This window comes from Cupriavidus sp. GW823-FHT06D04, assembly GCF_058795055.1.
Genome location: NZ_JBXAHL010000022.1, coordinates 1 through 56,731, shown reverse-complemented (window position 1 = coordinate 56,731; position 56,731 = coordinate 1). Strand labels below are relative to the sequence as shown.

At 66.2% G+C, this 56,731-nt stretch carries 47 protein-coding genes and 5 pseudogenes (1 of these 52 cut by a window edge); 29 read left to right on the top strand and 23 right to left on the bottom strand.

Annotation, left to right across the window (positions count from 1 at the left end):
• The 5 genes and pseudogenes from AC1Q7H_RS24325 to AC1Q7H_RS24305 all read right to left on the bottom strand — a co-directional run.
• Positions 1-122: the 5' portion of a DUF2950 family protein gene (locus AC1Q7H_RS24325; protein ID WP_371827407.1), read on the bottom strand. The gene continues 142 nt to the left of window position 1, outside the view; only the first 122 of its 264 coding nucleotides appear in the window; the start codon lies at positions 120-122; its stop codon lies beyond the left edge, outside the window.
• Between the two features lie 40 nt (positions 123-162).
• Positions 163-627 (bottom strand): annotated as a pseudogene (locus AC1Q7H_RS24320) (DUF2950 family protein); the annotation flags it as partial.
• A gap of 100 nt (positions 628-727) precedes the next feature.
• A pseudogene (locus AC1Q7H_RS24315) lies at positions 728-2,061 on the bottom strand (DUF3300 domain-containing protein).
• Positions 2,062-2,110: 49 nt separating this feature from the next.
• Positions 2,111-2,485: a hypothetical protein gene (locus tag AC1Q7H_RS24310; protein ID WP_041228703.1), complete on the bottom strand. Its 375-nt coding sequence runs from the start codon at positions 2,483-2,485 to the stop codon at positions 2,111-2,113.
• A gap of 69 nt (positions 2,486-2,554) precedes the next feature.
• Positions 2,555-2,845 (bottom strand): transposase, encoded by a 291-nt coding sequence (locus AC1Q7H_RS24305; RefSeq protein ID WP_013953661.1) that lies wholly within the window; start codon positions 2,843-2,845, stop codon positions 2,555-2,557.
• Positions 2,846-3,676: 831 nt separating this feature from the next.
• On the opposite strand from AC1Q7H_RS24305, the gene AC1Q7H_RS24300 reads away from it, so the two are divergent.
• Positions 3,677-4,642, top strand: coding sequence for a LysR family transcriptional regulator (locus AC1Q7H_RS24300; protein ID WP_013953662.1), 966 nt, complete (start codon positions 3,677-3,679; stop codon positions 4,640-4,642).
• Positions 4,643-5,042: 400 nt separating this feature from the next.
• A pseudogene (locus AC1Q7H_RS24295) lies at positions 5,043-5,704 on the top strand (response regulator).
• A gap of 26 nt (positions 5,705-5,730) precedes the next feature.
• Here AC1Q7H_RS24295 and AC1Q7H_RS24290 read toward each other — a convergent pair.
• Positions 5,731-6,192, bottom strand: coding sequence for a MarR family winged helix-turn-helix transcriptional regulator (locus tag AC1Q7H_RS24290; protein ID WP_013953664.1), 462 nt, complete (start codon positions 6,190-6,192; stop codon positions 5,731-5,733).
• Positions 6,193-6,226: 34 nt separating this feature from the next.
• Positions 6,227-7,753: an MFS transporter gene (locus AC1Q7H_RS24285; protein ID WP_153953379.1), complete on the bottom strand. Its 1,527-nt coding sequence runs from the start codon at positions 7,751-7,753 to the stop codon at positions 6,227-6,229.
• 323 nt (positions 7,754-8,076) lie between these two features.
• Here AC1Q7H_RS24285 and AC1Q7H_RS24280 point away from each other — a divergent pair, with 323 nt between their 5' ends.
• The 4 genes from AC1Q7H_RS24280 (at position 8,077) to AC1Q7H_RS24265 (ending at position 13,081) form a co-directional block, all read left to right on the top strand.
• Positions 8,077-8,514: a MarR family winged helix-turn-helix transcriptional regulator gene (locus tag AC1Q7H_RS24280; RefSeq protein ID WP_211982037.1), complete on the top strand. Its 438-nt coding sequence runs from the start codon at positions 8,077-8,079 to the stop codon at positions 8,512-8,514.
• 92 nt (positions 8,515-8,606) lie between these two features.
• Entirely contained in the window at positions 8,607-10,094 is a 1,488-nt protein-coding gene (locus tag AC1Q7H_RS24275) for an efflux transporter outer membrane subunit (RefSeq protein WP_492381829.1), read from the top strand.
• 40 nt (positions 10,095-10,134) lie between these two features.
• On the top strand, positions 10,135-11,439 hold the full coding sequence (locus tag AC1Q7H_RS24270) for an HlyD family secretion protein (protein WP_211982041.1): 1,305 nt from the start codon (positions 10,135-10,137) through the stop codon (positions 11,437-11,439).
• A gap of 79 nt (positions 11,440-11,518) precedes the next feature.
• Positions 11,519-13,081 carry a DHA2 family efflux MFS transporter permease subunit gene (locus tag AC1Q7H_RS24265; RefSeq protein ID WP_013953669.1) on the top strand — a complete coding sequence of 521 codons (1,563 nt, stop codon included), beginning with the start codon at positions 11,519-11,521 and terminating at the stop codon, positions 13,079-13,081.
• Positions 13,082-13,147: 66 nt separating this feature from the next.
• On the opposite strand, the gene AC1Q7H_RS24260 is transcribed toward AC1Q7H_RS24265, so the two are convergent.
• From AC1Q7H_RS24260 to AC1Q7H_RS24230, 7 genes and pseudogenes are all read right to left on the bottom strand, one after another.
• The gene (locus tag AC1Q7H_RS24260) at positions 13,148-14,155 is read right to left on the bottom strand and encodes a bestrophin family protein (RefSeq protein ID WP_492378683.1); all 1,008 of its coding nucleotides are present in this window, start codon (positions 14,153-14,155) and stop codon (positions 13,148-13,150) included.
• A 275-nt stretch (positions 14,156-14,430) separates the two neighbouring features.
• Positions 14,431-14,835 (bottom strand): cupin domain-containing protein, encoded by a 405-nt coding sequence (locus AC1Q7H_RS24255; protein ID WP_013953671.1) that lies wholly within the window; start codon positions 14,833-14,835, stop codon positions 14,431-14,433.
• A gap of 4 nt (positions 14,836-14,839) precedes the next feature.
• Positions 14,840-15,319 (bottom strand): carboxymuconolactone decarboxylase family protein, encoded by a 480-nt coding sequence (locus tag AC1Q7H_RS24250; protein WP_013953672.1) that lies wholly within the window; start codon positions 15,317-15,319, stop codon positions 14,840-14,842.
• A gap of 74 nt (positions 15,320-15,393) precedes the next feature.
• Positions 15,394-16,146 carry an SDR family oxidoreductase gene (locus AC1Q7H_RS24245; protein ID WP_153953339.1) on the bottom strand — a complete coding sequence of 251 codons (753 nt, stop codon included), beginning with the start codon at positions 16,144-16,146 and terminating at the stop codon, positions 15,394-15,396.
• A gap of 139 nt (positions 16,147-16,285) precedes the next feature.
• Positions 16,286-16,723 carry a GNAT family N-acetyltransferase gene (locus AC1Q7H_RS24240; RefSeq protein WP_153953338.1) on the bottom strand — a complete coding sequence of 146 codons (438 nt, stop codon included), beginning with the start codon at positions 16,721-16,723 and terminating at the stop codon, positions 16,286-16,288.
• A gap of 118 nt (positions 16,724-16,841) precedes the next feature.
• Entirely contained in the window at positions 16,842-17,072 is a 231-nt protein-coding gene (locus AC1Q7H_RS24235) for a DUF2798 domain-containing protein (protein ID WP_211982045.1), read from the bottom strand.
• Positions 17,073-17,137: 65 nt separating this feature from the next.
• A pseudogene (locus AC1Q7H_RS24230) lies at positions 17,138-17,395 on the bottom strand (isochorismatase family protein); the annotation flags it as partial.
• Between the two features lies 1 nt (position 17,396).
• On the opposite strand from AC1Q7H_RS24230, the pseudogene AC1Q7H_RS24225 reads away from it, so the two are divergent.
• Positions 17,397-18,008 (top strand): annotated as a pseudogene (locus AC1Q7H_RS24225) (TonB-dependent receptor domain-containing protein); the annotation flags it as partial.
• Positions 18,009-18,018: 10 nt separating this feature from the next.
• Here AC1Q7H_RS24225 and treF read toward each other — a convergent pair.
• Both treF and mdtD read right to left on the bottom strand, forming a co-directional pair.
• Complete coding sequence (gene treF / locus AC1Q7H_RS24220) at positions 18,019-19,806, bottom strand: alpha,alpha-trehalase TreF (RefSeq protein ID WP_492381828.1); 1,788 nt, start codon at positions 19,804-19,806, stop codon at positions 18,019-18,021.
• Between the two features lie 107 nt (positions 19,807-19,913).
• The gene (mdtD, locus tag AC1Q7H_RS24215) at positions 19,914-21,344 is read right to left on the bottom strand and encodes a multidrug transporter subunit MdtD (protein WP_492381827.1); all 1,431 of its coding nucleotides are present in this window, start codon (positions 21,342-21,344) and stop codon (positions 19,914-19,916) included.
• A gap of 332 nt (positions 21,345-21,676) precedes the next feature.
• On the opposite strand from mdtD, the gene AC1Q7H_RS24210 reads away from it, so the two are divergent.
• From AC1Q7H_RS24210 to AC1Q7H_RS24200, 3 genes are all read left to right on the top strand, one after another.
• Complete coding sequence (locus AC1Q7H_RS24210) at positions 21,677-21,799, top strand: hypothetical protein (protein ID WP_256449323.1); 123 nt, start codon at positions 21,677-21,679, stop codon at positions 21,797-21,799.
• 1,273 nt (positions 21,800-23,072) lie between these two features.
• The gene (locus tag AC1Q7H_RS24205; RefSeq protein WP_211982051.1) at positions 23,073-23,579 is read left to right on the top strand and encodes a hypothetical protein; all 507 of its coding nucleotides are present in this window, start codon (positions 23,073-23,075) and stop codon (positions 23,577-23,579) included.
• Positions 23,580-23,746: 167 nt separating this feature from the next.
• Complete coding sequence (locus tag AC1Q7H_RS24200; protein ID WP_249221317.1) at positions 23,747-24,220, top strand: FAM174 family membrane protein; 474 nt, start codon at positions 23,747-23,749, stop codon at positions 24,218-24,220.
• Between the two features lie 30 nt (positions 24,221-24,250).
• Here the strand turns inward: AC1Q7H_RS24200 and AC1Q7H_RS24195 are convergent, their stop codons facing one another.
• A complete protein-coding gene (locus tag AC1Q7H_RS24195) occupies positions 24,251-25,354 on the bottom strand; it encodes a metal-dependent hydrolase (protein WP_492381826.1) in 1,104 nt (367 codons plus the stop codon).
• Complete coding sequence (locus tag AC1Q7H_RS24190) at positions 25,330-25,953, bottom strand: hypothetical protein (RefSeq protein ID WP_041228937.1); 624 nt, start codon at positions 25,951-25,953, stop codon at positions 25,330-25,332. Before AC1Q7H_RS24190 ends, AC1Q7H_RS24195 begins: the two co-directional genes overlap by 25 nt.
• A 278-nt stretch (positions 25,954-26,231) precedes the next feature.
• On the opposite strand from AC1Q7H_RS24190, the gene AC1Q7H_RS24185 reads away from it, so the two are divergent.
• From AC1Q7H_RS24185 to AC1Q7H_RS24175, 3 genes are read left to right on the top strand one after another with little or no spacing between them, the layout of a single operon-like run.
• Complete coding sequence (locus AC1Q7H_RS24185; RefSeq protein ID WP_013953684.1) at positions 26,232-29,078, top strand: AMP-binding protein; 2,847 nt, start codon at positions 26,232-26,234, stop codon at positions 29,076-29,078.
• A gap of 59 nt (positions 29,079-29,137) precedes the next feature.
• Positions 29,138-30,157, top strand: coding sequence for a TerC family protein (locus AC1Q7H_RS24180; protein WP_211982057.1), 1,020 nt, complete (start codon positions 29,138-29,140; stop codon positions 30,155-30,157).
• An 11-nt stretch (positions 30,158-30,168) separates the two neighbouring features.
• Positions 30,169-30,594 (top strand): universal stress protein, encoded by a 426-nt coding sequence (locus tag AC1Q7H_RS24175; protein WP_013953686.1) that lies wholly within the window; start codon positions 30,169-30,171, stop codon positions 30,592-30,594.
• A gap of 6 nt (positions 30,595-30,600) precedes the next feature.
• On the opposite strand, the gene AC1Q7H_RS24170 is transcribed toward AC1Q7H_RS24175, so the two are convergent.
• Positions 30,601-32,799, bottom strand: coding sequence for a TonB-dependent receptor family protein (locus tag AC1Q7H_RS24170; RefSeq protein ID WP_492381825.1), 2,199 nt, complete (start codon positions 32,797-32,799; stop codon positions 30,601-30,603).
• A gap of 313 nt (positions 32,800-33,112) precedes the next feature.
• Here AC1Q7H_RS24170 and AC1Q7H_RS24165 point away from each other — a divergent pair, with 313 nt between their 5' ends.
• Complete coding sequence (locus tag AC1Q7H_RS24165; protein ID WP_013953688.1) at positions 33,113-33,733, top strand: flavodoxin family protein; 621 nt, start codon at positions 33,113-33,115, stop codon at positions 33,731-33,733.
• 75 nt (positions 33,734-33,808) lie between these two features.
• Here the strand turns inward: AC1Q7H_RS24165 and AC1Q7H_RS24160 are convergent, their stop codons facing one another.
• On the bottom strand, positions 33,809-34,768 hold the full coding sequence (locus AC1Q7H_RS24160; protein WP_013953689.1) for a LysR family transcriptional regulator: 960 nt from the start codon (positions 34,766-34,768) through the stop codon (positions 33,809-33,811).
• Positions 34,769-34,888: 120 nt separating this feature from the next.
• Between AC1Q7H_RS24160 and AC1Q7H_RS24155 the strand changes: the two genes are divergently transcribed.
• Positions 34,889-36,058 carry a M20 aminoacylase family protein gene (locus tag AC1Q7H_RS24155; RefSeq protein WP_153953336.1) on the top strand — a complete coding sequence of 390 codons (1,170 nt, stop codon included), beginning with the start codon at positions 34,889-34,891 and terminating at the stop codon, positions 36,056-36,058.
• 66 nt (positions 36,059-36,124) lie between these two features.
• Positions 36,125-37,450 (top strand): MFS transporter, encoded by a 1,326-nt coding sequence (locus AC1Q7H_RS24150; protein ID WP_211982061.1) that lies wholly within the window; start codon positions 36,125-36,127, stop codon positions 37,448-37,450.
• Between the two features lie 183 nt (positions 37,451-37,633).
• Here AC1Q7H_RS24150 and AC1Q7H_RS24145 read toward each other — a convergent pair whose 3' ends face one another.
• Positions 37,634-38,455 (bottom strand): HpcH/HpaI aldolase/citrate lyase family protein, encoded by an 822-nt coding sequence (locus tag AC1Q7H_RS24145; RefSeq protein ID WP_492378686.1) that lies wholly within the window; start codon positions 38,453-38,455, stop codon positions 37,634-37,636.
• 10 nt (positions 38,456-38,465) lie between these two features.
• On the bottom strand, positions 38,466-39,638 hold the full coding sequence (locus AC1Q7H_RS24140) for a CaiB/BaiF CoA transferase family protein (RefSeq protein ID WP_492381824.1): 1,173 nt from the start codon (positions 39,636-39,638) through the stop codon (positions 38,466-38,468).
• Positions 39,639-39,763: 125 nt separating this feature from the next.
• Between AC1Q7H_RS24140 and AC1Q7H_RS24135 the strand changes: the two genes are divergently transcribed.
• Both AC1Q7H_RS24135 and AC1Q7H_RS24130 read left to right on the top strand, forming a co-directional pair.
• Positions 39,764-40,744: a LysR substrate-binding domain-containing protein gene (locus AC1Q7H_RS24135; RefSeq protein ID WP_153953333.1), complete on the top strand. Its 981-nt coding sequence runs from the start codon at positions 39,764-39,766 to the stop codon at positions 40,742-40,744.
• Between the two features lie 107 nt (positions 40,745-40,851).
• Positions 40,852-41,835, top strand: a complete 984-nt coding sequence (locus AC1Q7H_RS24130; protein ID WP_153953332.1) for a tripartite tricarboxylate transporter substrate binding protein — start codon at positions 40,852-40,854, stop codon at positions 41,833-41,835.
• 379 nt (positions 41,836-42,214) lie between these two features.
• On the opposite strand, the gene AC1Q7H_RS24125 is transcribed toward AC1Q7H_RS24130, so the two are convergent.
• Positions 42,215-42,778, bottom strand: a complete 564-nt coding sequence (locus AC1Q7H_RS24125; protein WP_228772319.1) for a winged helix DNA-binding protein — start codon at positions 42,776-42,778, stop codon at positions 42,215-42,217.
• Positions 42,779-42,886: 108 nt separating this feature from the next.
• Here AC1Q7H_RS24125 and AC1Q7H_RS24120 point away from each other — a divergent pair, with 108 nt between their 5' ends.
• The 11 genes from AC1Q7H_RS24120 to AC1Q7H_RS24070 form a co-directional block, all read left to right on the top strand.
• Positions 42,887-44,005 carry an LLM class flavin-dependent oxidoreductase gene (locus tag AC1Q7H_RS24120; protein WP_153953330.1) on the top strand — a complete coding sequence of 373 codons (1,119 nt, stop codon included), beginning with the start codon at positions 42,887-42,889 and terminating at the stop codon, positions 44,003-44,005.
• Positions 43,992-44,519 carry a flavin reductase family protein gene (locus AC1Q7H_RS24115; RefSeq protein ID WP_013953698.1) on the top strand — a complete coding sequence of 176 codons (528 nt, stop codon included), beginning with the start codon at positions 43,992-43,994 and terminating at the stop codon, positions 44,517-44,519. The genes AC1Q7H_RS24120 and AC1Q7H_RS24115 overlap by 14 nt, the downstream gene beginning before the upstream one ends.
• A 26-nt stretch (positions 44,520-44,545) precedes the next feature.
• Positions 44,546-45,325, top strand: coding sequence for a cyclase family protein (locus AC1Q7H_RS24110; RefSeq protein ID WP_013953699.1), 780 nt, complete (start codon positions 44,546-44,548; stop codon positions 45,323-45,325).
• Between the two features lie 45 nt (positions 45,326-45,370).
• Positions 45,371-46,423, top strand: coding sequence for a porin (locus tag AC1Q7H_RS24105; RefSeq protein ID WP_153953329.1), 1,053 nt, complete (start codon positions 45,371-45,373; stop codon positions 46,421-46,423).
• Between the two features lie 189 nt (positions 46,424-46,612).
• A complete protein-coding gene (locus AC1Q7H_RS24100; protein ID WP_492381823.1) occupies positions 46,613-47,950 on the top strand; it encodes an MFS transporter in 1,338 nt (445 codons plus the stop codon).
• A gap of 137 nt (positions 47,951-48,087) precedes the next feature.
• Positions 48,088-50,283 (top strand): thiamine pyrophosphate-dependent enzyme, encoded by a 2,196-nt coding sequence (locus tag AC1Q7H_RS24095; RefSeq protein ID WP_492381822.1) that lies wholly within the window; start codon positions 48,088-48,090, stop codon positions 50,281-50,283.
• Positions 50,284-50,362: 79 nt separating this feature from the next.
• Positions 50,363-51,823, top strand: coding sequence for an indolepyruvate oxidoreductase subunit beta family protein (locus AC1Q7H_RS24090; RefSeq protein ID WP_228772323.1), 1,461 nt, complete (start codon positions 50,363-50,365; stop codon positions 51,821-51,823).
• A 28-nt stretch (positions 51,824-51,851) separates the two neighbouring features.
• On the top strand, positions 51,852-52,307 hold the full coding sequence (locus AC1Q7H_RS24085; protein ID WP_013953704.1) for an acyl-CoA thioesterase: 456 nt from the start codon (positions 51,852-51,854) through the stop codon (positions 52,305-52,307).
• 62 nt (positions 52,308-52,369) lie between these two features.
• Positions 52,370-54,691 (top strand): bifunctional salicylyl-CoA 5-hydroxylase/oxidoreductase, encoded by a 2,322-nt coding sequence (locus AC1Q7H_RS24080; RefSeq protein ID WP_211979384.1) that lies wholly within the window; start codon positions 52,370-52,372, stop codon positions 54,689-54,691.
• A gap of 60 nt (positions 54,692-54,751) precedes the next feature.
• Positions 54,752-55,876 carry a cupin domain-containing protein gene (locus AC1Q7H_RS24075; protein ID WP_153953325.1) on the top strand — a complete coding sequence of 375 codons (1,125 nt, stop codon included), beginning with the start codon at positions 54,752-54,754 and terminating at the stop codon, positions 55,874-55,876.
• A gap of 70 nt (positions 55,877-55,946) precedes the next feature.
• Positions 55,947-56,731: fumarylacetoacetate hydrolase family protein (locus tag AC1Q7H_RS24070; RefSeq protein WP_492381821.1), on the top strand; the 785-nt coding region annotated here is incomplete at its 3' end.

Here is a 56,731-nt window from a genome sequence, read left to right as displayed (position 1 = left end):
TAGCGGGCCGGCCATGCAATCAGGCCGTACTTGGCGTCGCTGCCCTTGGCCGGTGGCAGGATCCGGTAGTGGTAGCCGTAGAAGGCGTCTGCGGCTGCGTATCCGGGCCACGGCCAGCGCATCGGGACCGATCGGGCTGGCGTCCTGCTCGCTGGCCGCGGGCCAGTACAGGCCGTTGGTCTTGCCCGGCGCGCTGATCAGCTGGGTGGCGTAGCGCCCCTGCCCCACCTGCTCTGCGTAGCGCTGCTGGGCATCGGCCAGCTGCAGCAGCGTTTCCATCGTCACCAGTTCATTGCGCCCGAGCCGGCGGCGGCGCACTTCCTGCTGGCCGGCGCGCAGGTCGAACTGCCAGCCGTCCTTCTGCTTCGCCAGCGGCACGAGGAAGGTCCATCCGCTCTGCCCGACCTCGATCAGCGCGCGGCGCTCGCCATCGGGCTGTACGGCATGGTGGCGCGCCCAGGCGCCAAGGAATTCATAGACATCGTCCCGGTCGATGGCGCCCTGCGGCACCAGCGACTGGTATTGCTTGCCCAGCACGCGCTGCAGGGCGTCGCCGTCGCTGCGCGCGATGGCATCGCCCAGCGCCTCGGCGGCCGCGTCAGGACCCGGGAACACCTGCTGGGCCATCGCCGGCAGGCCCAGGGACAGGGCGACGGCCGCCACCAGCGTGCGCAGCGCGCGCTCCGGCTGCAGCAGAGAATGGGTTATCGGTCAGGCGCATCATGACTTACCGACCATGGCCGAAATGTTCACCGCCGCCGCCCAGTCCACCACCCTGGCGCCCGCCGCCGTTCTGGTGGAACCCGCCTGGGCGCGCATGCGGCGCTTCCCGCTGCGGCGTTGCCGCGTGCTGGGTCTGCTGGCGCACGCGGTCGCCGTTGCCGGCACCGCGCAGCGCGCTGTCCCGGTTGGCATTGCGGGCACGGTCGCGGGCCTGGGCCTGGTCTGCGCGCTGGCGGTCGGCACTTGCCGGCCGCGGATTCTGCACGCCACCGCCGGCCGCACCGGGCCGCGAGCGCTCTGCCGCCCCGCCCGCATGGCCCGCATGGCCCGGGATGGATTGTCCGGTACGGCCCTCGAAGGACTGCGCGGCGCGCTCACGCGCCTGGTCGCGCTGGGAAGGCTGGCGCTGCACCCCGCCGCCAGCAGGCCCCACGCGCTGGCCGGCTTGCGCACCCTGCTGGCGGCTGGCGAGGCCAGACTGGCGCTGCTGGTCATAGCGACCGCGCACCGCCGCATTGTTGTAGGGCACGTTGCCGCGGTTGGCGGGGTTGTGCTGCCAGTTCACGTTGGCACGATTGACGTCCAGGCGCTGGTTGACGTTGATGTTGTTGTAGCGGTTCACATTGATGTTGACGTCATGGCTATTCCAGTTGAACCCGCCCCACATCGCATCGACCGCCGCCACGCCAAGCCCGAAGCCGATGCCCGTTACCAGTGCCGTGGCAAACACGGAGCCGGGCGGCGGCGGGTAGTACGCCGGCGGATACGCGGGGTACGCCCAGGTGCCGTAGACCGTGGTCGGGTTGTAGGCCGGCACGTAGACCACTTGCGGATTGGCCGGCTCGATCTGCACGATCGTGGTGCCGCCGGTGGTCTGCGTCACGACCTTCTGCTGCTCGGTCGTCTTCAGCGTGCCCGCGTTCGCGCCTGCACCCGCAGCCGCTGCACCGAATCCATCACGTCGTTGGGCTGGGCCAGGAAAGCGTCGCCGACCGACTGCACCGACTGCGGCTGGCGGCCCATCATGTCGAGCACGGACGGAAACGCGGCCAGCGACTGCACGCTGGGGTCCCAGGCCTGGCTGGCGACTGCCTTGGTCGCAGCATCGCCAGACAGGCTGGGATTCGCCTTGGACCATTGCGCCGCAGCCGCGACATCGGCCGGAAAGGCGGCCGCCATCAGCACCTGCGACAGCAGCGCATCGGGATACAGCGCAATCGGCGCGGTCAGCTGGTCAAGCTGGGCATTGCTCAGTTTGGACTGCGCCATCGCTGGCCCGTGCGGCGCCATCAGCATCAGTGCCAGGCACCATGCGAAGAGGTGTTTGAAACAGTGCATGTAGGCTCTCCACAAGTACGCAGGTGACGGCCTGCTGCCGGGGGGCGCCTCAGCGGCGCTGCTGCGCGCACTCCTGGCGATACGCCTCTTCCAGGCGCTTGCGATCTGCCTGCCGTTCCAGTGTCGGATAGGTGCGCCCGTCGGCAGTGGCTACCGACGACTTGCCGGTGGACCACTGCGGCCCGCCGGGCAGCGCGTTGATCTGGTCCAGCAATGACTGGCAGTGCTGCCGCTGCGACGCGGACAGCGTGCCATCAGGTCCTTCCACCACGGCCGTGGCTTCGTCCAGCATCCGTGGCGGCGGCGGGGCCACCATCGGGGTGCCGGCGGCCGCGGCCGCCGATGCAGCACTGGCCGCCCACGCCGGGACAGCCACCATGGCGGCGCATGCCAGCACGCCCGCCTTGATCAGAAACTTCGTCAAACCAATACTCCAGAACCCTCCGCGGTATGTGGAACCGACACCGCGGCGCATTGCAGGAACCGTCCGCCGCTAGCGATCCTTGCCTGTGCCATTGCGGCGGCCGGTACGGTTGCGCATCAGCTCAAGCTTGAGCAGCGCATCCGCAAGCATACTCTTCAGCCGGGCATTCTCTTCCTGCAGCTCGCGCAACTTGCGGCCGTCACGTGCATCCCCCTGGCTGGGCTGGCCATAACGGGCACGCCATCCGTAGAACGAAGCATCGCTGAAACCATAGCGCGCGCACAGCTCGCGCACTGGCACGCCACTGGCCGCCTCGGCCAGGTAGCTGCGGATCTGCTCTTCCGAATACCGTCTGTTCACGAATCTCTCCGCATCACAACAGCGGGCCTCAAGCGGCGCCAGCCGCGCCGCCAACCGTGCCGACTCTGGCCCTACGTTAGCCCAGGGCCGCGCCAAAAGGCAATTCAGTGTCTTCGCTGCGCGAGTTAAGAAAATTATCTCTGCGCAAGCTGCTGCGTGCGCTGGCGCGCATTGCCAAATTTCGTTAAGCCAATTTGGAATCTAGTTAGACCATTGGCGCTGCGCATCGCGGAAACGGAAATGCCGGCCCCCATATCACATGAGCATGACGGCCTTCTGCACGGCGGTGGTCGTGCATGAATCGGCCCGCAACCCCGATTTCAAGCCATGTATTGATGTACGGACAAAGACGTGCTAAAGAAAATTAGAAGACTGCCCTCAATTCAAGTTTCTATGACTTTCGCTGAGCATGTATTAAGATTCCTCGGCACAACTAAATTTCGCACGCCTTCGCGCGGCGCCCTGGCGGCGCCGGCAGAAGAGCGGCCAGGCAGCCCGCACCACCCTGACGTTGTACGGTGCGCATTCCACGCTGCCAACATGTACCGGGCCTGAAGGATCGAGTCGTCACTGCGCCATTTGTCGACGCAAGTCGGACATTTAGGAGTCGTGCCATGCGTTTTCGCAGCATCCTGCCCGGGCCTTTGCCCGCCTGGTTTTCATCCGGACATGCCCGCATTGCTCGCCGTGCATGCCGTTTGCGCCTGTCCCAGTCAGGGACCGGATCATTGCCCTGACACCTGGCCGCTCTTGCGCCCCATGCGCAGTGCAGTACGCGTCGGACAAGCAAAAAAACAGCGAAAACAAAGTCGTGGATCGGGAGAAGTCGGAATGCGTCACGTCAGCACGAAGTTGTTGCATGTCTTTGTCCTCGTCATGGAATACCGGGACCTCAGCGCCGTTGCAGCCTGCACGCAGGGACGCGTGCCCACGGTGGCCTACAGCCTCGCGCGCTTGCGCGAAATCACCGGCGATCCGCTGTTCGTCAAGCGCAACGGGATGCTCGAACCCACTCCGCACGCCCTGCGCCTGGAGCAGACGGCGCGGCAGATCCTGGCCAAATGGAACCAACTGGTGCGCCCCGGCGAGCCTGGCCTGAGCAAGCGCCGTGACGACGGCAGGCGCGTCTCGATCGGCTTTTCATCGTCGATCGGCGACCCGGTCATCACCGAGATCCTGACGGCACTGTGCGAGCAGTTTCCGCAAGACAGCTTTGTCACGCGTCCGGTGATTGCCGACGCCGCGCTTGCCGGCCATCTCGGCAGCGGCGAACTGGACTGCGCCTTCGTCGTCGACAGCGGCCACGATCCCGAATGCGTGCGCCAGCACAACATCATGGCCACGCCGCGCCGGCTGGTCAGCGCCACGCGCGGCGGCAGCCATGACGAAGGCGAAAGCGAAAGCGACTGGATCCTGCTGCAGGAAGACTGCGAGGCCGGCAGCCCGCTGCGGACCTTCCTGAGCCGCCAGGCCAGCACCCCGGGGCATCGCGAGACCGTGGTCCCGTCATGGCATACCCAGATCACGCTGCTGCATTCGGCCGGGGGCATCTGCCCGGTGCTGGACTTCAACGTGCCGCTGGTCACGCGCGAGCGCTCGACGCGCCTGCTAGCACCGCCAAGCAGCTTCCCGGAATGGGCCGCACTGCATTTCTGGGCACCGGAGCGCAGCGGCGACAAGGGCGTGCTGCGCGACATCATGGACGTCGGCAGCGCCGTGCTGCGCGACCCGCTCAAGGCCATCGACGGCCGCCGCAACGGGCGCCCCGCAGCCCACGCGCAGCCCGCGCCGGCCTGACGCAACTCCCGCAGCACCGGCGTCCGGAAGGCGCTGGCAGCCGCATGGCGCCAGCGCCTTTTTCTTTGGCCTCGCAGCAGCGGCGGCGTCTTTATTGCAGTCTTGAGACATTTTTCCGAGCGCTGACCTTGCGCTACACTCGCGCGACTTTGGCCCGCTCAGGCCGATGCGCCATGGCGGCGCTTTGCGAATCCTCCTAGTTTCGCCAGGCCGCGCTGCCGATATCCTGCAATGGCATTGCAGCGGTCCGGCCGTCTCCCGTTTGGCCCGGTCCCGGGGCAATGCATGCAGTTGTCTGGCGTCGTATTGTTTGGCGTCGTTTTTGCGCCGCACGTCTCGCTGACGTGCGGCGTTTTCTTGATGTCGGCGCTGCCACGAACCAGAATCGAGCAGCAACCAGATGACATTGAGGATCCTGCTTGCCGACGACCACCCCCTGGTAAGCGCGGCCGTCGCGGACCGCTTGTATACCCAGACCGGGTGGGAGGTGTGCGGCAGCGTGACCAGCGCGACGGCCTTGCTGAACAGCGTGGAAAGCCTACGTCCCGATGTCGTGATCACCGACTACCACATGCCCGCACAGGGCGAGGGCAACAGCGACGGCCTGCGCCTGCTTGCCAGCCTGCGGCGGCGGCATCCGTCGCTGGCCGTGATCGTGCTGACCTCACCAATCCGCTGGTGCTGCGCTCCATCCTCGACACCCAGGTGCACGGCCTGTTGCTCAAGGACTCGCCGCTGTCAGAACTGGTGACTGTGGTTTGCCGTATCCAGCGGGGCTTCCACTACATCGGCAAATCCGCGCTGGAAGTCCTGTCGCAGGCCGATCCGGGCAACCCGGCCGCACCCGGCCAGGCCGGCGCGGAGCGCCTGTCCCGGCGTGAAATGGAAGTATTGCGGCTGTACCTGACCGGGCGGTCCGTGAGCGAGATCGCTGTCCTGCTCTGCCGCAGCGTCAAGACCATCAGCCGGCAGAAGAACTGCGCCATGCAGAAGCTCGGCGTCACCAACGACCGGGAACTGTTCGAATTTGCGGCGCTTAACGGCATGCTGCTGACTGCCTGAGCACCAGCGGCACGAGCGCAGCCGTATCAGGCGGCGTCGGCTGCCTGTGCCGCGTGGGCCTGCGCGTAGGCGATGCCGGCCTCCAGCCGCGCCAGGCCGCGCGACAGCTCGCGCATGGTCGACGGCGACACCTCGGCCAGCACATCCTCCAGGAAAGCTGAGCGCAGCGGCATGGCTTGCGCCACCACCTGCTGGCCGGTCCGTGACAGCGTGACGTGCGTCACGCGGTTGTCGCGTTCCGAGGTGCTGCGCTCCACCCAGCCAAGTTCCTGCATGGCCTTGAGCTGCCGCGTCAGCGCGCCGGGGTCCATGCCGACCAGGTCAGCCAGCGCCTTCTGGCCGATCGCGCCCTCCTGGTGATGCAGCGCATGCAGGATGCGCCAGCGGGGCAGCGGCAGCCCCAGGCGCTGCTCGAACGCGGCCGCGTAGGCGCGGTAGGTGCGGCCGAACTGCTGCAGTACGGCCACGCTTTGTCGCTCCAGTTCCATCCGTTTTCCTCAGGTTACGTTGCAGGCCGGCGCGTCAGTCGGCGGCCATGGCGGGCGCCGGCGCCCGGGTCAGCTTGATCGACGGTACCCGGCGGGCGCACCACACGCCCAGCGCGGCGGCCACCGCAGCGACCACCAGGCCGAGGTGGATGGCACTGACCAGCGACACGCGCGCCTGCTCCAGCAGCAGGGCGCCATTGTGCCCGGCTTGCTCAAGCTGGCCGAGCAACGCGACTTGCGACGCCTTGTCGATCAGCACCTGCGGGTCCGCCATGCGCGCCGTCCACTGTCCGGCATTGGCGGCGGCCAGCGCATGTTCCACACCTCCGGTATAGCTGCGCGTGACCAGCGTGCCCACGATCGCGGTGCCAACCATGCCACCCACCATGCGCAGCGATTGCAGCATGGCCGTGGCAATGCCAAGGTGTTCGCGCCCTGCTGTCTGCTGCGCGAACACCGTCAGGTTCGGCATGATGAAGCCGAGCCCGAACCCGCCGATCAGCATGATCGTCAGCAAGACGCCGTGCGGCATACTGCGCGTGGCCTGCGACAGGCCTAGGCAGGACACCGCCAGCATGCCAAAGCCGGCATAGAGCATGGTATTCGGGCGGCGAATGCGCGTGACGATGCGGCCGTTAAGAATGCTGCCCACGGTAATGCAGACCACCAGCGGCGTGATCAGGATGCCAGCCTCCTTCGGCGAATAGCCAAAGCCGCCCTGGAACAGCAGCGGCGCATAGAGCAGCAGCGCGAACATGGTGAAGCCCGTGAACACCGCCAGCTGAAACAATGGCGCCAGCCCCGGGTTGCGGAACATCTCCACCGGCAGGATCGGGTTGGCACAACGCTGCTCCCACTGCCACAGCGCCACCAGTGCCACCGCCGCCAGCACCAGCAAGCCGCCGGTATAGGCGTCGATCCCGCGCGCCGGCAGCAGTTCAACGCTCAGCTGCACGCACCCCAGCCCGCCTGCGATCAGCAAGGCACCGAGCCAGTCCACGCGGATCGGCCCGCTATGTGCCTGCTGGCGCAGGTGCGGCAGGTAGCGCCACGCAAACCACAGCCCCAGCACGCCCACCGGCAAGTTGACATAGAACACCGCGCGCCAGCCGTACCACTCCGTCAGCAGCCCACCCAGCGACGGCCCCACCGCATTGGCAATGCCGAATGCCGCGCTCATCATCACCTGCCAGCGCAGCCGCACATGCGTATCCGGAAACAGGTCGGCAATGCAGGCAAAGGCGGTGCCGACCAGCATGCCGCCGCCAATCCCCTGCAGGGCGCGCGCCAGCACCAGGAACGGCATGCTCGGCGCCATGCCGCACAGCGCCGAGGCCACCGAGAAGACCACGATCGATGCCAGCACGAACGGCTTGCGCCCGTAATAGTCCCCCAGCCGCCCGAACACCGGCACGGTGATCACCGATGTCAGCAGGTAGGCCGTGGCAACCCAGGCGTAGTACTCGAAGCCTTGCAGCTCGGCCACCACGGTCGGCAGCGCCGTACCGACCACGGTCTGGTCCAGCGCCACCAGCATCACCACAAAGGCCACGCCAAGCATGGCCAGCAGGGACTCGCGAAACGGCAGCACCTGGCCGTTGACCTCAGACTTTTCTGGCTGTGGGGTCACTTTATTGCTCGATCAATCGTTGTGTTATCAAGCATTATAGGTGCAGTTCGGCCAGCTGCGTCATTGCCCTGTGATCGCGAGAAATAATGTCGCCCCCTCATTCGCAACCGCCAACAGGCATGGATTTGCCGGAAACCCTTGTTGCAAAGGCTTTCTGGGAAACCGCCAGATTTTGCACGAAAAGCACCATTGCCCCTCCTTGCAACTATCTGACAGATCAGCTATTGTCTCGTCAGCAAGCAAGGAAACTCGCCATGGACCACTACTCAAAGGAAGACTTCCAGATCACCCAGAGCATCGGCTTCTTCCTCAACCGCGCCCGCAACACGCTGCTGATGGAAATGGATGCGGCATTGAAGGACCTGGACATCACGGGCCAGCAGATGGGGATCCTGATGTCGCTCACGCATGGCGTCGCTACCACCCCCTTCGAGCTGAGCAAGTTGCTGGGCATCGACACCGGCCTGATGACCCGCATGCTGGACAAGTTGGAGGCCAAGGGCCTGCTGTCACGCAGCCGCAGTCTCGACGATCGCCGTGTGGTCAACCTGACGGTGACCCGAAAGGGCCAGGAAGTTGCCGAGCGCATCCCGGATGTGGCCCCCAAAGTACTCAATCAGCGGCTCAGGAACTTCAGCAAGGAAGAATTTGCCGAGTTCCGCCGGCTGCTTGCCAAATTTGCGGGCGCCTGAACGCCTCTTTTTTGCCCATTTGGTTGATTTGGTCAAAAGGTGCCAGGGCCTGTGCCCGCCTTTTTTTACCCACTTAACTGACAGATCAGAAAATGCTCAGTCAAATTACTCTCCCGGCAGCGCGCCGCCTGGCCTGCCGCTTTGCCGGTCTCCTGCTGTCGGTGCTGGTAGCAGCATTCCTGAGCGCCTGTGCCAACTACGCCGGCATCCACAGCGACAAGCAAATCGCCGAACCTACCACCTACACCACCACGCAAAGCATCCCCGCCGAGCAGGGCCACTGGCCTTCGGCGGACTGGGCCGACCAGTTCGGCGACGCCCAGCTCAAGGCATTGATCACGGAAGCGCTGCAGGGGAGCCCGTCGTTGGAAAAGGCCCGTGCCCGCGTGGCCTCCGCGGTGGCGTTCAGCGAGGGCGCCAATGCCAACACGCTGCCGCAGGTGGGCGCAGGCTATTCGTTCAACCGCCAGCGTTACACGGAAAACGCGATGGTGCCGCCGCAGTTCGCCGGGACGTGGCAGTCGGAGAACAAGGCGTTCATCAACGCCTCGTATGACCTCGACCTGTGGGGCAAGAACCGCGAGGCGCTGAAGTCCGCGGTGTCTGGTGTACATGCCGGCGAAGCCGAGGCCGAACAGGTGAAGCTGACGCTGAGCAGCGCCATCGCGCGCGCCTACAACGAACTGGCCCGCCTCTACACGCTGCTCGACATCTCCAGCGACGAAGTCAGACAGCGCCGCGAAGTGCTGCGCGTGACCAACGGCCGGGTGACCATGGGCCTGGAGACCGAAGTCGAGAAACGCACCGCCGAGGCCAATCTCGCCGCCAGCGAAGTCGCCGTCGCCGCGCTGGAAGGCAGCATCCAGCGCACCCGCTACCAGCTCGGCGCGCTGCTCGGCCAGGGCCCGGACCGCGGCCTGGCGATCGCCCGCCCCAACCTCGGCGCCGGCGACGACGTCCGCCTGCCCGACAACCTGCCGGCCGACCTGGTCTCGCGCCGCCCCGACATCGTTGCCGCGCGCTGGCGCGTCGACGCCACCCTGCACGACATCAAGGTGGCCAAGGCCGAGTTCTACCCGGACATCAACCTGACGGCGATGATCGGCCTGGACGCCATCGGGTGGGGGCGCTTCCTGCGCGCCGCCAGCCGCACCGCCTCGGGCGGCGCCGCGATCCACCTGCCGATCTTCGACGGCGGTGCGCTGCGCGCCCAGCTCAAGGGCCGCTATGCAGAGTTCGACTTCGCGGTCGCCAACTACAACGAGACGCTGGTGAACGCCCTGACCGACGTGGCCACCCAGCTCTCTGACATCCGCGCCGTCGACGCGCAGATCGACAACGCCGTACGCAGCGACACGGCCGCGCAACGCGCCCTGACGCTGGCGCTGGCGCAGTACAAGGCCGGCCTGACCACGCAACTGACCGTACTGAACGCACAGACCAACGCGCTGCGCAGCAGCCAGGTGGTGGCCAACCTGCGCATGAACCGCCGCGACCGGCAGATTGCGCTGGCCGCCGCGCTGGGCGGCGGTTTTACCGATGCTTCCGAATCGACCACAAAGGCGGCCCTGGTCCGCTGATTCTCCTCTCGACGCAAGAAACTAAGTTTCAGTTAACGCCATGAACGATACGACCAAGACCACACCGGCCGACCCGCAAACCGCACCCGCCGCGGCCACCCCGACGTCCGCCAGGAACACCCGCAAGCGCCTGCTGGCCCTGCTCGGCCTGACCAGCGCGCTCGCCGCCGCCGGCTATGGCGCCTACTACTACACCGTGGCCCGCTTCCACGAGGACACCGACGATGCCTACGTCAACGGCAACCTCGTCCAGCTCACGCCGCAGGTCGCCGGCACGGTGATCGCGGTGAATGCCGATGATACGCAAATCGTGAAGGCCGGCGAGCCCGTGGTGACGCTCGACGCTGCCGATGCAACGGTGGCGCTGGCCAATGCGGAGGCCACCCTCGGCCAGACCGTGCGCCAGGTCAGCGCGCTCTATGTCAACAATGACGTGCTTGGTGCCACCGTCAAGCAACGCCAGGCTGACCTGGACCGCGCCCGGGACGACCTGCGCCGCCGCACCGGGGTGGCCGAATCCGGCGCCGTCGCAGCGGAAGACGTGGCGCATGCCCGTGACGCCGTCAAGACCGCCGAAGCCGCGCTCGAGACCGCCCGCCAGCAGCTTGCTGCCAACCATGCGCTGACCGACAAGACGAGCGTAGCCGACCACCCCAGCGTGCAGGCCGCATCCGCCAAGGTGCGCGACGCCTACCTGGCCAACGCCCGCAACACGCTGCCGGCCCCCGTGACCGGCTATGTGGCGCGGCGCTCGGTGCAGGTGGGCCAGCGAGTTGCCCCCGGCAACCCCCTGATGGCCATCGTGCCGCTCGACGGCGTGTGGGTCGATGCCAACTTCAAGGAAGTCCAGCTCAAACACATCCGCATCGGTCAGCCGGTCGAGCTCCACGCCGACCTGTATGGCAGCGGCGTGACCTATCACGGCAAGGTGATCGGCTTGTCGGCCGGCACCGGCAGCGCGTTCTCGGCCCTGCCGGCGCAGAATGCCACGGGCAACTGGATCAAGGTCGTGCAGCGCCTGCCGGTGCGCATCCAGCTCGATCCGGCGGAGCTGCGCAAGCATCCGCTGCAGATCGGCCTGTCGATGCAGGTCGACGTGGAAACGCGCATGGATTCCGGTTCGCCCTTGAGCCCGGGCGCGGAAGTACCGCAACGCACCGCCTATCGCACCGAAGTATTCCAGCGCTACGGCGAAGAGGCCGACCGCGAGATCACGCGGATCATCGCGCAGAACAGCAACGGCAAGTCAGCTGTGGGGCAATCATCGCCAGCTTCGCAAGTTGCGCAGCAGCCTCAGGCGATCAAGCGCACGGCGCAAGTTGCCGGCAGCGCCTCCGGCGCATGAGCGGCATCACGCCAATCGCCTTCCCCCGCCAATTTAACTGACCCATCAGAAAAAGCGGCCCAAAACCCCGGAGCGCATCTTGCAACCCCAAGCCCAGACCTCACTCGTGCCAGCCCCGCTCACCGGCGGCAAGCTCCTGTTGGGAAGCTTCGCCGTGGCCCTGGCCACCTTCATGAACGTGCTGGATTCATCGATCGCCAATGTGGCGATCCCGACGATCGCCGGCAACCTCGGTGTGTCGATCGATGAAGGCACCTGGGTGATCACGCTGTTTGCCGCGGCCAATGCTGTCGCGATCCCGCTGACCGGCTGGCTCACGCAGCGGATCGGACAGGTCCGCCTGTTCGTCGGCGCCATCCTGCTGTTCGTGCTGTCGTCCTGGCTATGCGGCGTGGCGCCGAACCTGACCACGCTGCTCGCCGCGCGCATCCTGCAGGGCGCCGTGGCCGGGCCGCTGATCCCGTTGTCGCAATCGATCCTGCTGTCGTCGTACCCCAAGGAAAAAAGCGCCACCGCTCTGGCGCTGTGGGCCATCACCGCCACCGTCGGCCCCATCGCCGGCCCGGCGCTGGGCGGCTGGCTGACCGACAGCTACGCGTGGTCGTGGATCTTCTACATCAACGTGCCAGTCGGCCTGTTCGCCGCTGCCGTGACCTGGGCGATCTACCGCGACCGAGAAACGCCGACGCGCAAGCTGTCGATCGACGTGGTGGGCCTGGCATCGCTGGTCACCTGGGTTGCGTCGCTGCAGATCATGCTCGACAAGGGCAAGGACCTGGACTGGTTCAGCTCGCCCGTCATCATCGGGCTGGGCATCGTCGCGCTGCTCAGCTTCATCTTCTTCGTGATCTGGGAGCTGACCGAACCGAATCCGATCATCGACCTGCGCCTGTTCAAGGGCCGCAACTTCCTGGCCGGCACCGTTGCCATCTCGGTCGCCTTTGCGGTGTTCTTCGCCAACCTGGTCGTGCTGCCGCAGTGGATGCAGCAGTACCTGGCCTACCCGGCCGTCAACGCCGGGCTGGTGACCGCGCCGCTGGGCATCTTCGCCGTGCTGATGGCCCCGGTGGTGGGCAAGATCCTGCCGAAGTCGGAGTTGCGCGTGCTCGCCACCCTCTCCTTCCTGGGATTCGCGGCGGTGTACTTCATGCGCTCGCACTACACCACGGGCGTGGATACCTACACGCTGGTGCTGCCTACCTTGCTGCAAGGCATTCCGACCGGACTCTTCTTCGTGCCGCTGACGGCCATCATCCTGTCCGGCCAGCCGCCCGAGAAGGTTCCCGCCGCCGCAGGCCTGTCAAACTTCGTCCGCGTGTTCTGCGGTGCGGTGGGTACGTCGCTCGCGACCACCGGCTGGAACAACCGCGCCATCCTGCACCACGCGCAGCTGGCGGAACAGGCCAGCGTGCACAACCCGCTGTACGCCAGGACAATCGAATCGCTGCAAGCGACGATGGGATTCACGCAGGGCCAGGCCGCCGCCTACTTCGAACGCGGTCTGAACACGCAGGCCATCATGCTGGGCCTGAACGACATCTTCTGGATCTCGGGCGTGATCTTCGTCGCCATCGTGCCGCTGATCTGGCTCACGAAGCCCGCCAGGGGCGGCTCCGCGGCCACTGCAGCGGCTGCGCACTGAGTGAACAGACGACGCACGTCCCGCAGTCATGACAGGACGCCTGACTAAAGCGATAACCTTGAGTGGTCAGAGGACAATACCGTGCTCGGCCGTTGGCGCGGGGATATCGCACTTCTCGCCAAGCATGTCCATGAGTTCGTTTTCGATCTTCCGGCAGATCTGTGCCATGGGCACATCATTGGCGTTTCCTTCGAACGGGTTCTCCGTGCTTTCGCCCACTTGCTCCAGCGCGAGATACATCCAGGAGATCATCGTGCTAAATGGAATGACCAGCCAGATCATGCTGCCATGCATGACGCCTGAAACGCTGGCATTGAGCTTTTCGAATTCCGTAAGAATGCCAAAAGGCAGTAGCAGACAAAAAGTACGGACAAAGAGCTTGTTGACGACCGCATATTGCCTGGGATACGGATAGTCCTTGATACGCTCCGCCCGTCCTTGCTGCGCGAACAAGCCTTTGATCGATCCTACCAACTCCAGATAGAAGGCATTGCCGATCTCGCCAGCGTCAAGGAGCCGCCTGATCGTCGCCGACTGCGTTCCCAGCAACCGGCTTGTCTTGCTCTCGGCGTGCGCAAGCGAGTCGAGTTCGGCCTGTGGCAGATACCGCGCAAGCGCCTCGTGCAATGGAGTCTCCCACTCTGGAACCCGGTAGTACTTCCGGTACTCCACGTTGGATGCCTTGCCCGCGCTTTCCCAGATCCTTGGGGTTCTCAGTTGATAGCGGAGCGCCGTCAGCCACGCGCAATGCCGGAGAATCAGATCCCGCCCGGCCGCCTGCCCTGCCAGAAAGTCCCGGCTCATCACACCCAGACACCGGCTGCCATTCAGGATCTCAGTCCAGATCTGCTGTGCCTCCAGGGCCCTGCTGTAGGTCTGCACGTTCCGGAAACCCACGATGAATGACGTGGCCGTGCCCAGCAGCACCACAACCGAGACCGGGACCGACAGCCATTTCAGCCCGAAGAACTGATAAAGGACTACGGGCAGCGAACCGCACGCTAGCGAGGCATAAAGTTGCCGTCTCGACCAGAACGAGAACTCGGTTATTGTGTACGATTTTCCCAGGTGCATGGTGCGCATCTCGCGGCGGTGGGGCAGGTCGCGGGTCCGAGGTCCGAACTGCGGCAGGCAGCACGGCCAACCGCCCTCACCACCGACCAGATCGCTGCCCGGGACCTGGTTTTGTCATGGTGATATTGCCAAGAAACCGACGTAGTATCAATTTCCGTCCCACAACCCTTCACACCACCCTGGAAAACAGCGGCACGGCAAGAGCAAGCGGTAGCGCCGCTCTTGCCGTGCCGGACAGTGCGCACCGGCATTGCCGGTGCCTGAATGGACGTCGACTACTTCACCGGCGTCAGGATCGGCGCGCCCTTGTTCTTGATCAGGAACACGACAAACTTTGCTGGCTGCGTCTTGCTGGCATTGCGTCCGACGGTGTGGATATCGTTGGGACCTTCGTGGAAGGTATCGCCCGCTTTGAGCGTTACCTCTTTTCCGCCCTTGAGGCCCATGACGATGCTGCCCTCGAGCACGTAGACGAAGGCGTGGGCGTCATGGCGATGCACGGGATCGGCGCTGCCCGGCGGATACTCCACGATGATCATCTCGGCTTCCTTCCCCGGATATTCGGGCAACGCTTCCTTGGCCAGGGGCGTGACACTCGCCTCCGGCGCGGCGGCGGCCGGCTGTGCAACCGTCAGGCACGACAGCACAAGTGCTGCCGCAACGGAAGTGACCGTCTTCATGGCATCACTCCAGGTTGGCCTTGTCGAGCCCGAACGCCTTGTCCGACGAACCAGGCACCATGCGGAAAGCCACGTTCAGGCGGTTCCAGGTATTGATTGCCCCCACTAGGAAGGTGAGGTCAGACAGTTCCTTCTCGCTGTACTGGGTGCGCACGCGCTCATAGATATCGTCGGGCACGCCTTCGGCGGGAAGCCTGGTCAGCACCTCGGTCCAGGCCAGCGCGGCGCGTTCGCGCGGCGAGAACAGCGTCGACTCGCGCCAGATCGCCACATGATGCAGGCGCAATTCGCGCTCGCCGTGGATCTTCGCCATCTTGATATGCATGTCGACGCAGAACGCGCAGCCATTGAGCTGCGATGCGCGAATCTCGACGAGCTCGCGAATGGGCTCTTCGATCGTGGTCTTCTGGAACAGCGCGCCGAACTCCATGAGCTTCTTGGACAGTTCCGGGGATTGCTGGAAGTAATTCGTACGTTGGGTCATGTTTGCTCCTGGTGATCTGCTCAATGTGGTACTGACGAAAGCGCTGCTACTTACGTGGGCATGCGCCCTGCGGACTATCGTTGCTGCGATTGACGCAGCCATTCCTCTAAGCCGATGCGCCCGAGGCGCGCCTCGCCCAACGGCACGAGCGAATGTTCCTCGACCCGGCCGCCGAAGTAGCGGGCCTCGGGGTCGCGCACGACTTCACGCGGGTCGCCAACCGCCTTGAGATAGCGGGCGACGATCTCGTTGAACGGGGCTCGTTCCGGGCCGGCGATCTCGACGATGCCGTTTCGCGGTGGCGCGAGCGCTACATCGGCAACGATTGCGGCAACGTCGTCCGCCGCAATCGGCTGGAACAGCCCAGGCGAAAGGTGGACGACATTTCCTTGCGCACTGGAATCGGCGATGCCGCCGATGAATTCCATGAACTGGGTCGAGCGGATGATGGTGTAGGGGATGCCGGAGGCCTCAATAAGTTTTTCTTGCGCGACCTTGGCACGGAAATAGCCGTTTTCGGGCGTCCGGTCGGTGCCGACGATGGACAGCGCGACATGGTGCTGAACGCCCGCTTTGGTCTCCGCCGCATGAAGGTTGCGGCCGGAGGTCTCGAAGAACTCCAGCACCGCCTTGTCTTCAAACGACGGGGAATTGGCAAGGTCGATCACCACCTGAGTGCCGGCGAGGGCCTCCTGGAGCCCCTCGCCAGTGATGCTGTTGACACCGCTCTTGGGCGAGGCGGCCACGACCTCGTGGCCGCCCTGGCGCAGAATGGCAACGGTCTTCGAGCCGATCAGGCCGGTCCCGCCAATGATGACAATCTTCATGATGCTTCTCCGTGCTGAGGAAGGTGGAACGATTCCATGTTAGGGAACGCGGCATCCCCGCGCCAGATCGACTCGGAGCGCTGGCTCGTGGGATAGTCACGGCGCGGGCTGCAATCGAGCAGCAGCAGGCTGAGGGGCTTCATTGCAACTCCATGCAGAAGTGGAGGCCCTTGGCGAGCAGGCCGGAACGGAAATAGAAGCGCTGGGCCAGCGCGTTCGCGAGTGCGGTATCCAGGACAAGTCGCTGGCAGCCTTCTGTGCGTCCAAGCTCGCAAAGCGCCCGCAGCAGACGCTCGCCGTGACCCTGCCCCCGGCCTTCGGCATCGGTGATCAGGTCATCGACGTACAGAAAGCGCCCGTGGATCAGGTTGTCAAGACGCCGATATCCGGCCAGCGCAACAGCTTTGCCATCGTCCCAGAGCGCGAGCAGCCGGTACCCTTGTCCGCTTTGCAGCATGAAGGTGTCGAGAAAGTCTTCCGGCATTTGCAGCTTGGGGCGCAGTTGCCGCATAACCGGGAAGCAGGCATGGATCTCGGCTTCCGTTTCCGCATGCCTGAGCGTCAGGTTCTTGGTCATGGTGCCGATGCGTGCTGGTTTGTGCAGGCTTCAATGTAGTTGAGCGATGACGCAGTCAACAGGCACATGTTTATCGTTTTCAACTAGGCCATCGACCATCGACATGGGACGGTATGACCTAAGAGTGGTTTGTCATGCGATCGACCAGGCGGCGAATGATGGGCGTAGCCGACACGACAACCGGCAGCATGGTCAGCCAGGAAACGCTCCAGGACCTTAGCCAGTGCTGAAAGAACTGGCCTTCTTCTGCAAATGGAAGGCTTGCGATGGCAGCAGCGATGGAGCAGGTCAAGCCGGCCTGGATAACGCCATAGGCGAAATAGCTGTAGCGCGAAGGAATCTTGGGCATGTGAGTCGCCTCTATGCATTCTTTGAACCAGACATTGATGCACCCTGCCATTGCCGCGCCAGGCGCTACGCGGCTGCTTCAATCTTTCCTGCCAACCGCTGCACGGTTTCGTTGGTATCCCACAGCGCGTTTGCGATGAAGCGGAAGTTGACCAGTGCCGCGTGATACCCATCCCCTTCGGGTAGCTTCGGCCCTGCTACGGCGTCGCGCACGACAGCAACTTCGAAACCTTGCTCCAGCAGATCACGCAGATGGGATTCGACGCACGGATTGGCGGCCATGCCCGCAAGGATCACCTGGTCGACGCGCTGCTTGCGCAACTGTGAGACGATGGTGTCGCAGGAACTGGGCCTGCTCTATGACAAGGGCAACGGCCTGCAGGCGGGCGTGACGCTGTTCAACAACGACGTCAAGGACAAGATCACGCGCGTCGCCTGCCCGACCACGCAGTGCACCGACGGACCAAACCGGTTCGGCGCCGACCCGACTACCTATATGAACGTGGACCGCGCCTACTCGCGCGAGGTGGAAGCCAGCCTGCGCTGGCCGATCGCGCAAGCGTGGTCGCTGACCTGAAGCTATACCTATACCAAGTCAGAACAGAAGAGCGGACGGTACCAGGGCCAGCCGCTGAACCAGTTGCCGATGCACCTGCTGGTGGCCACGCTGAACTGACGGCCGAGCGAGCGGGTCAACGCCTGGGCGCGCGTCAATTACCGCGGCAAGGAAAGCCAGCCGATCACGGGGCCGTCTTCCAGCACCGTGGTGGCGCCGTCATACACCTTTTTCGACCTGGGGGCGACCTATGCGGTCACCAGGAACGTGTCGGTGTTTGCTGGTATCTACAACCTCTTCGACAAGCAGGTGAACTACACCGATTATGGGTATGTCGAGGATGGGCGGCGGTACTGGATGAGTGTTTCAGTGAAGTTTTGAACGGGCCCCCTCAGCTCGCGACATCATCCGCCCGGCACGTTGCCGGCACCTCTCCATAGAGAGCCATCAACGCGCCCGCAATCGCATTGGTCCAACCAAAGCCATCCTGCAACGGATACTCGCCCCCACCCCCGCCCAAGGCCCGGGCTCCGATATTCCGGATGCGGTATTTCTCCACCAGCTTGCATTCATGGATGTAGAGACTGGCCACGGTCGCCAGCCAGCGCTGCGCGATCTCACGCGCCAGGTCGTCGTGACCATAGCGTGCCAGCCCGCGCACGGCCAGCCATTGCAGCGGCGCCCAGCCGTTGGGCTGGTCCCATTGCTGGCCAGAGGTGCATTCCGTGGTGGCCAGCCCGCCGTCGACCAGCAGCCGGTCCTTCACCGCCTGCGCCACGGCTTGCGCCTGCGGCGGCCGCGCAAGACCGAGATAGAGCGGCATCACCATTGCCGCGGTCAGGCACAGCCGCGGCGCGCCGCGGCACCAGTCGTAGTCGACAAAGGCGCCCGCTGGGTCGTCCCACATGTATTGCAGGATGGCTGCTTCGCGCCGCTGCGCTGCCGCGCGGTAAGCCTCTGCCGCGGCATCGCCGGTCTGCTCGCACAGCGCGGCGAGGCGCGTTTCCAGGTGCCAGAGCAGTGCGTTGAGGTCGACCGGCAACATTGCCGTGGTCCGGATGGTGGCAAGGTCCGCGGTCCGGCCGGGCGGCGTGGATGGCGAATCGAGCCAGCGTGAACTGAAGTCCCACCCCGATTCCGCCGCGGCGCGCAGGTCGCGGAACACCAGGTGATGCGGCCGGCCGCTGCGCATCGCGGTCTCCATGTCCTCCAGGAAGGCTTCCTCGCGCGGCCACGGGCGGTCGTCCCAGTAGCGGTTCAGCACCACGCCGTCGGGCAGGCAGACCACCCGCCGGTGCGCGTGGCCGGGCCGCACGCAGTCGGCACCGTCCATCCAGAAGGCGTATTCGCGGCGCAGCTGCGGCAGGAAGTCGATGGCGCTGCCCAACTGCTCGCGCTCGAGCAGGTCCACCATCAGCGCAAACACCGGCGGCTGCGAGCGGCTCAGGTAGTAGTTGCGCGTGCCGTTCGGCACCATGCCATACGTGTCGATCAGGTAGGCGAAGTTCCGCGCCATCTCCACCATCAGCTCGCCGCACCCGCTGCCGGCCAGGCCCTCCATGGTGAAGTAGGAATCCCAGTAATACAGCTCGCCGAAGCGCCCACCCGGCACCACGTAGCGGTGCGGCAGCGGCAGCAACGACGACAGCGGCGGATGGGCCACGGGCTCGCGCGTCAGCACCGGCCACAGGCCATCGATGTGTTCGCGCAGGGTGCTGGCCGGGTCTGACACGTAGTGGCTCTCCGGCACGATGGCGCGGGTGAAATGCGCCTGCACGAAATCGGCCAGCGAGAAGCCCGGCGTGTCGCGCGTTTCGCGGTAGCGCGCCACGATCAGGTCCGGGTCGCAGTTGGGAATGCAGTCAGGGAAGGTCTTGCTGTCGGCAAACAGGCCGCTGTGCTGGACATCGACGAACAGTTCGCAGTAGCGCGCCGCGGGCGACAGCATGTCGGCGCAGGCGCAGCCGGGCAACGTGTGCGGCGGCGGGCAGTCCCGGTGCGTGACCAGCGCTGGCCGCGCCGCCGCATGGACCTTGCCGGGCGCCGCCACTGGCCCCGGCACCGCGCCGGCGCCGTCAGGGGTGGCCGGGGCCGAGCGCGGCACCGTGCTGCCGCCGGCAGCGGGGCCTGGCGACGGCGGGATGGCGGGTTCGGACCCGGACTTGCCTGTCGGCTGCATGGACGCCTCCTTGCACCGGGCGCTGCCGGCTCATGTGGATAGGAGCCGAGAAGTGCCGGGTAAGTTCGCGGCCGCCCCCCGAAGCGGCCCATGTGCCACGCAGTTGTTCACACCTCCTTCTCGCCATGCTGCACCAGTATCGCCGGCGCGGGCTCCCGCACGCCCAGCTGCATGAAGATCCAGGCCGACGCGCACGTAATCAGCCCCATGCAGACAAAGGTGGCATGAAACGCAGGCAGCACCGCCGCGGTATCGCCGCCAAAGCGATGCTGGAAGGTCGCCAGCAAGGCGCCCGCCGAGGTCACGGCCAGGCTCATCGACAGCATCTGCACCATCGACAACATGCTGTTGCCGCTGCTGGCGCCGGCCCCGCTCAGGTCCTTCAGCGTGACCGTGTTCATGGCCGTGAACTGGATCGAATTGACCATGCCGAACAGCGCCAGCAGCGGAACCAGCAGCCACAGCGGCAGCTGCGGCGTGATCAGCGCAAAGGCTGCCATCACCAGCCCTACCACGAAGGTATTGGCCACCAGCACGTGGCGGTAGCCGTAGCGCTGGATCAGGCGCGTGGCCAGGCGCTTGGAGGCCATGCCGGCCGCGGTGACGGGCAGCATCATCAGGCCCGCATTGAATGGCGAATAGCCCAGGCTGACCTGCAGCGTCAGCGGAATCAGGAACGGCATCGAGCCGTTGCCGATCCGTGCGAACAGGTTGCCCAGCAGCCCTACGCTGAAGCTGTGGATGCGGAACAGCCGCAGCGGGAACAGCGGCTGCTTGCGCCGGTTGGCGTGCAGCCCGTAGGCGGTCAGCGCGGCCATGCTGGCGATCAGCAGCATCAGCACGGTGGCGTGCTGGAAGCCCAGCCCGGCCAGCCCGTCGAGCGAGAATGACAGCGCCAGCATGGCGATGGCCAGCAGCAGATAGCCGGCGATGTCAAAGGACCCGATGCCTGTCAGCCGCGCGTTGGGCATATAGCGCACCGTGGCCAGTGCGCCCAGCAGGCCGACCGGCACGTTGATCAGGAAGATCCAGTGCCACGACAGCACCTGCGTCAGCCAGCCGCCCAGCGTCGGCCCGATCAGCGGGCCGATCATGCCGGGGATGGCGACGAAGCTCAGCGCCTGCAGATACTGCTCGCGCGGGAAGGTGCGCAGCACCGAGAGCCGCCCCACCGGCAGCAGCATGGCCCCGCCCACGCCCTGCACCGCGCGCGCGCCGATCAGGAAGTTCAGCGACGGCGCGTAGGCGCACAGCAGCGAGCCCACCACGAACAGCCCGATGGCGGTCTGGAAGATGGTGCGGGTGCCGAAGCGGTCCGCCAGCCAGCCCGAGGCCGGGATGACCACCGCCATGGTCAGCGAGTAGGCAATCACCACCGACTGCATCCGCAGCGGACTCTCGCCCAGGCTGTGCGCCATCGACGGCAGCGCGGTGTTGACGATGGTCGAGTCCAGCGTCTGCATGAAGAAGCCGACCGCCACCACCCACAGCATGATATTGGAATCTCGGTTATCAGTACGAAAACGGCTGGGAAACATGGGGTTTCAGTGTGGGTAGGTGGAAACGAATGTGCCCCAAACCGACGCTTTGGGGCACTGCGGAGCTAGTATATCCGTCGCAAAAACACACATATAGCGGTGCACCAGAATGGCTAATTTCGAGCAACGGGGGCACACGGTTCGTGCCCTGGTTCGCATGAAGGGACAGCGCATCAGCGCTACTTTCGACAGCGAGAAGGCCGCGCGGCAGCATCGACGTCACACTTATCAACGCGACCGCGAGCCTGGAAAGGCTCCACCCTGATTGCCGTTGTGCTGCTGCTTACAGGCTGCGGCACAACGCGGGCCCGGCAGTGCGATCGCTGCCGGAGATGGCAGCCGGACAGACCTTGCAGGACTATACGCTCGACGTGGTCACGTCGATCCTTGGCGCCGTGCTGTCCATCGCCGGCCGTGTCACGGCGTCGAAGACCATCATCCCGCCCAAGGGCTGAACGGCGTTGGCTGCGTACTAGCGCGCAAACCCGGCGCGCGCTTTGCGACTACCCACCGCCAGCGCGAGCATCAGTGCGTGACTTCGACACTCTTTCGCTTGAAACTTGGCGGAAACAGAATATGCCAATGCATCATTCAGTGATGTCGCCCATCTAATGAAGAAAAAGAGCCCCCGGGGACCGGGGGGTTCCCCGAGGGCCTTAAATGCGAGGCGAAACAGCAGCCCCGCACATTCCATGCTGAATGATGGTAGTTGAATCGGCATCCGCCAGAGTATCTAAACCATTGCGCCATTAAGTGTGTTTCAACGGCGAATAGGGCAATTACTTGCCTATTGAGACGTGATTACCGGGTGAACCTCGGCGGCGGCACGGCGCCGGGACGCTTGATCTTCATCCATTCGCGCGAGCGCTCCCCGTCCTGATACAGCGAGCCGGCGCGCTTCCTCACCACTCCCTCCACCCCGGTGAGAGCGCATGGCCGTACAGCCACGCGCCATCCTCGACGCTATCCGCGTACAGAAGCCCTGCACGCGGCTCGGCCAGAAGTCGACGGAGTGGACGCTCCAGCGGCTGCCGGCGCAAATCCTTTCCCTTGCCGACCCGCATGCCAAACACGCAGTAGGCCACAAGGTCCGCGCCCTTGTACCAGCCCCGGGCCCGCGCATGCCTGCTCACTGTCTCTCGCCGACCCGACGCAGCCATCCGACGCGCCTTGGCGGCGACCGCATTGTCGGCATAGCCTGTATTACGTGCAACGCAAAGGCAGACTTATTCGCCACTTCGACGAGTCTGGAGCCGCACGCTGAAATCGTACGACGCTTTGTCGTTTTTCCGCTTTGTCGTTTTTCTATTAATAAGAATTGAGAACCGCACCTGGCCATGCCTGTTGGGCAACCAGCCTCGGTGGGCCGGTATCAGCGCATGTTGCTGCCTAATGCGGCCGATGACAACCTTGTGGATCTGCAGCGCGGCAAAAAAATAAGTATAGGTCGACTGGGCAGCCATTGCGCCCAAAAATACAGCGCACAACTTCCCCTGAACCAAAAGAAATCTCCAGTTCGCCGCCTTGCTTTAACTATACTTTCGAGAACGTTATTACATACCAAAATGTAAATTCTGCAGCAATGCTGAAGCGCATATTTTTTAATACGAAGCGAGGAGGTAACCATCATAGCTTTAAGGATCTGCTGAATACTGCGGAGCGAAGAAAAAAGTAAACAGCAAGCCAATTTTTCTCATCCGGGGGCTCAATGGATTCTTGGAGAAAAAGATGAGGAATCTAGCTTTAGTTACATTGGCTGCGGTGCTGGTCGCTCCCGCAGCTTGGGCCGAAACCATTGCCGCCAATGGGCCCAGCGGAGCACATTATGCAAGCGGCTCTGCCGAGCCGGTATGCACCGTAAATTCCAGCCAGGATGTCAGCTGTACCGGGACCACCATCGGGGGGGTCGGCAAAACTAATGCGACAGCGATTCTGTCAGCGACTTACTCAGGCACCGTGCAGTGCACAAACCATGGCGGCCAGATCGTCGAGGTGAAGACGCAGTCCACGGACGCTACTTCGTCGGGAACCCTGAGACCTTCCAGGAACGGGCAGCTGGTAGTGCCGCCGCTCAGTACGACGGCGCCGACCACCCAGGAGTTACTAAACGCGGCCACCTGCCCCAACGGGAACTGGACCAAGCAGCTGATCGCGGGCCCAACCCTTGCGGGTTTCGTGTATACGGTCACCTTCGCGGGCTTCACCCAGCCTTATATCAGCATCGTGGGTCCTTGATTGACTTAGCACAGGCTTCGGCACATTCGGCTGATACGCGAGGGCGTCCTAAGCCATAGGGATGGGCGTGCCAGCATCCGCTGGCACGTCTGCAATCGGTGGCGGCTGGTACCAGCATTTCATGCGGTGCCACGCCCGCTTTTTCCTGAATCATCGGATGCTTGACCATGCAACAAGACGTTCACCTTAATTGCCACGGGTGGCATGCACCGCGCCATTTTTTGCATGCTCGGTGGATGCTGCTGTTCAGTCTGCTGCTTACCGGATGCGGCGGAGGGGATTCCGCCCCCGCATCAATGGCAGCCACGCAGCAAGCTTCGTCGGGACCGAGCCCATTGGCCGCGCAAAGCACGTCGCCAGGAGGGGCAAAATGGGCACCGTCGGCCGTGACGGACGAAGCTGCCGTGCCTTCGGTTGGGTCCGCCAGTATGGTGCAACTCAGCGCGCTACCGCAGCTGTCATCGCTGTCCGACCGTGAGAAGGCGGGGTTGCTCATGCTGCTGCCCTCCAAGTCGTCTTCGCAACGGCTGGCATTGATTAACATGTATCCCAGTCTGGTCAAGCTGCCGGCCCAGCAAAAGGAGCTGTTGCTGGACCAACTGGAAAAAATCGTCCCGGTCACGGTAAGTCAGCGTCAATGACCGCTTTCCGACAGAGGCTTCGCTGCCATGCTAGTCGAGGCGCTGACGCTGGTCCTGGCTGAAATAGGCAAGCCGGTACAGCCGCCACGGTGCCTGCGCACTGTCGCGGCAGTAGCCATAGCGGAAGGTGTCTTCCAGCGCGGGCAGGTCGTAGCGCAGGTCGGTGAACCAGACGCAGGCGACTGTTTCGCCCGGCGGCACGGATGGCGATGCCCGCATCGCCGTGATGGCGGACAAGGCCGGATAGACCGCGAATTGCCTGAAATCGGCAAAGTCCGGCCGCACCCAGAGCTGCCATGCCAGCGCCTGCTCAGCCGGCGCCTCCGGCAGCCGCGGCCGCTGTGTCCAGGCCATGCACGCGGGCGGCTCGTAGGCCCTGGCCATGGCCGGCAGGCGCCCCAGCACCTGCCATTGCGGCACCCAGGCCGGATGCCCGGCCAGGTTGACGTGGGCGACGCGGTAGTCTGTCTCCGCGCGGGCGATCAGTTTCCAGTTGAACGGAGAAAATGGCTGGGGCAGCGCGTCCACGCCCTGCGCCTGGATGCCGGCGGCGCGCAAGGATTCGTTGCCCAGTTCCAGCGCCCGTTGCCTGAGCACGGCCTGGGCGCCGACATAGGCGCACAGCAGCGCGATCCCCGCCAGGGCGGCCCGACTGCGCCACTGCAGCGCTAGGAACAGTGCCAGGACCAGGCCGGACACGACGATGCCGCTCAGCAACGGATCGACCAGGAAGCTGGTGCCAAGGCTGAAGCGCCGCTCGGAGCCGGGATAGAAGATGCGGGTGCCATAGACGGTGATCAGGTCCAGCGCGATATGGCTGGCCACGCCGAGGCAACTGACCGCCAGCGCATCTCTCCACGCCTCGCGCCGGCGGGCCACCAGGCAGAACAGGCCAGCAAGGAGCGCGCCCCAGGCGGGGAGCAGCAGCAGCGAATGGGTCGGCCCCTGGTGCCACTGCGCCAGGAAGCGCAGCGGATGGACCAGGAAGCCCAGAAAATCAATATCCGGAAAGGCACCGGCGGCAGCGCCCAGCAGCAGGCGCTCGCGCGTGCTGAGTCGCCGGCCGGGGGCCTCGGCCATGGGGATGGCAAGCGCGGCCTGCGCTCCCATCAAGGCATGCGTGATCGTATCCATCCCGACCGGCCCCCCTTGTCGCCAGGGTGGCGCCAGGCCAGGCGCTCGGCGCAGCGCAGTTGCCGTTCGAGCCAGGCTTGCGTGCGCCCGGTATCCGGCGAACGGTCGCGCAGCCAGTAGCCGAAGGTGGAGAGGAAGATGCCGGTCAGCACGACCTCCCCCACTTCGCGGCGCCAGCCGGATTCGGGCAGGCGGGCCGATTCCCGCAGCCACTGCACGGTGCGGCTGATATGCAGCAGGCCCTGTACCTGCAGATGCACGTGCTCTGGCTGCAGCTTGTAGCGCAGCATCTGGGCGGTGAGTTGCCGGTGCGGGGCCAGCGCCTCGAGCCAGGCGAGGATGGCCTGCTCCAGGCGCTCGCGGTGCGATAGGGCAGCCCAGCCTTCACGCGTGGCAGCGCGCACGAGCGCAAGGTCGGCACGTTCGAACCAGGCCTCGGCCAGGTCGTCCTTCTGCAGGTAATGTCGATGAATCTGGTCCAGGCCGATGCCCATGTCATCGGCGACGTCATGCAGGTGCAGGGCGTCCCAACCGCTGCGCTCGCCGAGCATCAGGGCGACCTCCAGGATCCGGCCGGCCAGGGCTGCATCGTCGTTCATGACGTTGCCATCCTCGGGAATGCGCGTCAGCGCTCTACCTTCCAGCATAGAGAGGCAGCCCGCGTGCGAGCGCGAATTTCTTTGCCATGTGCACGATGCTGCCGGATCGGCGTGCAGTCGGGGGCTTGCCGGCCTGTACCCGGTTCGGCACCTGCCTCGACAATTTCCGCACGCGGGCTATCTTTAGGGTGTCAGTCCAGGCGCCATCCGGAACGGCCGCCGTGCCAGCCAGAATTCGGCGGCGGCCGCGGCGTTGCGTGGACAGAGGCCGTACGCGCATGAAAGCGGATTCTCCCCCGAGGCAGAACTACGAGGATGCCCTGCTCGGCATCGTGCGGGAGATGTCTTCGGCCATGCGCCCGCCGGCAGAGTCTGAAGTGACGGTCGCGCTGGACAGCACGCTCGAAGGCGAACTGGGCTTTGACAGCCTGACGCGCGCCGAGCTGCTGACCCGCCTTGAACACCGCTTCGGCGTCAGCCTGCCAGAGCAGGTGCTGGCCCAGGCCGACACCCCGCGCGCGCTGCTGCGTGCCTTGCTCGCCGCCCAGGACCTCCCGCCTGGCGCAAGCGGCGCGCACCTGCGCCAGGCCCGCCCTGCCCCGGCGGCGCAGGCGCCCGAGGGCGCCGCCACCTTGCCGGACGTGCTGCGCTGGCACTTGCGCAGCCACCCGGAGCGCACCCACATCATCCTGCAGGACGGCGACGGCGCAGACACGCAGATCAGCTTTGCGCAGCTGCACCGCCGCGCCGCGGCCATCGCCGCCGGACTGGTCGCCCGCGGCGTGAGCGCGGGCACGGCCGTGGCCATCATGCTGCCCACCAGCCCCGAGTACTTCTACAGCTTCTGCGGCGTGCTGCTGGCGGGCGGGATTCCGGTACCGCTCTACCCGCCGGCGCGGCTGGCGCAGATCGGCGACCACCTGCAGCGCCACGCCGGCATCCTGGCCAACGCGCAGGCGCCGATCCTGATCACGGTGGCCCAGGCGCGGCCGCTGGCGGCCCTGCTCAAGGCCAGCACGGGAACGCTGCATAGCGTGCTCACGCCGCAGGAACTGGAGGACGGCGGCGGCGCCCCGGTCCATCCGATGCTGCGCACGCACGACATCGCCCTGCTGCAATACACCTCGGGCAGCACCGGCTCGCCCAAGGGGGTCGTGCTCAGCCATGCCAACCTGCTGGCCAACCTGCGCGCCATGGGCAAGACCCTTGCCGTCGGCTCGCAGGACGTCTTTGTCAGCTGGCTGCCGCTCTATCACGACATGGGCCTGATCGGCGCCTGGCTGGGCAGCCTGTACTACGCCTACCCGCTGGTGGTGATGTCACCGCTTGCCTTCCTGGCGCGGCCCGAGCGCTGGCTCTGGGCGATCCACAAGTACCGCGGCACGCTCTCGGGCGGGCCCAACTTTGCCTTCGAGCTGTGCCTGCGCAAGCTGGCCAATGCCGACCTGGCCGGCCTGGACCTTTCCAGCTGGCGCTTCGTCTTCAATGGCGCGGAGCCGGTGAGCCTGCAGACCATGCGCGCCTTCATGGAGCGCTTTGCCCGCTACGGCCTGCACCCGCAGGCCGCCGCGCCTGTGTACGGGCTGGCCGAGGCCTCGCTGGGCCTGACCTTTCCGCCGCTGGGCCGCGGGCTGGCCGCCGACCGCATCGACCGCGCCGAGTTCACGCGCACTGCCGTGGCCGTGCCCGCCGGCGAACGCGAGCCCAATGGTGAGCGCAAGACCCTGGAATTCCCGTCCTGCGGCCGGCCGCTGTCCGGCCACGAAGTCCGCATCGTCGACGCCACCGGATGCGAACTGGGTGAGCGGCATGAGGGCCTGCTGCAGTTCCGCGGCCCTTCGGCCACCAGCGGCTATTTCCGCAATCCCGTGCAGACCCGCCAGCTGTTCGACCGCGGCTGGCTGAACACCGGCGACTATGCCTATATCGCCGCCGATGAGGTCTATATCACCGGGCGCGCCAAGGAAACCATCGTGCGCGGCGGCCGCAATATCTATCCCTATGAACTGGAGCAGGCGGTCGGCGCCATCCCCGGCATACGCAAGGGCTGCGTGGCCGTGTTCGGCAGTCCCGATCCGGAGAGCGGCACCGAACGCATCGTGGTGATGGCGGAAACCGCCGAGAAGGATGTGCAGGCGCGCCGCGCGCTGCACCGGCAGGCGCTGAAGACCGCCCTCGACGTGCTGGGCATGCCGCCCGACCATATCGCGCTGGTGCCGCCGCACAGCATCCTGAAGACATCGAGCGGCAAGATCCGGCGCGCCGCCTGCCGCGAGCGCTTCGAGCACGGACGGCCCGGCCGTGGCGTGGAGGCGCCCTGGCTGCAGATCGCGCGCTTTGGCTGGCGCGCGCTGCGGCCGGAGCTGCGGCGCGGCCGGCAGACCGCCGCGGGCCTGTCCTACGCCCTCTATGCCTGGCTCCTGTTCGCCGCGCTGGCGCCGGCAACCTGGCTGGCATCAGTTGCACTGCACCGGCCGGCACTGGGCTGGGCGCTCAGCCACCACGCTGCCCGGCTGTTTCTCAGGCTGGGCGCGGTGCCATGGTTCGTGCAAGGGCTTGAGCACCTGCCGCGCGACCGGCCCTGCATCCTGGTCTCGAACCACGCCAGCTACCTGGATGGCATCGTGCTGGTGGCGGCGCTGCCCGCGCCGGTATGCATGGTCGCCAAGCGCGAGCTGCAGGGCCAGCGCATTCCCGGCACCTACCTGGCCAGCATCGGCGCCGATTTCATCGACCGCTTCGATAACGTGCGCGAACACGAGGACGTGGAGCGCGTAGTGGCGGCGGTGCGCGCCGGGCATTCGGCGCTGTTCTTCCCCGAAGGCACCTTCGGGCGCGCCCCGGGGCTTCAGGCCTTCCGCTCCGGCGCGTTCCTGGCGGCCGCGCGGGCCGGCGCGCCGGTGGTGCCGGTCGCCATCCGCGGCACCCGCTCGGTGCTGCGCGACGGCCAGTGGCTGCCGCGCCGGGGGCCGATCGGCGTGGTATTCGGCAGCCCGCTCTGGCCGGACGGCGCAGACTGGCCGGCCGCCATGCGCCTGCGCAACACCGCCCGCGCCGAGATCCTGCATTACTGCGGCGAGCCGGACGCCCGGCGCACGACGCACCGGGATGGAAGGCGGGCCTAGTGCCCCGCGCCGCGAGGAACTTGCCATGACATCTGCCGACGGCGCAGGACACTAGCGGCATGGATACCTTTGCCACCGCCCCGATGTGGGCCGGCTTCCTGGTCCTGGTGCTGGGGACGCTGGTCGTGGACATCTTCGTCCTTGGCGGCCGGCGCGCGCACCGTGTTTCGACACGTGAAGCGCTGGGCTGGACCCTGACCTGGTCGACCCTGGCCCTGCTCTTCGGCATCGCCCTCTGGTGGCTGCTGGCCGGGAGCACCGGACGCGAGACCGCGGACCGCAAGGTGCTGGAGTTCTATACCGGCTACCTGATCGAGCTGTCGCTGTCGGTCGACAATATGTTCGTGTTCGCGATGATCTTCGGCTATTTCGCGGTGCCGCCGGAGTTGCAGCGCAGGGTGCTGCTGTTCGGCGTGGTCGGCGCCATCGTGATGCGCGCCGCCATGATCCTGGCCGGCGTGTGGCTGATCAGCGAATTCTCGTGGATCCTCTATGTGTTCGGCGTGTTCCTGCTGTTCACCGGCATCAAGATGCTGTTCGTCTCCAGGCGTGCCCCCGATCTCTCGCGCAATCCCATCGTTCGCTTCTTGTGCGCGCATATGCGGGTCACCGCGGACTATCACGGCGAGCGCTTCTTCGTGCGCATGGACGGCCTGCGCCATGCGACCCCGATGTTCCTGGTGGTGCTGCTGGTCGAGGCGACCGACCTGGTGTTTGCCGTCGACAGCATTCCGGCCATCTTCGCCGTCACCACCGACCCCTTCATCGTCTTCACCTCCAACATCTTCGCCATCATGGGGCTGCGGGCGCTGTACTTCCTGCTGGCCAACCTGGCGCAGCATTTCCAACACCTGAAGTACGGCCTGGCCATCGTGCTGGCCTTTATCGGCGCCAAGATGCTGGCCGAGCCGTGGTTCCATGTGCCGGTGCACTGGTCTCTCGGCGCCGTCGCCATGACGTTGCTGGTGTCGGTCCTGGTCAGCCAGGCCAGGGCCCGGCGCACACTTGCACACGCCGGCGACGAGCTGGGTAGCCACTGCGCGTCGCGCGAGCGCAGGGCGGGAAACAGGCGCACATAAGGAGCAATGCCATGAACAAGATCCTGCTTGCGACCGACGGGTCGGCCTATAGCGACGCGGCCGCGCGCTACCTGGTACAGAATCCCCTGTTCAGCCGCGACTTCGTGGTGCACGTGATGCACTGCGAGCCGGATGTGGCTGGCGACATCAAGACCTTCATCGACCGGCACACCCTCGATGCCTGGCATCGCGAACAGAACGACAAGGCGATGCAGTCCGTGGCCAGCATCCTGGGCGAGGCCGGTATCGCTTTCGAGTGCCATGGCGTCGTCGGCTTCGCGCCGGCGCGCATCGTCGAGTACGCGGGCAGCATTGGCGCCAGCCTGATCGTGATGGGTTCGCACGGCCGCGGCGGCTTCCTGGATGCCATCATCGGCTCGGTGGCCAGGCGAGTCCTTGCCCACGCGCACTGCCCGGTGCTGCTGGTCAGGAGCTAGCCACTCTCAAAGGGCGGCGCGCAGGCCCAGGAAGAAGCGGCGCCCGGGCGCGGGTTCGAAATACCGCCCGTTGGCCTCGTTGACGATCACCGAGCCGATATAGCGCCGGTCGGTGAGGTTGTCGATGCGGCCGAAGACGTAGAGCCGGGTCGGGCCGATGCGGAACTCATAGCCGGCGCGCAGGTTGAAGACCGCATAGCCGGGCGCGGCCTGCGTGTTGAGGTCGTCGGCGTAGACGCGGCTGTCCACGCGCATCTCGGCCCCCAGCGTCAGCGGCGCTGCCGGCCGCCATGACAGGTCCGCGCCCAGGCTGTGGCGCGCGGTGCCGGGCAGGCGGTTGCCGGCTGCCACGGTCTGGCCCTGCGCGTTGACGAAGCTGTCGCCGAAGTAAGCATCGAGCCAGGTATAGGCCAGTCCTGCCTCGATACGGCCGCCGCCGCCCTTGCCCGGCGTGCCCACCTCGCCGAGGAAGCCGCCGCGCCAGCCCAGTTCAAAGCCGCGCCGGTGCACGCCGCTGACATTCTGGTAGACGGTGCGCCCGGCGTTGTTCGATTGGGGCACCACTTCGTCGTGGCTGTCGGCATCGAACAGCGCCGCCTCCAGCCGCTGCCCCGCCGCCTGCCACTTGATGCCGATCTCGCCCTGGCGGCTGGTAGAGGCCTGCAGCCCCAGGTTGCTGCCGACGCCGCCTGGGCCGTAGGCGACTTCGGTCAGCGTCGGTGTCTCGAAGCCGCGGCCGAGGTTGGCGTAGACGTTGAGGGAATCGAGCGCGTGCCACACCACGCCAAGCACGGGGCTGACGTTGCTGTAGGTCGCGCTGCCACTGTCGTCGGGGCTGGCCGCATTGATGAAGTGGTCGTCAATGCCAAGCCGCACCCGGCTGGCGCGCACGCCGCCCACCAGTTGCCACGCCGAGTGGAAGCTCCAGTCGAACTGCGCAAAGGCGCCAAGGTCGGTCGCGGTATTGGTCTCGTCGCGGCGCAGCGCGCCCTGCGTGCCGTTCTGGTTGACGTAGCCGTTGCGGCCATCGCGCATGCCGTTGGCTTCGAGCCCGGCGCTCCATAGCAGCGGCAGGCCGGCGGCGGTGGTGGCGCGCCGGCTCCACGACAGCGCGGCGCCGCCGTAGGTGCGGTCCAGGTCGACGATGCCGCCGGCCGAATTCGGCGCGGCACCGCTGAGGCCCAGCCGCTGGTACAGGTTGCGCGTGCCGCCGTACAGGCGTGCCGACAAGCTGTCGGTCCCGGTCAGCTGGTGGTCCACCACCACGCCGGCCTGGGTCTGCTCGACATTCTTGCCGGTATCGAACTGGGTCGCCGCGGGCACCGCCTGGCGCGGGTTGGCATCGGCCTGCGCACGCGTGAGCCCCAGCGGGTCCTGCGCCAGCGGCTGGTTGAAATAGTTGAACTGGCCGGTCACGCGCGTGCCGCTGGCCGGCTGCGCCACGACCTTGGCATTGAGCTGGTAGCGGCGCGCCGCGCTGTGGTCGCGGTAGCCGTCGGTCTGGTAGGTCCAGGCATTGAGTGAGCCGCCGAGCCGGTCGTTGCCGCCGGCCAGCGCGATGCCCGCCTGCCACTGGCCATCCGAGCCGAACCCCGTCGACGCGCGCCCGCTGAAGCCATCCTTGGGCGGATCGGGCGTGAACACCTGCACCACGCCGCCCGACGCATTGCCATACATCTGCGCAAACGGGCCGCGCAGCACCTCGACGCGGCTGGCGTTGGCAAGGTCGGCAGTGGAAGCCTGGCCCTGCCCGTCCGGCATGGTGGCCGGGATGCCGTCGACATACAGGCGCACGCCGCGCACGCCGAAGGTAGAGCGCGTGCCAAAGCCACGCACCGCAAGTTGCAGGTCCTGCGAGTAGTTCTGCCGGTCGCGCACCGCCACGCCCGGCACGCCGGCCAGCACCTCGGACAGGTTCACCAGCGGCGTGGCGCTGCGCAGCGGACCGACCGGCACGCTGTCCACCGCCGCCGGCGCATCAAAGCGGCGCTGCTCGCCGCGGGTGGCGCTGACCACCACGTCGGGCAGCGTTTCAGCAGTGGCAGCGGCCACTGCCGTGCCGGGCGGGTCGGCGGCACGCGCGCCGGTGCTGGCAAGGATCAGCGCGGCCAACGCCAGCGCGGAGCGGTTCGCGAACGGGATGCGGGGGATACCGGAACGGCGCTGCTGCCGGACCGCCAAAATCTGCCTGCCGCCTGGTTTCATGGGGATCGGAAGCGGTTGCGGGTTCTGGCGCGGAGGACGGGGGCGCCGGGCACAGGTGAATGTGTCGCAACTTTATCGTGCCGACAGCACTATTGTCACGCGCGCGGCTGCGGGGAAAACCCGCGGAAGAGACCATGCCGAAACCGGATTCCAGATGTTCAGAAAAATTCAACAACTGATTGCATGGACGCTCACGCAACCAATTCCATGGCTCTCTACACTGCTTTCATCACCCGCCGCAACCGCACCAGTCCATCACGCGATGCAGCATAAGGGTATTCAGATTTCCGCAACTACCAAGGGATCCACCATCATGACCACCGCACAAACCCGCATCGCCATCGTCTACCATAGCGGCTACGGCCACACCGCCAAGCAGGCCCAGGCCGTTGCGCGCGGGGCCGGCAATGTCGCAGGCGCTGAAAGCCTGCTGATTCCGGTCGAGGACATCGACCAGCACTGGGACACGCTGGAGCAGGTGGACGCCATCATCTTCGGCGCGCCGACCTACATGGGCAGCGCCTCGGCACAGTTCAAGGGTTTCATGGACGCCACCTCGCGCAATGTCTTTGCCAAGGGCGGCAAGTGGGCCAACAAGGTCGCGGCCGGCTTCACCAACGCGGCCTCGCGCTCCGGCGACAAGCTGGCCACGCTGCAGCAGATCGCGATCTTCGCGGCGCAGCACGGCATGCACTGGGTCAACCTGGGCCTGCCCCCGGGCCACAACAACTCCAAGTCGACCGAGGACTCGCTGAACCGCCACGGCTTCTTCCTGGGCGCCGCCGCGCAGTCCAACGCCGATGAAAGCGCCGACGTGGTGCCGCCGCTGGCCGACCTGCGCACCGCCGAGCACCTGGGTGCCCGCGTGGCCGAAGTTGCGCAGCAACTGGTCGCGGGCCGGCGTGCGCTGGCTGAACTGAAAGAAGCTGCCTGATCCCGTCGCACTCTGACTGATCGGCCCCCATGGGGCCGATTTTCTTTTCCGGGGCAGTCGCGAGCCCCTGGGCGGTCAGTACAGGACTTCCAGCTCGTCGAACAACTCACTGTCCTTCTGCGCCGCCGAGCGCGCGCGGCGCCGGATTTCCTGCAGCAGGCAGTCGGTGAAGCACTGCGCCGCAGGGCTGCGCACCGCGTTGTGGCGCGTGATGACGCCGAGCCGGCTGGTCTCGAACTGCTCGGCCAGCGCAAAGACGTGGACCCAGCCGCGCATCGACTCGGTCAGCAACAGCGGCCGCGGGCAATAGCTGATCATGCCGGCATTGCGGATCAACTCCAGCAGCAGCGCGGTGGAGTGCGCGCAATGCAGCCGCGCCGGGTCGATGCGGGCTTCATGCTGCCAGAACAGGTTGCGCATAAAGGACTCGTAGCTGGCCGCGGTGTAGTTGACGACCCAGTCCTGCTCCAGCAGTCCGTGCAGCGACCGCGCATCCGCGCACGGGTGCCCGCGCCGCGCGATCACACACGAGGTGTAGGCAAGCAGCGGCTCGCACTCGAATTCCTGCGTGGACATCGCCGCCGTGAACGGCCCCACGGCAAAGTCCAGCGTGCCTTCGCGTAAGCGGGGCAAGGCCACCGCGGTCAGGCCTTCGAAGATCTCCACCTGCACGCCCGGCATGCGTTCGCGAAAGCGCAGCAGCACGCGCGGCAGGAAGGTCAGCATGACCCAGGGCGTGACGCTGATGCTCAGCCGCCCCACCCCTTCGCCGCGCAGCGTGGCCAGTTCTTCACTGGCGCGGGCGAGCTGCCCGACCACCAGCCGGGCGTGGCCCAGCATGCGCTGCCCCGCCTCGGTCAGCGCCACGCCGCTGGCGGTACGCGACAGCAAGGGCAGCCGCGCCTCGCTTTCCAGCTCGCGCAGCGCCTTGGTGACCGCCGCCTGCGACAGCCCGACCAACCGGGCGGCGGCGCGGATACTGCCGGCGTCGGCAACGGCGACCAGCGCCTGGATCTGGTGGAGTTTCATCGTCATGGCGGTTCGAACTGGTGACAACCAATGGTTGTCAGGATAACAGTATTGCGGCTATCGGCACGCGCGGGCCCTGCATAAGATCGGCCCACGCAATCCCCCGACAAAGCCTCCGGAGACCCCATGCACCCCGATCCCGTCCTGCCCGGCATCCGCGCCATCGAAGCCGAGATGGTGGACCTGCGTCACCGCATCCACGCCTATCCCGAGCTCGGCTTCGAGGAATTCGCCACCAGCGACCTGGTGGCGGAGTGCCTGCAGGCCTGGGGCTATGCCGTGCATCGCGGCCTGGGCGGAACCGGCGTGGTAGGCACGCTGCGTCACGGCGAAGGCCGCGCCATCGGCCTGCGCGCCGACATGGATGCGCTGCCGATCCGCGAAGCCACGGGCCTGCCGTATGCCAGCAAGATCGATGGCAAGATGCATGCGTGCGGCCATGACGGCCACACCGCCACGCTGCTGGCCGCGGCCCGCTACCTGGCCGAGCACAAGCCTTTCCGCGGCACGCTGCACGTCATCTTCCAGCCGGCCGAGGAAGGCATGGGCGGCGCGCGCGAGATGATCCGGGACGGCCTGTTCCGCCTGTTCCCCTGCGATGCGGTGTTCGCGCTGCACAACATGCCCGGCCACCCGACCGGCAAGTTCGGCTTCCTGGGCGGGCCGTTCATGGCCTCGTCTGATACTGTCACGATCCGCGTCACCGGACGCGGCGGCCACGGCGCGGTGCCGCAGCGGGCGGTCGATCCGGTGGTGGCCTGCGCGTCGATGGTGATGGCCTTGCAGTCGGTGGTGGCGCGCAATGTGAACCCGCTCGACATGGCCATCGTGACCGTCGGCGCGATCGAGGCCGGCAAGGCGCCCAACGTGATCCCCGAGAGCGCCGAGCTGCGCCTGTCGGTGCGCGCGCTGAAGGCCGAGGTGCGCGACCTGCTGCAGGCACGCATCACCGCGCTGGCGCATGCCCAGGCCGAAAGCTTCGGCGCCAGCGCCGAGGTCCACTACGACCGCCGCTACCCGGTGCTGGTCAACGACCCCGCCACGACCGAGATGGCGCGCGAGGTCGCGCGTGAATGGCTGGGCGAGGACGGCCTGATCGACAACATGGTGCCGCTGACCGGCAGCGAGGATTTCTCTTTCATGCTCCAGGAATGCCCGGGCTGCTACCTGATCGTCGGCAATGGCGATGGCGAGGGCGGCTGCATGGTGCACAACCCCGGCTACGACTTCAACGACGCCTGCCTGCCGCTTGCGGCCACCTACTGGATCAAGCTGGTCGAGCGCTACCTGCGCTGAGCCACGCTCCGCCGTCGACAATGACCGGCCCCAAGGCCGGCGCCACCCCACCCACGGAGACACCGAATGCCCACTTCCCTGCCCGCGCAGCCGCTGGACGGCGCTTATGCCGCGCCCCCGGCCAGCCGCGCCGCACCGCGCCGTGGCGTGATCGCAGCCATCACCATTGGCAACGGCCTGGAGTTCTACGATTTCACCGTCTACAGCTTCTTCGCGGTACTGATTGGCAAGCTGTTCTTTCCCGTGACCGGCAGCTTCGGCCAGCTGATGCTGTCGCTGGCCACGTTTGGCGTGGGCTTTGTCGCGCGCCCGCTCGGTGGCCTGCTGATCGGGCTCTATGCGGACCGCGTGGGGCGCAAGCCGGCCATGGCGCTGACGCTGTGGCTGATGGGGCTGGGCTCGCTGCTGTTCGTGGTCACGCCCACCTATGCGCAGTCCGGGCTGGCCGCGCCGCTGCTGATCGTGCTGGCGCGGCTGCTGCAGGGCTTTGCGCTGGGCGGCGAGGTCGGGGCCTCCACGGCGCTGCTGATGGAGTACGCCGACGACCATTCCCGCGGCTACTACGGCAGCTGGCAGCTGTTCAGCCAGGGCGTGAGCGTGCTGCTGGGGGCGGTGGTCGGGCTGTCGCTGACCAACGGGCTCTCGCCTGACGCCCTGCAAAGCTGGGGCTGGCGCGTGCCGTTCGCCATCGGCATCCTGGTGATCCCGCTCGGCCTCTATATCCGCCGTCACCTGGAAGAAACCGCCGAAGCGCCGGCCGCCGGCGCGCCGGGCCATGAACGTGCAGGCCTGACTGAAATCTTCCGCGGACACGGCCGCGTGGTGGTGGCCGGCGTGCTGGTGACCATCGGCGGCACCTCCGCCACCTATATCGTGCTGCACTACATGACCAGCTACGCGGTGACGGTGCTGAAGATCCCGCTCGGGCTCAGCATGGCCGCCGGCTGCGTCGCCGCGCTGGTGCAGGTGGGGCTGTCCGCGTATGCCGGCAGGCTGTCCGACCGCATCGGCCGCAAGCCCGCCATCCTGTGGTCGCGCGTGGCGATGCTGGTGCTGGTCTACCCCGCCTTCCTGCTGCTCAACGCACGGCCGTCGCTCGGCACGCTGCTGGCCGTGGTCGCGATGCTGGCCCTGCCGCTGGTGCTGAACGTGGTGCCGTCCGTGGTGCTGATCACCGAGCTGTTCCCGCGCCGCATCCGCGCCAGCGGATTGTCGGTAGTCTATTGCATCGGCGTGCTGGTGTTCGGCGGCTTCGCGCAGCTGATCGCCACCTGGCTGATCGAACTGACCGGCAACGCCAGCGCCCCGGCGCTGTATGTGATCGGCTGCGGCCTGATTTCGCTGGTCGGGCTGGCGATGGTGCCGGAGACGGCGGGCAAGCGGCTGGACTGACGGTGGCGGACTAGTGTCCTGTTCCGCAGATAGCTTGCCAAAATGAAATCGTCCAGTTGGCTGTCAGGCTAGGCGCGAGGAGGCGCCATAGCCATAGCTATGGCAACGACGAGCAACGACGAGCAACGACGCATGGCGGCCAACTGGGCGATTTCATGGCAAGGTATCTGCGGATACAGGACACTAAGCGCCGGACAAGATCCGGCGCGCGCGCTCCAGCACCGGACGGTCCACCATCTTGCCGTCCACCGCCACCGCGGCGCCATCGGCAGCGGCGGCCGCGGCCATGACACGCACGGCCCAGTGCCGTTCATCGGCCGACGGCACCAGGCCGTCGTGCACGCCGCGGACCTGGCCCGGGTGGATCAGCAGCTTGGCGCCAAAGCCGAAGGCCCGGGCGCGGCGCGTTTCCGCGGCAAGTGCGGCGTCATCGCCGATTGCGGTGCAAACGCCATCCACGGGCGCGGGCAAACCCGCCGCGCGGGAATGAAGCACCAGCCGGCTGCGAAAGTGGTGCAACGCTTCGCCGTCGTCCTGCACGTCGAGATCGAACATCAGATCGATGCTGCCGAACAGCAGCCGGACCACGCCGCCGGCACGGGCCAGCTCGCGTAAGCCGGCAAAGCCGGCGGCGTTCTCGACCAGCGGGAAACAGCGCACACCGGGCAATGCCGCAGCCAGCGCATGGACGCCGGCCGGATCAGCCTTCGGCAGCACGATTTCCGAGACACCCTGCGCGCGGCACCAGGCGAGATCGTCTTCGTAGTACGCGGTATCGGCCCCGTTGATGCGCACCAGCATGGCGACGCCGGCTGCCGATGCCTGCGCGCAAAGCGCCGCCCATGGGGCGCCAAGTCCGTCGCGGGCCTGCCCCTTGTCGGCGGGCGCGACCGCATCCTCGAAGTCGACGATGACGGCATCGGCGCCGGAGACTATCGCCTTGGCGATGCGCTCCGGACGCGAGGCCGGGACAAACAGGTAGCTGCGCGGATTGGCGATCGGCATGGCGCTCCTTTCAGACTGCGCTGGCTGAGCGCAACGCGGCAATCTGCGCCGCGGTCTGGCCCAGATCGGCGAGGATGGCATCGGTGTTTGCGCCGAGCGACGGAATCGGGTCCATGCGTGCCTCGGTCATGCCCGGCGGCAGCAACGCCGGCACGGGACCCACCGGCGTGTCGACCTGGCGCCAGCGCTGGCGCGCCGCCAGCTGGGGGTGATCCCATACGTCAGCGATGGTGTTGACGCGCGCATTGGCGATCCTGGCGGCCTCCAGCCGGTCGACCGCTTCGGCGGCGGTCAGGCCCGAGAAGCTGTCGACGATGCGCGCGCGCAGCGCCGCGCGGTTCTGGTTGCGCAGGCTGTTGCTGGCAAAGTCGGGATGCGTGGCGAGATCGGGTTCGCCCAGCACTGCCTCGCAGAACACGACCCACTCGCGCTCGTTCTGCAGTCCCAGCATCACGGTCTTGCCATCGCCGGTCGGAAACGGGCCATAGGGATAGATGGTGGCATGTGCCGCACCCGCGCGCGGCGGCGGCTCGGCGCCATCGAAGGCGTAGTAGAGCGGGAAGCCCATCCACTCCACCATCGATTCCAGCATCGAGATATCGATGCGCTTGCCGCGCCCGGTCTTGCCGCGTTCGAGCAGCGCGGCCAGGATATTGGTATAGGCATACATGCCGGCCGCAATATCGGCCACCGAGGCACCGGCCTTGACGCCGTCCTCCGGCGTGCCGGTCACGGAGACAAAGCCGGACTCGCTCTGGACCAGCAGGTCGTAGGCCTTCTTGTCGCGGTACGGGCCGTCGCTGCCATAGCCCGAGATATCGCACACGATCAGGCGCGGGTACTTTTCGCTCAGGCTGTCGAAGTCCAGGCCCAGGCGCGCGGCCGCGCCGGGCGCGAGGTTCTGCACCAGCACGTCCGCGCGTTCGAGCAGTCCGGCCAGCACGGGGGCGGCCGCGGCGTGCTTGACGTCGAGCGTGAGGCTCTCCTTGGAGCGGTTGGTCCAGACGAAGTGCGAAGACAAGCCGCGCACGCGCGTGTCGTAGGCGCGGGCAAAGTCGCCGCTGCCAGGCCGCTCGATCTTGATGATGCGCGCGCCCAGGTCCGCCAGCTGGCGGGTACAGAACGGGGCCGCGATCGCCTGCTCCAGGGAAACGACGGTGATGCCTTCGAGGGGATGGGGCATGGTGGTATCCGGTTTTGCGCAATGTCCTGACGGCAATCTACCGGAGCGCGCCGCACCTGGGAAATACCGATTGCCGAGGGGATCATAAGTAAAATGAATACTTTGGAATTCTCCCGGAGCCTGCCTTGGACCTGCGCGCCATGCGCTATTTCATCGCCATCGTCGACCAGGGCAGCCTGACGCGGGCAGCCGAAGTGGTCTGCGTGGCGCAGCCCGCACTCAGCCAGCAGCTGGCGGCGCTGGAAAAAGAGCTGGGCGTGCCGCTGGTCCACCGCGGCGCCATGGGCGTCAGGCCCACGGAAGCCGGCCGCACGCTCTATCGCCACGCCCGCAATATCCTGCGGCAGGTGGAGATCGCAGGCGCCGAGGCCCGGGTGGCGGGCACGGATGTCACCGGCATGGTTGCCATCGGCCTGCCCACCACGGCGGCAGCGGCATTCGGCATGCCGCTGATCCGCGCCGTGCGCGCCCGCTATCCGCAAATCCGGCTGCAGCTGTTCGAGAGCATGAGCGGTTATATCTCGGAGCTGCTGGACCACAACCGGCTGGACTTCGCCATCCTGTTCCGCGATGTGCCGTCGCGCGCGGTGGAACTGGAGCGGCTGGCGAGCGAATCGCTATACCTGGTCGGAACGCTTCCCGTGACGCGCGGGCGCACAAAGGCGCAAGCGAAGCCTCGGGCGCAGGCCGGTGCGGAAGGCGCTACGGTCGCGATCAAGGCATTGGGCGAGCTGCCACTCGTGCTGCCAAGCGGCTCGCAGGGCCTGCGCGAAGTGGTCGAGCTTGCCTTCGCGCAGGCCGGCGTGCCGCTGAACGTGGTGGCCGACCTGGATTCGCTGCCCTTCCTGCTAGCGACCGCGCGCGAGGGCCTGGCCTGCACCATCCTTCCCGCGTCGTCGCTGTCCGACGCGGACAGCGAAGTGCCGCGGCACCTGATCGTGCCGGAACTGCGCCGCACGCTGTCGCTGTGCTGGCCACGCGCGCTGCCGCGCACCAGCGCGGCCGAGGCCGTGGCGGAGGTGCTGCGCGAACTGGTGGCCGAACGCATTGCGGCGGGCGGGTCGCTCAAGCCGCCGCTCATTCCGCCGCCTGCAGCCGATCAATAAAACTTATGCCCGTAGTCGGCGATTGAATTTCACGCCGGCGCAGCAGTCGGCTAGAGTTGCCACCAGCCTGGGCCGGCATTCACGGCCCCGCAACTCCAGGAGACACCATGCAACGCACCCGCCGCGCCCTGGCAGCCGCCGCTGCCCTGGCCGCCTGCCTGCCGCTGTTCAGCGCCAGGGCCCTCGCCGCCGATCCCTATCCGTCCAAGCCCATCCAGATGATCGTGCCGCAGGCGCCGGGCGGCACCAACGATATCGTCGCGCGCCTGGTCGCCGCGACCCTGTCGCAACGGCTCGGCCAGCAGGTGGTGGTGGAAAACCGCCCGGGCGCCGGCGGCAATATCGGCACCCAGGCAGCGGCCCGCACCGCCCCGGACGGCTACACGCTGCTGATGACCATCAGCAGCACGCAGGCCATCAACCCGTCACTGTACCGCAGCATCCCGTTCGACCCGGTCAAGGATTTCGAGCCGATCGCCCCGGTGGCGAGCGTGCCGAACGTGCTGGTGGCCAATCCCGCCTTCCCCGCCAAGTCGCTGCCCGAACTGATCGCGATGGCCAAGGCTAGCCCGGACTACTACCGCTATGCCTCCGCCGGCAATGGCACGCTGAACCACCTGCTGGGCGAGATGCTCAACAGCATGGCCGGCATCAAGCTCGAACACGTGCCCTACAAGGGCGTCGCGCCAGCGCTGAACGATGTGCTGGGCAACCAGGTGCCGCTGGCCTTCGCCAGCCTGCCGTCAGTGCTGGCCCATATCAAGGCGGGCAAGGTGCGCGCGCTCGGCGTCAGCTCCGCCAAGCGCTCGCCGTTCGCGCCGGACATTCCCGCGATCAGCGAAACCGTGCCCGGCTATAGCGGCGACCTCTGGGTCGGCCTGTTCGCGGTCAAGGGCACGCCGAAGGACGTGACGCAAAAGCTTGGCCAGGCCATGCAGGAGATCCTGGCGGACAAGACCCTGCGCGACAAGCTAGCGGCACAGGGCGCCGAAGTCATGACGGGCACGCCGCAGCAGTTCAGCAAGATGCTGGCGTCCGACATGGACAAGTGGGCCCGCATCGTGAAGGCATCGGGCGCGCAGGTGGACTGAGCGCAAAAGCACCCAGGCGGCACGCCAGCGGGCATGCCGCCACTCCCGCACACCCCCACCCTATCGGGCAACGAGCGCCGCCAGGTCCAGCCCCCCGCCGGTCGCGAAATTATTGCGACAAGACCCCTTCCAGCAGCTTTCCTCAACAGGTAGTTCCTACCTTCGGCTAATCGTCGGGCCAGACAGCTCCCATGACGGCGAGCCGCCAGGGCCATCCCACTTGGTGTTTTCCCTAGGGCAAAAAGCCTTGGCGAAGCCCGCGGCAGTGCGCTACATTTGAATCAAATAAATCTTTTATTTGATTATTTATTCGATGCGCGCGATACGTCACGCGCCACCAGGAGACAGCGCCCCCGATGAGTTTCCAAAACCACTCTTTCTAGCGACGGCGGTGATAGGTTGCGATTTCGCGCGTCGCGATCTCGTAGACCTTTTCCAGTTGTTCCAGCTGTCCGGCCGCCTTTAGGGCGCCGGATTTAGGGCCGAATTCGCCTTGCGCGGTCTCGAGCAATGTCTCGCGCCGCAAGCGGGCGAATTCGTCGCACACCCTTATGCCTTCGTCAGTGGCGAAGTAGTAAATGCCCGTGCGTGCGCTGCCGTATTTGTCGACCAGTTCGGCCTTGAGCAGCTTGCGCAACTCATATTGCATGTTGGGCACATCCTGGCGATTGGTCATGTGCAGCAGGTCCTTGATGGTCTTGGGCCGTTCGTGCATCCGGATGATGTGCAGCAGGGTATTTTCCTGCCCGCTCAGCGTAATACCGGTCACGGCAGCCAGGCATTCGGACTGCCACCGCAGGAACGACTGATAAACCCGCATGACGGCGTATTCGAGGTCGGTGATCTCGACGCTGAAATCATCCGTCGCCAGGTGCCAGCGATGTTGCTCGGCAGTGCGGTCGATTTTCGCGGATGGCGTGGAGTTACTCGAGGTCTTGGGCATTGTCAGCTCGACGCACGTTGCGTGCGTGGGTTTATCAGGGCAGTACGGGCGCCGCATTATCCGTGTGCGGCGCCTGCTTCAGGGATTCTACTTGGCCGGGAGATACGCATGAGAAAAATTCTGAACACGAAGGACTTTGTACTGGGCACGTTTGCGACCAATTGCTCGGGTGGCATGTCGGTAACCAAGATCGGCGAGCGCTGGGACAACTCGTGGGAAAACAACGCGAAGCTGGCCCGGATGCTGGACGACGCCGGTATCGACTTCATGCTGCCGATCGCGCGCTGGATCGGCTACGGCGGCGAGACCGACTTCCACGGCTCGGTGCTGGAAACGATCACGTGGGCTGCCGGGTTGCTGGCGCAGACCAAGAACCTGACGGTATTCGCGACCATCCACACCGCGGCCAACCACCCGGCGGTGGTGGCCAAGCAGATCGCGACGCTGGACCAGATCGGCCAGGGCCGCGCGGGCCTGAACATCGTGGCGGGCTGGAACCGCCCCGAGTACGAAGCCCTGGGCCTGCCGCTGGCCGCCGGCCACGACAAGCGCTACAGCTATGCGCAGGAGTGGTTCGACGTCATCAAGCAGATCTGGGAGCGCGACGGCGCCTTCAACTATGACGGCGAGAATTTCCACCTGAAGGGCATCTACGGCCTGCCCAAGCCGTGGCACGGCGAGCGCCCGCCGATCCTGAACGCCGCGGGTTCCGGCGAAGGCCGCGACTTCGCCATCCAGAACGCCAACTTCCTGTTCACGCCGGCGATCGACCTCGCGCGTTCCAAAGTGGAAGTGGCCGAGCTGAAAGCCAAGGCCCGTGCGGCAGACAAGCCAGTGCAAGTGCTGACCTTCTCGCACGTGGTGTGCCGCCCGACCGAGCAGGAAGCGCGCGACTATCTGCGCCACTTTGCGCAGGACAACGCCGACTGGGCCGCGGTGGACAACCTGGTGGCGCTGCAGTTTGCCAACGCGCAGTCGTTCCCGCACGACCTGCTGGCACTGATCCGCGACCGCATGGCGGCCGGCCACGGCGGCTTCCCGCTGGTGGGCACGCCCGAGCAGGTGGCCGACGGCATCTGCGCGCTGGCCGAAGCCGGCTTCAAGGGCACCACGCTGTCGTTCGTCGACTACGTGAAGGAGTTCCCGTACTTCCGCGACACGGTACTGCCGATCCTGGAGGCACGCGGCCTGCGCCAGCCCGGAGGGTCGAAAAATGGCGGCCAGTAAGCACGACCCGCTGGCTGCGCTGCAGCAGCAGTTCAAGCAGGCGATGCGTGGCTTCGCCGGCGCGGTGACCGTGGTGACGGTGGCCGAAGGCGAAGAGCGCAGCGGCTTCACCGCGACCTCCGTGTCGTCGTTCTCGGCCGAGCCGCCGATGGTGGTGGCGTCGATGAAGGCGACCAGCTCGTCGGCCGGGCTGCTGCAGAGCACGCGGCGCTTCGGCGTGAACCTGCTGCGCGTGGAGCAGCAGGCGATCGCGCAGCGCTTCACCGGCTTTGGCGGCGAGGCCGGCGCCGCGCGCTACGGCGGCGACGCCTGGACCCAGCTCACCCGCGACGGCGCCCCGGTGCTGGCCGATGCCGTGGTGGCCATGGATTGCGAGGCGGAGGAACTGCTGGAGCGCCACGGGCACATCCTGATCATCGGGCGGGTGCGGGCGGTACACGTGGCCGAGCAGGCCCCGGCGCCGCTGCTCTACTGGCAGGGGCGGTACACGCGGCTGGCACACGCGTCGGCCTGACACGGCGCACACAACAAGGAGACACCATGAGCAACACCGTGCAACAGCTTGCCGCGGACCTTTCCAGCGGCAAGGCAAAGATTATCGACCTGACTCAGACCCTGTCGCCGGACTTCCCCGCGCTGGTGCTGCCCCCCGAATTCGGGCAGGTGTGGGCGTTCAAGATGGAGCGCATCAGCCAGTATGACGACAAGGGACCGGGCTGGTACTGGAACAACTTCTCCTGCGGCGAGCATACCGGCACGCATTTCGACGCGCCGGTGCACTGGATCTCGGGCAAGGACCACGCCAACAACACCGTGGACACCATCGACCCGGCCAACTTCATTGCCCCCGCGGTAGTGGTCGATGCCAGCGCTGAAGTGGCGCAGAACCCCGACTGGGTGCTGACGGTGTCGCACCTGCAGCGCTGGGAAGCCGAACACGGCCGCATTCCCGCCGGTGCCTGGGTGCTGCTGCGCACCGACTGGAGCAAGAAGACCGACCCCGCCGAGTTCCTCGGCCTGCGCGAGGACGGTGCCCATACTCCCGGCCCGGAACAGGCTGCGGTCGAATGGCTGATCCATGAGCGCAACGTCCACGGCTTCGGCGTCGAAACCATCAACACCGATGCCGGCCAGTCGTACGCGTGGCCGCTGCCATACCCGTGCCACACGCTGACGCACGGCGCGAACAAGTACGGCCTGCAATGCCTGAAGAACCTGGACCAGTTGCCGCCTACCGGCGCGTTGATCGTGGCGGCACCGCTGAAGATCCAGAACGGGTCGGGCAGTCCGTTGCGGGTACTGGCGATCACGGCCACCTGACAGGCCGCGGACGTCCACAAAAGAAGAGAGAGGAAGAGAAGACAAATGAAGCACCAACGCAGGATCCTGGCCGCCGCGGCGGCCGCCGGCAGCCTCGCCTCCGGCGCCGCACATGCCCAGAGCGCCGTGCAGCTTTACGGCACCATCGACGCCTTTGCCGGCTCCGTGCGCGCCAGTGGCGATGCGCACAGCACTGCGGTCGTCGACAGTTCCGGCCTGACCACCTCGTACTGGGGCATTGGCGGGCAGGAAGCGCTCGGCAACGGCCTGAACGCCGAGTTCACGCTGGAGAGCTTTTTCCGCACGGACAATGGCAAGGTCGGCCGCTTCGACGGCGACGTCATGTTCGGGCGCAATGCCTATGTTGGCCTGAACGGAAGTTTCGGCGCGATCAAGCTCGGCCGCAACACCACGCCGTGGTTCGTGTCGATGTTGCTGTTCAACCCGGTGGCGGATTCGGCCGTGTTCTCGCCGATGTTCCTGCATGCCTACACCACGCCGCCTGGCTCGCCGGTCGGCAACTCGGTCGCAGGTGACACCGCCTGGGACAACTCAGTGCTGTACCAGAGCCCCGGTTTCGGCGGGCTGCGCTTCAATGCGATCTACTCGACCGGCGAGAGCGCCGGCCACCAGGGCAAGCAGAACTACGGCGGCAATGCCACCTACTTCAACGGCAACTTTGGCGCCACGCTGGCGGTGCAGCGGGCGGGGGTCAATGCGCCGGAATTCGCGGCCAGCGGCGCCAGCTACCAGATGGCCTACCTGGCCGGCCTGTCCTATGACTTCAAGGTGGTCAAGCTGTTCGGCCAGTACGCGCAGTCGGACAACAGCTTCAGCGCGCTGAGCCGCCAGCGCAACCGCACCATGCAGGTGGGCGCGAGCGCGCCGCTGGGACCGGGCTCGCTGATGGCAACGTGGGTGCGTACCTGGCAGGGCGGCAACGAGACGCTGGGCTCGGCCCGCCGCGATACCACCACGCTGGCCTACGACTACCCGTTCTCCAAGCGCACTGATCTTTATGCCGCCTGGCGCTATGACAAGGTGACCGACCTGAATCCGGGCAACACCTTCGGGCTGGGCCTGCGCCACAAGTTCTAGCAGGAGCCCGGCGCCTCCCTTCGAGGCGCCGATCAGATTTTCTTGGTCGCCCAAAAAAAATATTTCCACAATCATATGTTTATGCCTAAACTATGTGGAACGGCAACGAGCGCGTGGCGACGATCGCGCGAAACAGGTTCCCTGGCGGCTTCTCCGGTTCACCATCCGCCACCCATCAGGAGACAGACAATGACCCCAGCTGGCACCGCTCAGCCCTGGCGCCCCGCTTCTCGCGCGACCTATACCGTACTTTTCGTATGCTTCCTTGCGATTCTCTTTGAAGGCTATGACGTCGGCGTCATGGGAGCGGTACTGCCCACACTTGCCGACGACCGCAACTGGAACCTGACGCCGCTGGAACTCGGTGCCCTCAGCAGCTATGCCCTGGTCGGCATGTTCTTTGGCGCCTTCCTGATCGGCACGCTGAGCGAGATGATCGGCCGCCGCCGCATGCTGCTGCTCTGCGTTTCCCTGTTCTCGCTGACCATGCTGGGGGCGTCCTGTGCGCCGACGCCCGCCACCTTCGGCATCCTGCGATTCATCGGCGGGCTCGGCCTCGGTGGCGTCATTCCCGTCGCCGCCGCCCTGACCATCGAGTACTCCCCGCCGCACCGCCGCAGCTTCAACTATGGGCTCATGTACTCGGGGTATTCCGTGGGCATCCTTTGCGCCGCGCTCATTGCGATGTGGCTGTTGCCCAGTCTTGGCTGGCGTGGCGTGATTGGCCTGGGTGCCGTGCCCATGGTGTTGATACCGCTGATGGCGTGGCTGCTGCCCGAGTCGCTGGAGTACCTGGTGGGGCAAGGGCGAATCGATGAAGCGCAGGCATTGGCCGATCGCACTGGCAATGGCCGGCTGCCGTCACAAGCCCGGCCCGCCAACAGCGCCGCCCGCGCCACCTGGCGCGACGTGATGTCGAGCATGTTCGCCCGCAAGCAGCTACGTGCGACGGCGTGCTTCTGGATCGCACTGTTCTTCGGCTTGCTGCTGGTCTACGGCCTCAATACGTGGCTGCCGACCATCATGCGCAAGAATGGCTACGACCTCGGCTCCAGCCTTTCCTTCCTGGTTATCTTCAGCCTTGCTTCCGCGGTAGGCGGCCTCTTCCTGGGCAGCGCGGCCGACAGGATAGGCGCACGTGGCACCGTCGCGGTTTTCTACCTGATCGGCGCTCTCGCCATCGGCGCGCTGATGTTCCGCAACTCCGTTGCCGTCAACTACCTGCTGGTCGCACTGGCAGGCGTGGGCAGCGTCTCGGCATCCCTGATCCTTACGGGCTATCTGGCCGGCTACTACCCGGCACACGCACGGGCCGCGGCAACAGGATGGGCCCTGAGCTTCGCGCGCTTCGGCGCCATGAGCGGCCCGCTCGTCGGCGGCTACGTGGCCGGCTCAGGCCTGAGTTTCGGCTGGAACTTCATCACGTTCTCAATTGCCGGCCTTGCCGCTGCGCTGGCTGTGGCGCTGCTGCCATCGGCACGGCAACCAGTCATCGTGGCCCGCGCCGGCCAGCAAAGCAACGCATAGATGGCCTGAGGAGGGACTTCGGCTTCCACGGAAGCCGTCCCCGTGACCTCGAGCTCCGTGCATATATATGATTATGGAAATATTTCTGCTTAAACTATATTCGTCTCACCCCAACGTGAGCGTCAGGAAGAAAAGCCATGGCTGAGCGTTCGTTTGCCGAAGAAGTCAAGAAATTGCGCCTGGGTTCCGGCGACGTATTCAGCGGCGAGGGCATCCTCGCGGTCACGAAGGCGCTGCTGGAGTCCGGCGTCGCCTACGTCGCCGGCTACCAGGGCTCGCCGATCTCGCACCTGATGGACGTGCTGGCCGATGCGCAGGACATCCTTGCCGAGCATGGCATCCGCTTCGAGAACAGCGCGAGCGAAGCCACCGCGGCTGCATCGCTGGCGGCCTCGGTCAACTACCCGCTGCGCGGCGCGGTCACGTTCAAGGCCACCGTGGGCACCAACGTGGCATCGGACGCGCTGGCCAACCTGGCTTCGGGCGGGGTCACCGGCGGCGCGCTGATCATCGTCGGCGAAGACTACGGCGAAGGCTCCTCGATCATGCAGGAGCGCAGCCACGCGTTTGCGATGAAGTCGCAGATGTGGCTGCTCGATCCGCGCCCCAACCTGCCGTGCATCGTGCAGGCGGTGAAGGACGGTTTTGACTTGTCCGAGGCGTCCAATACTCCGGTGATGCTGCAGCTGCGTGTGCGCTCATGCCACGTACATGGCCAGTTCGTGGCCTCCGACAACCGCCGCTCGAAGTTCTCCATCCAGGACGCGCTCGAGAACCCTACGCGCGACCTCAGCCGCATCGTGCTGCCCCCGGCGAGCTTTGTGCACGAGCACGAGAAGATCAAGCAGCGCTGGCCCGCCGCCGTGAAGTTCATCGAGGAACGCCAGCTCAATGAATTCTTCCAGGGCGAGATGGACGACATCGGCATCGCCGTGCAGGGCGGCGGCTACAACACGCTGATCCGCGCACTGGAGCAGCTCGGCCTGGCCGATGTGTTCGGCGAGTCGAAGATCCCGCTGTACGTGATGAACGTGGCCTACCCGCTGATCGATTCGGAGTGGGAACGCTTCTGCGCGGGCAAGCGCGCGGTGCTGGTGCTGGAAGAAGGCCAGCCCAACTTTATCGAGCAGAACGCCGCCAACATCCTGCGCATGGCCGGCGCCACTGCCACACTGCATGGCAAGGACCTGCTGCCGCTGGCCGGCGAGTACAACACCGCGACCGTGCACAAGGGCCTGCGCGCTTTCCTCGAGCAGTACGGCAAGATCGAGCCGCTGCCGGAACCCAAGCCTGCACGCAAAGTGATCCCGCTGGTGCAGGCGCCGGCCGCCACCGTCGATGCCGTGGCTGCCGAAGTGCTGGAACCGCAGAAGCGGGTCGACGAGAGCGTGCATGCGCGCCCGCCCGGCTTCTGCACCGGCTGCCCGGAGCGCCCGATCTTCACCGCGATGAAGCTGGTCGAGCGCGAGATCGGCGAGCACCACGTGAGCGCCGACATCGGCTGCCACCTGTTCTCGATCCTGCCGCCGTTCAACCTGGGCAACACCACCATGGGCTACGGCCTGGGCAGCGCCAGCGCCGCGGCGCTGAACGCGCCCGGCGGCAAGCGCGCCATCTCCGTGATGGGCGATGGCGGCTTCTGGCACAACGGCCTGACCAGCGGCATCGCCAACGCAGTCTTCAACAAGAGCGACAACCTGACCATCGTGGTCGACAACAGCTACACCTCGGCCACCGGCGGGCAGGACATTCTGTCCTCGACCGCGCTGAACGACACCCGCAGCACCGGCCACGCCATCGAGGACGCGGTCAAGGGCGTGGGCGTCAAGTGGGTGCGCACCATCCGCCGCACCTATGACCTGAAGGCGATGAAGGCCACCCTCAAGGAAGCGCTGACCACCGGCGCCAAGGGCCCCAAGGTGCTGATCGCGCAGAGCGAATGCATGCTGAACAAGCAGCGCCGCGAGAAGCCGAAGACGCGCAAGGCGATCGCCGACGGCCAGCGCGTGGTGCGCGAGCGCTTTGGCGTGGATTCGGACACCTGCACCGGCGATCACTCGTGCATCCGCCTGTCCGGCTGCCCTTCGCTGACGATCAAGCCCAACCCGGACCCGCTGCGCACCGATCCGGTCGCCTCCGTGCTGGACAGCTGCGTGGGCTGTGGCCTGTGCGGCGAGGTCTCGCACGCGGCGGTGCTGTGCCCGTCCTTTTACCGTGCGCAGATCGTCACCAACCCGACCCGCATCGACAAGCTGCGCCAGCGCCTGCGCGACGGCGTGATCGGCTTCCTGCAGCGCCGCGATGCCGCGCGCCGCACCCGCCTTGCATTCTGAACACCAAGCCTGGAGAGGTTCAATCGTGAACGCACCCAACAACCTCAGTGCCAAGCCAATCAAGGTCGCCATCCTCGCCATGGGCGGCGAAGGCGGCGGCGTGCTGGCCGACTGGATCGTGGATCTGGGCGAGCACAACGGCTATATCGCGCAAACCACGTCGGTGCCCGGCGTGGCGCAGCGCACCGGCGCCACCATCTACTACGTCGAACTGTTCCCGCGCGACCTGGCCGAGCAGGCCGGCCGCCAGCCGGTGCTGGCGCTGATGCCCACCCCTGGCGATGTCGATGTGGTACTCGCCTCCGAGCTGATGGAAGCCGGCCGCGCCGTGCAGCGCGGGCTGGTGACGCCGGATCGCACAACGCTGGTGTCTTCCACCCACCGCGTGTACTCCATCGCAGAGAAATCCGCGATGGGCGATGGCCGCGTCGACAGCAATGAGCTGATCGCCCATGCCGGCAAGGCCGCCAAACGCTTTGTACGCTTCGACATGGCGCAGGCCGCCGAAGCCAGCGGCAGCGTCATCAGCGCCGTGCTGTTCGGCGCGCTGGCGGGCACCGGCGTGCTGCCGTTCAGCCGCGCGCAGTTCGAAGCCACCATCGAGCGCGGCGGCGTGGGCGTGAAGCCCAGCCTGCGCGCTTTTGGCGCGGCGTTCGCCACAGCCGAGGCCGCTGAGACGCCCCCCGCGGAAGCCGCAAAGCCGCTGGGCGAACTCAAGCCGCAGGATCCCGGGGTTGCCCAGTTGCTGCAGCGCGCGCGCACTGAACAACCGGCCGAGAACTGGCCCGTCGTGGTCGAAGGCGTGCGCCGCATGATCGACTACCAGGACGTGGCCTACGCCGGCCTGTACCTGGATCGGCTGGCTGCAGTGCGCCAGGCCGTCGGCAACGACGACATCGCGCTGCTGCGCGAAACCGCGCGCCACCTGGCGCTGTGGATGTCGTACGAAGACACCATTCGCGTGGCCGACCTCAAGACCCGCGACTCGCGCTTCGCGCGCGTGCGGGGCGAGGTGCGCGCCGGCGACAAGCAGTTGCTGGCGATCAACGAGTTCATGCACCCGCGCCTGGAAGAAATCTGCGAGACGCTGCCGGCCGGGCTCGGCCGCTGGCTGATGCAGCCGCATTTCGTGCACCGACTGGTGCGCCGCTTCACCACCTCGGGCCGCGTGGTCACGACCAGTTCGCTGCGGGGCTACCTGATGCTGTGGGCGGTCTCGCGCCTGCGCGGCATCCGTCGCAGCACGCTGCGCTATGCGCTGGAAACCGAGCGTATCGAAGGCTGGCTGGCCCAGGTGCTGGCCGCCGCGCGCCTCAACCCTGCGCTGGCGCTGGAAGTGGTGCAGTGCCAGCGGCTGGTGAAGGGTTACAGCGACACCCATGTGCGCGGCCTGACCAACTACCAGACCCTGATGAACGCCGTGGTGCGCGCCGGTGCCCGTCTGGCCCCGGCCACGCTGCGCGAGTTGCGCGAAGCCGCGCTGGCCGACGAGCACGGCAAGAAGCTGAAGGAAGCCCTCGCTCGCCACGCGCTGGCGTGATCACTCGCAAACCCAGGAACCGCAGACCATGAGCACTACGCATACCTTCCGGCGCCAGCACAAGATCCATTTCTCGGAATGCGACCCGGCCGGCATCGTCTTCTACCCGCAGTACTTCGTGCTGTTCAACGATCTCATCGAACGCTGGGTCGACACCCTGCTGCCGGACGGCTACCACGGCGTGATCGGCGCGCGCCGGCTGGGCATGCCGACCGTGCACCTGGAGGTGGACTTCAAGGCGATCAGCCGCTTTGGCGACCAGGTCTGGCTGGAGCTGGAAGTGGTGCGCCTGGGGGGCAAGTCGATCACGCTGGCCTGGCGCTGCACCGGCGCAGACGGCGAGCTGCGCATGGCGGCCACGCAGACCATCGTGATGACTTCGCTGGACACGCACCTGGCCATTCCGGTACCCGATGACCTGCGAGCCGCCATCGAACACGGCCCTGTCCCCGCAGACCGGTCTTTTCCCGAAATCACCGTCTGAATGCCGACGTACCCGCAGCGCGGGTGCCAAAGACTCCGGTAGTAACTTGATTGGAAGCAGCCATGAACATAGTATGTATCGGCGGTGGCCCCGCCGGCCTGTATTTCGGCCTGTTGATGAAACTCCAGGATCCCGCCAATAAAGTCGTGGTGGTCGAGCGCAACCGTCCCTATGACACCTTCGGCTGGGGCGTGGTGTTCTCCGACGCCACTATGGACAACCTGCGCGAGGCCGACCCGGTCTCGGCCGAGACCATCGGCGATGCGTTCAACCGCTGGGACGATGTCGAAGTCCACTTCAAGGGCCGCGCGGTGCGCAGCGGCGGCCACGGCTTCATCGGCATCGGCCGCAAGAAGCTGCTGAACATCTTGCAGGCGCGCTGCGAGGAAGTCGGTGTGGAACTGGTATTCGAGAACTACGTCGAGGACGACCAGGCCATCGCGCGCAAGTACAACGCCGACCTGATGCTGGCTTCCGACGGCCTCAACAGCGTGGTGCGCAAGCGCTATGCCGACACCTTCCGCCCCGATATCGACACGCGCAACTGCCGCTTTGTCTGGCTGGGCACGAAGAAGGTGTTCGACGCCTTCAACTTCATCTTCGTGCCGACCGAGCATGGCTGGTTCCAGGCACATGCCTACCGTTTCGAGGACGGCACGTCGACCTTCATCGTCGAGACCCCGGAAGAAACCTGGAAGGCCGCCGGCATCGACCAGATGAGCCAGGAAGAGGGCATCGCCTACTGCGAAAAGCTGTTCGCCCCGTACCTGGACGGCAACCCGCTGATCAGCAACGCCGGCCACCTGCGCGGCTCCGCGATCTGGATCCAGTTCCCGCGCGTGATCTGCGAGAAGTGGGTGCACTGGAACAGCCTGACCGACGCCAGCGGCCTGGAGAAGAAGGTGCCCGTGGTGTTGATGGGCGACGCCGCCCACACCGCGCACTTCTCGATCGGCTCCGGCACCAAGCTGGCGCTGGAAGATGCCATCGAGCTGGCGCGCACCCTCCGCAACACCGACGGCCCGCTGGAAGATGCACTGAAGCACTACGAAGCCGTGCGCTCGGTGGAAGTGCTCAAGATCCAGAACGCCGCGCGCAACTCGACCGAATGGTTCGAGAACGTCAGGCGCTATGAAGACCTGGAGCCCGAGCAGTTCGCGTACTCGCTGCTGACCCGCTCGCAGCGCATTTCGCACGAGAACCTGCGCGTGCGTGACAAGGCCTGGCTGGAAGGCTACGAGTCATGGCTGGCCGGACGCGCCGGCACGGATGCCACCGCCGTGCCGCCGATGCTGACGCCGTACACCGTGCGCGGCGTGGAACTGAAGAACCGCGTGGTGGTGTCGCCCACCGCCATGTATTCCTGCCAGGACGGCGTGCCGGGCAATTTCCACATGGTGCACCTGGGCAGCCGCGCACTGGGCGGTGCCGGCCTGGTGATGGTGGAAATGACGGCGGTGTCGCCGGACGGCCGCATCACTGAGGGTTGCCCGGGCCTGTGGAATGACCAGCAGGCGGCGGCATTCGCCAGCATCGTCGGCTTCGTGCATGAGCACACCAGCGCGCGCATCGGCGTGCAGATCGGCCACGCCGGCCGCCGTGGCTCGACGCAGCTGGGCTGGGAGCAGATGGACCACCCGCTGGCCGAGGGCAACTGGCCGCTGATCTCTGCCTCCGCGCTGCCGTACCTGCCGGGCGTTTCGCAGACGCCGCGCGCCATGACCCGCGCAGACATGGACCGCCTGCGCGATGACTTCGTTTCCGCCACCCGGCGTGCCGCCGGCGCGGGCTTTGACTGGCTGGAGCTGCAGGCCGGCCACGGCTACCTGCTGTCGAACTTCCTCTCGCCTGTGACCAACCAGCGCAGCGACGAATACGGCGGCTCGCTGGAAAACCGCATGGCCTTCCCGCTGGAAGTGCTGCGCGCGGTGCGCGCGGCCTGGCCGCAGGACAAGCCGGTGTCGGTGCGCATTTCCGCCACCGACTGGGTCGAAGGCGGCAACAGCGCCGACGACGCGGTGGCCATGGCGCGCCTATTCAAGGAGGCCGGCGCCGACATGATCGACTGCTCTTCCGGCGAAGTCACGCCGGCGCAGAAGCCGGTCTACGGCCGCATGTTCCAGACCCCGTTCGCCGACCGCGTGCGCAACGAGGCAGGCGTGCCGACCATCGCCGTGGGCGCGATCACCGAAGCCGACCACGTCAACGGGATCATCGCCTCGGGCCGCGCCGACCTGTGCGCGCTGTCGCGCCCGCACCTGGCCGATCCGGCCTGGCTGCTGCGCGAGAGCGCGCAACTGGGCTACCGCCGCGTGGAATGGCCCAAGCAGTACCTGTTCGCCAAGGATCAGCTGGAGCGCAGCATCAAGCGCGCGGCGGCCTGACGATGGCTCACCCCTCTCTCGTCCACGGGAGAGGGAGAAACCAGACCAAAGAGGAAGACGATGTCGAATACCTCGTATGACACCTACCGCGAGAACGTAGCCGGCCGCGCCGACGTGGAAGACACGCCCGAGCTGGTCGCCTACTACAAGGAGCTCGATGCGCTCAAGACCGGCGCGCTCTGGACCGTGGCCAACAAGATCGAGCCGTGGCAGCCGAAGTCAGAATCGGTGCCGGTGCTGTGGCGCTACCGCGACCTGCGTAATCACGTGCTGCGCTCGGTCGACCTGGTAACACCGGAGAAGGCCGGCCGCCGCGTGATCTACCTGAACAACCCGGGCCGCCAGGACGTTTCGGCGGCGGTGGGCTGGCTCTATTCGGGCCTGCAGGTGATGCATCCCGGCGAGGCCGCCTCAGCGCACGCTCACTCGTCGTCGGCGCTGCGCTTCATCATGGAAGGCAGCGGCGCCTACACCATCGTCGACGGCCACAAGATGACGCTGAACGCCAACGACTTCGTGCTCACGCCCAACGGCACCTGGCATGAGCATGGCGTGGCGGCCGAAGGCACCACCTGCATCTGGCAGGACGGCCTGGACATTCCGCTGGTCAATGCCATGGAGGCCGGCTTCTACGCTGTGCACCCTGACCTGCAGCAAGCTGTGACTCACCCGGTCGACGACATGCCGGCGATCTGGGGCGGCAAGGGCCTGCGCCCGCACGAAGGCAACTGGACCCAGCCGTATTCGCCGCTCTACAAGTACGAATGGGCGCCGACCTACGAAGCACTGGTGCGCCACAGCAAGGTCACCGGCGGCAGCCCGTTCGACGGCGTGCTGATGCACTACGTCAATCCGGTCACCGGCGGCCCGGTGATGCCGACCATCGGCGCCAGCATGCAGCTGCTGCGTCCGGGCGAAGCCACCAAGGCGCACCGCCACACCGGCAGCTTCATCTACCAGGTAGCCAAGGGCAGTGGCTACTCGGTCATCAACGGCCAGCGCTTCGACTGGACCGAGCGCGACATCTTCTGCGTGCCGTCGTGGGCCTTCCATGAGCACGCGAATGCGTCGGCCAGCGATGACGCCGTGCTGTTCTGCTTCAACGACCTGCCGGTGATGCATTCGCTCGGGCTTTATCGCGAGCAGGCGCTGGCGGAGAACGGCGGGCATCAGGTCGTCCTTTAAACCTCAGCAGTACCTGTTTTCCAAGTTATGCAGCCGCACCGATTGCGGCCTTTTCCGGAGTTATCAAACCATGCGTCTCGTAACCTATCGCGCTGAAGTCGCTGCCGCCGCCCGCCTGGGCGCCATCGTCGACGGCAATGTCGTTGACCTCGCCCGCTTCGGCGCCGCCGTCGGCGTGGACATTCCCTCCACCATGCTCGAGTTCATCGACCTGGGCCCCGAGGCAGTCCGCTCGACCAGCGCGCTGCTGAGCGAATATCGCGGCAAGCTCCCGTTCGGCGTGGCCGTGCCGGCTTCCAACGTCAAGCTGCTGGCGCCGATCCCGCGTCCGCGCAAGAACATCTGGGGCATCGGCCTGAACTACGTCGAGCACGTCGCTGAATCCAGCCGCAGCCTGGACACCTCGAAAGAGCTGCCCAAGGAGCCGGTGATCTTCTCCAAGCCGCCCACCACCGTGATCGGCCCGGGCGATGCCATCGAGCACAACAAGGAAATCACGCAGCAGATGGACTGGGAAGTCGAGCTGGCCGTCATCATCGGCACGCGCGGCAAGGGCGTGAAGGAAGCCGACGCGCTCAACTACGTGTTCGGCTACAGCGTGATGATCGACATCTCGGCACGCGACTGCCGCCGCGCCGGCCAGTGGATCTACTCCAAGGGCCAGGACACCTATGCCCCGTTCGGCCCGGTCCTCGTCACCGCCGACGAGATCCCCGACCCGCACACGCTGGACCTGTCGCTGACCGTCAACGGCGTGACCAAGCAGAGCTCCAACACCCGCCACATGCTGTTCAAGGTGCCGGCGCTGATCGCGGACATCAGCAAGGGCATGGCGCTGGAACCCGGCGACATCAT

Excerpts from the sequence above, each read along its gene's own strand:
- AC1Q7H_RS24210 (WP_256449323.1), top strand. The coding sequence starts at position 21,677 with ATGGCAGCCGGACAGACCTTGCAGGACTATACGCTCGACGTGGTCACG.
- AC1Q7H_RS24240 (WP_153953338.1), bottom strand. The coding sequence starts at position 16,723 with ATGACCAAGAACCTGACGCTCAGGCATGCGGAAACGGAAGCCGAGATC.
- AC1Q7H_RS24250 (WP_013953672.1), bottom strand. The coding sequence starts at position 15,319 with ATGACCCAACGTACGAATTACTTCCAGCAATCCCCGGAACTGTCCAAG.
- AC1Q7H_RS24090 (WP_228772323.1), top strand. The coding sequence starts at position 50,363 with ATGGGCGGCGAAGGCGGCGGCGTGCTGGCCGACTGGATCGTGGATCTG.
- AC1Q7H_RS24275 (WP_492381829.1), top strand. The coding sequence starts at position 8,607 with ATGCTCAGTCAAATTACTCTCCCGGCAGCGCGCCGCCTGGCCTGCCGC.
- AC1Q7H_RS24165 (WP_013953688.1), top strand. The coding sequence starts at position 33,113 with ATGACCACCGCACAAACCCGCATCGCCATCGTCTACCATAGCGGCTAC.
- AC1Q7H_RS24075 (WP_153953325.1), top strand. The coding sequence starts at position 54,752 with ATGTCGAATACCTCGTATGACACCTACCGCGAGAACGTAGCCGGCCGC.
- AC1Q7H_RS24170 (WP_492381825.1), bottom strand. The coding sequence starts at position 32,799 with ATGAAACCAGGCGGCAGGCAGATTTTGGCGGTCCGGCAGCAGCGCCGT.
- AC1Q7H_RS24130 (WP_153953332.1), top strand. The coding sequence starts at position 40,852 with ATGCAACGCACCCGCCGCGCCCTGGCAGCCGCCGCTGCCCTGGCCGCC.
- AC1Q7H_RS24160 (WP_013953689.1), bottom strand. The coding sequence starts at position 34,768 with ATGACGATGAAACTCCACCAGATCCAGGCGCTGGTCGCCGTTGCCGAC.
- AC1Q7H_RS24200 (WP_249221317.1), top strand. The coding sequence starts at position 23,747 with ATGCAACAAGACGTTCACCTTAATTGCCACGGGTGGCATGCACCGCGC.
- AC1Q7H_RS24300 (WP_013953662.1), top strand. The coding sequence starts at position 3,677 with ATGCGTCACGTCAGCACGAAGTTGTTGCATGTCTTTGTCCTCGTCATG.
- AC1Q7H_RS24255 (WP_013953671.1), bottom strand. The coding sequence starts at position 14,835 with ATGAAGACGGTCACTTCCGTTGCGGCAGCACTTGTGCTGTCGTGCCTG.
- AC1Q7H_RS24115 (WP_013953698.1), top strand. The coding sequence starts at position 43,992 with ATGGCGGCCAGTAAGCACGACCCGCTGGCTGCGCTGCAGCAGCAGTTC.
- AC1Q7H_RS24110 (WP_013953699.1), top strand. The coding sequence starts at position 44,546 with ATGAGCAACACCGTGCAACAGCTTGCCGCGGACCTTTCCAGCGGCAAG.
- AC1Q7H_RS24175 (WP_013953686.1), top strand. The coding sequence starts at position 30,169 with ATGAACAAGATCCTGCTTGCGACCGACGGGTCGGCCTATAGCGACGCG.
- AC1Q7H_RS24080 (WP_211979384.1), top strand. The coding sequence starts at position 52,370 with ATGAACATAGTATGTATCGGCGGTGGCCCCGCCGGCCTGTATTTCGGC.
- mdtD (WP_492381827.1), bottom strand. The coding sequence starts at position 21,344 with ATGTTTCCCAGCCGTTTTCGTACTGATAACCGAGATTCCAATATCATG.
- AC1Q7H_RS24155 (WP_153953336.1), top strand. The coding sequence starts at position 34,889 with ATGCACCCCGATCCCGTCCTGCCCGGCATCCGCGCCATCGAAGCCGAG.
- AC1Q7H_RS24105 (WP_153953329.1), top strand. The coding sequence starts at position 45,371 with ATGAAGCACCAACGCAGGATCCTGGCCGCCGCGGCGGCCGCCGGCAGC.
- AC1Q7H_RS24095 (WP_492381822.1), top strand. The coding sequence starts at position 48,088 with ATGGCTGAGCGTTCGTTTGCCGAAGAAGTCAAGAAATTGCGCCTGGGT.
- AC1Q7H_RS24150 (WP_211982061.1), top strand. The coding sequence starts at position 36,125 with ATGCCCACTTCCCTGCCCGCGCAGCCGCTGGACGGCGCTTATGCCGCG.
- AC1Q7H_RS24195 (WP_492381826.1), bottom strand. The coding sequence starts at position 25,354 with ATGGATACGATCACGCATGCCTTGATGGGAGCGCAGGCCGCGCTTGCC.
- AC1Q7H_RS24125 (WP_228772319.1), bottom strand. The coding sequence starts at position 42,778 with ATGCCCAAGACCTCGAGTAACTCCACGCCATCCGCGAAAATCGACCGC.
- AC1Q7H_RS24180 (WP_211982057.1), top strand. The coding sequence starts at position 29,138 with ATGGATACCTTTGCCACCGCCCCGATGTGGGCCGGCTTCCTGGTCCTG.
- AC1Q7H_RS24280 (WP_211982037.1), top strand. The coding sequence starts at position 8,077 with ATGGACCACTACTCAAAGGAAGACTTCCAGATCACCCAGAGCATCGGC.
- AC1Q7H_RS24085 (WP_013953704.1), top strand. The coding sequence starts at position 51,852 with ATGAGCACTACGCATACCTTCCGGCGCCAGCACAAGATCCATTTCTCG.
- AC1Q7H_RS24145 (WP_492378686.1), bottom strand. The coding sequence starts at position 38,455 with ATGCCGATCGCCAATCCGCGCAGCTACCTGTTTGTCCCGGCCTCGCGT.
- AC1Q7H_RS24290 (WP_013953664.1), bottom strand. The coding sequence starts at position 6,192 with ATGGAACTGGAGCGACAAAGCGTGGCCGTACTGCAGCAGTTCGGCCGC.
- AC1Q7H_RS24205 (WP_211982051.1), top strand. The coding sequence starts at position 23,073 with ATGAGGAATCTAGCTTTAGTTACATTGGCTGCGGTGCTGGTCGCTCCC.
- AC1Q7H_RS24245 (WP_153953339.1), bottom strand. The coding sequence starts at position 16,146 with ATGAAGATTGTCATCATTGGCGGGACCGGCCTGATCGGCTCGAAGACC.
- AC1Q7H_RS24120 (WP_153953330.1), top strand. The coding sequence starts at position 42,887 with ATGAGAAAAATTCTGAACACGAAGGACTTTGTACTGGGCACGTTTGCG.
- AC1Q7H_RS24235 (WP_211982045.1), bottom strand. The coding sequence starts at position 17,072 with ATGCCCAAGATTCCTTCGCGCTACAGCTATTTCGCCTATGGCGTTATC.
- AC1Q7H_RS24260 (WP_492378683.1), bottom strand. The coding sequence starts at position 14,155 with ATGCACCTGGGAAAATCGTACACAATAACCGAGTTCTCGTTCTGGTCG.
- AC1Q7H_RS24190 (WP_041228937.1), bottom strand. The coding sequence starts at position 25,953 with ATGAACGACGATGCAGCCCTGGCCGGCCGGATCCTGGAGGTCGCCCTG.
- AC1Q7H_RS24100 (WP_492381823.1), top strand. The coding sequence starts at position 46,613 with ATGACCCCAGCTGGCACCGCTCAGCCCTGGCGCCCCGCTTCTCGCGCG.
- AC1Q7H_RS24140 (WP_492381824.1), bottom strand. The coding sequence starts at position 39,638 with ATGCCCCATCCCCTCGAAGGCATCACCGTCGTTTCCCTGGAGCAGGCG.
- AC1Q7H_RS24285 (WP_153953379.1), bottom strand. The coding sequence starts at position 7,753 with ATGCTTGGCGTGGCCTTTGTGGTGATGCTGGTGGCGCTGGACCAGACC.
- AC1Q7H_RS24270 (WP_211982041.1), top strand. The coding sequence starts at position 10,135 with ATGAACGATACGACCAAGACCACACCGGCCGACCCGCAAACCGCACCC.
- treF (WP_492381828.1), bottom strand. The coding sequence starts at position 19,806 with ATGCAGCCGACAGGCAAGTCCGGGTCCGAACCCGCCATCCCGCCGTCG.
- AC1Q7H_RS24185 (WP_013953684.1), top strand. The coding sequence starts at position 26,232 with ATGAAAGCGGATTCTCCCCCGAGGCAGAACTACGAGGATGCCCTGCTC.